Origin of the sequence: uncultured Faecalibaculum sp., assembly GCF_910588395.1 — a bacterium.
GTDB lineage: Bacteria > Bacillota_I > Bacilli_A > Erysipelotrichales > Erysipelotrichaceae > Faecalibaculum.
The window spans coordinates 57,672-114,623 of sequence record NZ_CAJUPA010000001.1; the positions used below are offsets into that span (position 1 = coordinate 57,672).

The 56,952-nt window shown below is 54.9% G+C and carries 55 protein-coding genes and 1 tRNA gene (2 of these 56 running past the window's edge); 18 read left to right on the forward strand and 38 right to left on the reverse strand.

The features are described from left to right. The 3 genes from cysS to gap all read right to left on the reverse strand — a co-directional run. Positions 1-534: the start of a cysteine--tRNA ligase gene (gene cysS / locus QZ305_RS00275; RefSeq protein ID WP_294729478.1), read on the reverse strand. 801 nt of this gene lie to the left of the window's left edge; 534 of the gene's 1,335 nt are visible here — the first part of the coding sequence; its start codon is at positions 532-534; the stop codon falls past the left edge of the window. Next, a complete protein-coding gene (locus QZ305_RS00280; protein WP_294729479.1) occupies positions 531-704 on the reverse strand; it encodes a hypothetical protein in 174 nt (57 codons plus the stop codon). The genes cysS and QZ305_RS00280 overlap by 4 nt, the downstream gene beginning before the upstream one ends. A gap of 217 nt (positions 705-921) precedes the next feature. Then, positions 922-1,953 (reverse strand): type I glyceraldehyde-3-phosphate dehydrogenase, encoded by a 1,032-nt coding sequence (gene gap / locus QZ305_RS00285; RefSeq protein ID WP_294729481.1) that lies wholly within the window; start codon positions 1,951-1,953, stop codon positions 922-924. A gap of 283 nt (positions 1,954-2,236) precedes the next feature. Between gap and QZ305_RS00290 the strand changes: the two genes are divergently transcribed. Both QZ305_RS00290 and QZ305_RS00295 read left to right on the forward strand, forming a co-directional pair. After that, on the forward strand, positions 2,237-2,731 hold the full coding sequence (locus tag QZ305_RS00290) for an Lrp/AsnC family transcriptional regulator (protein WP_294729482.1): 495 nt from the start codon (positions 2,237-2,239) through the stop codon (positions 2,729-2,731). After that, positions 2,728-3,933 (forward strand): aminotransferase class I/II-fold pyridoxal phosphate-dependent enzyme, encoded by a 1,206-nt coding sequence (locus QZ305_RS00295; protein ID WP_294729483.1) that lies wholly within the window; start codon positions 2,728-2,730, stop codon positions 3,931-3,933. Before QZ305_RS00290 ends, QZ305_RS00295 begins: the two co-directional genes overlap by 4 nt. 158 nt (positions 3,934-4,091) lie before the next feature. Here QZ305_RS00295 and QZ305_RS00300 read toward each other — a convergent pair whose 3' ends face one another. From QZ305_RS00300 to QZ305_RS00330, 7 genes are all read right to left on the reverse strand, one after another. After that, entirely contained in the window at positions 4,092-5,792 is a 1,701-nt protein-coding gene (locus tag QZ305_RS00300; protein ID WP_294729559.1) for a phospho-sugar mutase, read from the reverse strand. A gap of 137 nt (positions 5,793-5,929) precedes the next feature. Beyond that, positions 5,930-6,196 carry a phosphocarrier protein HPr gene (locus QZ305_RS00305; protein WP_067557056.1) on the reverse strand — a complete coding sequence of 89 codons (267 nt, stop codon included), beginning with the start codon at positions 6,194-6,196 and terminating at the stop codon, positions 5,930-5,932. A gap of 73 nt (positions 6,197-6,269) precedes the next feature. Next, positions 6,270-6,680, reverse strand: a complete 411-nt coding sequence (locus tag QZ305_RS00310; protein WP_294729484.1) for a DUF523 domain-containing protein — start codon at positions 6,678-6,680, stop codon at positions 6,270-6,272. Then, positions 6,677-8,119: a glycogen synthase GlgA gene (gene glgA / locus QZ305_RS00315; RefSeq protein WP_294729485.1), complete on the reverse strand. Its 1,443-nt coding sequence runs from the start codon at positions 8,117-8,119 to the stop codon at positions 6,677-6,679. The genes QZ305_RS00310 and glgA overlap by 4 nt, the downstream gene beginning before the upstream one ends. Next, positions 8,119-9,234, reverse strand: a complete 1,116-nt coding sequence (glgD, locus tag QZ305_RS00320; protein WP_294729486.1) for a glucose-1-phosphate adenylyltransferase subunit GlgD — start codon at positions 9,232-9,234, stop codon at positions 8,119-8,121. The genes glgA and glgD overlap by 1 nt, the downstream gene beginning before the upstream one ends. 3 nt (positions 9,235-9,237) lie before the next feature. After that, on the reverse strand, positions 9,238-10,377 hold the full coding sequence (locus QZ305_RS00325) for a glucose-1-phosphate adenylyltransferase (protein WP_294729487.1): 1,140 nt from the start codon (positions 10,375-10,377) through the stop codon (positions 9,238-9,240). Positions 10,378-10,693: 316 nt separating this feature from the next. After that, on the reverse strand, positions 10,694-13,291 hold the full coding sequence (locus QZ305_RS00330; RefSeq protein WP_294729489.1) for an ABC transporter ATP-binding protein/permease: 2,598 nt from the start codon (positions 13,289-13,291) through the stop codon (positions 10,694-10,696). Between the two features lie 211 nt (positions 13,292-13,502). Between QZ305_RS00330 and QZ305_RS00335 the strand changes: the two genes are divergently transcribed. Further along, a complete protein-coding gene (locus QZ305_RS00335; protein ID WP_294729490.1) occupies positions 13,503-14,750 on the forward strand; it encodes a chloride channel protein in 1,248 nt (415 codons plus the stop codon). Positions 14,751-14,833: 83 nt separating this feature from the next. Here QZ305_RS00335 and QZ305_RS00340 read toward each other — a convergent pair whose 3' ends face one another. Continuing rightward, positions 14,834-15,229, reverse strand: a complete 396-nt coding sequence (locus tag QZ305_RS00340; RefSeq protein ID WP_294729492.1) for a desulfoferrodoxin family protein — start codon at positions 15,227-15,229, stop codon at positions 14,834-14,836. Between the two features lie 230 nt (positions 15,230-15,459). On the opposite strand from QZ305_RS00340, the gene QZ305_RS00345 reads away from it, so the two are divergent. Next, on the forward strand, positions 15,460-16,374 hold the full coding sequence (locus tag QZ305_RS00345) for an RluA family pseudouridine synthase (RefSeq protein WP_294729493.1): 915 nt from the start codon (positions 15,460-15,462) through the stop codon (positions 16,372-16,374). Positions 16,375-16,496: 122 nt separating this feature from the next. Continuing rightward, the gene (locus QZ305_RS00350; RefSeq protein WP_294729495.1) at positions 16,497-16,847 is read left to right on the forward strand and encodes a hypothetical protein; all 351 of its coding nucleotides are present in this window, start codon (positions 16,497-16,499) and stop codon (positions 16,845-16,847) included. A gap of 121 nt (positions 16,848-16,968) precedes the next feature. On the opposite strand, the gene QZ305_RS00355 is transcribed toward QZ305_RS00350, so the two are convergent. From QZ305_RS00355 to QZ305_RS00365, 3 genes are read right to left on the reverse strand one after another with little or no spacing between them, the layout of a single operon-like run. After that, entirely contained in the window at positions 16,969-18,342 is a 1,374-nt protein-coding gene (locus QZ305_RS00355) for a patatin-like phospholipase family protein (protein WP_294729497.1), read from the reverse strand. A 19-nt stretch (positions 18,343-18,361) separates the two neighbouring features. After that, the gene (locus QZ305_RS00360; RefSeq protein WP_294729499.1) at positions 18,362-18,730 is read right to left on the reverse strand and encodes a prepilin peptidase; all 369 of its coding nucleotides are present in this window, start codon (positions 18,728-18,730) and stop codon (positions 18,362-18,364) included. Positions 18,731-18,773: 43 nt separating this feature from the next. Beyond that, positions 18,774-19,676: an RluA family pseudouridine synthase gene (locus QZ305_RS00365; RefSeq protein ID WP_294729500.1), complete on the reverse strand. Its 903-nt coding sequence runs from the start codon at positions 19,674-19,676 to the stop codon at positions 18,774-18,776. Positions 19,677-19,911: 235 nt separating this feature from the next. Here QZ305_RS00365 and QZ305_RS00370 point away from each other — a divergent pair, with 235 nt between their 5' ends. From QZ305_RS00370 to QZ305_RS00380, 3 genes are all read left to right on the forward strand, one after another. Further along, positions 19,912-21,429 (forward strand): 4Fe-4S dicluster domain-containing protein, encoded by a 1,518-nt coding sequence (locus tag QZ305_RS00370; protein WP_294729502.1) that lies wholly within the window; start codon positions 19,912-19,914, stop codon positions 21,427-21,429. 156 nt (positions 21,430-21,585) lie between these two features. Further along, positions 21,586-22,209: a VanZ family protein gene (locus tag QZ305_RS00375; RefSeq protein ID WP_294729504.1), complete on the forward strand. Its 624-nt coding sequence runs from the start codon at positions 21,586-21,588 to the stop codon at positions 22,207-22,209. A 63-nt stretch (positions 22,210-22,272) separates the two neighbouring features. Further along, on the forward strand, positions 22,273-24,192 hold the full coding sequence (locus QZ305_RS00380; RefSeq protein ID WP_294729505.1) for an NAD(+) synthase: 1,920 nt from the start codon (positions 22,273-22,275) through the stop codon (positions 24,190-24,192). Between the two features lie 103 nt (positions 24,193-24,295). Here the strand turns inward: QZ305_RS00380 and QZ305_RS00385 are convergent, their stop codons facing one another. Next, the gene (locus QZ305_RS00385; protein ID WP_294729507.1) at positions 24,296-25,921 is read right to left on the reverse strand and encodes an ABC transporter ATP-binding protein; all 1,626 of its coding nucleotides are present in this window, start codon (positions 25,919-25,921) and stop codon (positions 24,296-24,298) included. Between the two features lie 162 nt (positions 25,922-26,083). Further along, positions 26,084-26,338: a hypothetical protein gene (locus QZ305_RS00390; RefSeq protein WP_294729508.1), complete on the reverse strand. Its 255-nt coding sequence runs from the start codon at positions 26,336-26,338 to the stop codon at positions 26,084-26,086. 391 nt (positions 26,339-26,729) lie between these two features. Here QZ305_RS00390 and QZ305_RS00395 point away from each other — a divergent pair, with 391 nt between their 5' ends. From QZ305_RS00395 to QZ305_RS00410, 4 genes are all read left to right on the forward strand, one after another. Further along, positions 26,730-27,371, forward strand: coding sequence for a response regulator transcription factor (locus QZ305_RS00395; protein ID WP_294729510.1), 642 nt, complete (start codon positions 26,730-26,732; stop codon positions 27,369-27,371). 590 nt (positions 27,372-27,961) lie between these two features. Further along, a complete protein-coding gene (locus tag QZ305_RS00400) occupies positions 27,962-28,921 on the forward strand; it encodes a HAMP domain-containing sensor histidine kinase (protein ID WP_294729512.1) in 960 nt (319 codons plus the stop codon). A gap of 48 nt (positions 28,922-28,969) precedes the next feature. After that, positions 28,970-29,644, forward strand: a complete 675-nt coding sequence (locus QZ305_RS00405) for an ABC transporter ATP-binding protein (protein ID WP_294729513.1) — start codon at positions 28,970-28,972, stop codon at positions 29,642-29,644. Further along, complete coding sequence (locus QZ305_RS00410) at positions 29,619-31,901, forward strand: hypothetical protein (protein WP_294729515.1); 2,283 nt, start codon at positions 29,619-29,621, stop codon at positions 31,899-31,901. The genes QZ305_RS00405 and QZ305_RS00410 overlap by 26 nt, the downstream gene beginning before the upstream one ends. A 59-nt stretch (positions 31,902-31,960) precedes the next feature. Here the strand turns inward: QZ305_RS00410 and QZ305_RS00415 are convergent, their stop codons facing one another. The 9 genes from QZ305_RS00415 to QZ305_RS00455 all read right to left on the reverse strand — a co-directional run bounded on the left by QZ305_RS00415 (position 31,961) and on the right by QZ305_RS00455 (position 40,638). Continuing rightward, positions 31,961-32,236, reverse strand: a complete 276-nt coding sequence (locus tag QZ305_RS00415) for a hypothetical protein (RefSeq protein WP_294729517.1) — start codon at positions 32,234-32,236, stop codon at positions 31,961-31,963. A 66-nt stretch (positions 32,237-32,302) separates the two neighbouring features. Continuing rightward, on the reverse strand, positions 32,303-32,860 hold the full coding sequence (locus QZ305_RS00420; protein WP_294729518.1) for a DapH/DapD/GlmU-related protein: 558 nt from the start codon (positions 32,858-32,860) through the stop codon (positions 32,303-32,305). After that, a complete protein-coding gene (locus QZ305_RS00425; protein WP_294729520.1) occupies positions 32,844-33,428 on the reverse strand; it encodes a TIGR00730 family Rossman fold protein in 585 nt (194 codons plus the stop codon). Before QZ305_RS00425 ends, QZ305_RS00420 begins: the two co-directional genes overlap by 17 nt. Before the next feature lie 281 nt (positions 33,429-33,709). Continuing rightward, positions 33,710-34,438 (reverse strand): hypothetical protein, encoded by a 729-nt coding sequence (locus QZ305_RS00430; protein WP_294729521.1) that lies wholly within the window; start codon positions 34,436-34,438, stop codon positions 33,710-33,712. A gap of 325 nt (positions 34,439-34,763) precedes the next feature. Next, on the reverse strand, positions 34,764-35,363 hold the full coding sequence (locus tag QZ305_RS00435; protein WP_294729522.1) for a hypothetical protein: 600 nt from the start codon (positions 35,361-35,363) through the stop codon (positions 34,764-34,766). 234 nt (positions 35,364-35,597) lie between these two features. After that, the gene (yihA, locus tag QZ305_RS00440) at positions 35,598-36,272 is read right to left on the reverse strand and encodes a ribosome biogenesis GTP-binding protein YihA/YsxC (protein WP_294729523.1); all 675 of its coding nucleotides are present in this window, start codon (positions 36,270-36,272) and stop codon (positions 35,598-35,600) included. Then, the gene (gene lon / locus QZ305_RS00445) at positions 36,272-38,575 is read right to left on the reverse strand and encodes an endopeptidase La (protein ID WP_294729524.1); all 2,304 of its coding nucleotides are present in this window, start codon (positions 38,573-38,575) and stop codon (positions 36,272-36,274) included. Before lon ends, yihA begins: the two co-directional genes overlap by 1 nt. Positions 38,576-38,638: 63 nt before the next feature. After that, the gene (gene tig / locus QZ305_RS00450) at positions 38,639-39,913 is read right to left on the reverse strand and encodes a trigger factor (RefSeq protein WP_294729525.1); all 1,275 of its coding nucleotides are present in this window, start codon (positions 39,911-39,913) and stop codon (positions 38,639-38,641) included. Next, positions 39,910-40,638, reverse strand: coding sequence for a hypothetical protein (locus QZ305_RS00455; protein WP_294729526.1), 729 nt, complete (start codon positions 40,636-40,638; stop codon positions 39,910-39,912). Before QZ305_RS00455 ends, tig begins: the two co-directional genes overlap by 4 nt. Positions 40,639-40,755: 117 nt before the next feature. Between QZ305_RS00455 and QZ305_RS00460 the strand changes: the two genes are divergently transcribed. From QZ305_RS00460 to QZ305_RS00470, 3 genes are read left to right on the forward strand one after another with little or no spacing between them, the layout of a single operon-like run. After that, positions 40,756-41,823 (forward strand): YgcG family protein, encoded by a 1,068-nt coding sequence (locus QZ305_RS00460; RefSeq protein ID WP_294729527.1) that lies wholly within the window; start codon positions 40,756-40,758, stop codon positions 41,821-41,823. Between the two features lie 22 nt (positions 41,824-41,845). Beyond that, on the forward strand, positions 41,846-41,998 hold the full coding sequence (locus QZ305_RS00465; RefSeq protein ID WP_294729528.1) for a hypothetical protein: 153 nt from the start codon (positions 41,846-41,848) through the stop codon (positions 41,996-41,998). Between the two features lie 12 nt (positions 41,999-42,010). Next, the gene (locus tag QZ305_RS00470; RefSeq protein WP_294729529.1) at positions 42,011-42,628 is read left to right on the forward strand and encodes a LemA family protein; all 618 of its coding nucleotides are present in this window, start codon (positions 42,011-42,013) and stop codon (positions 42,626-42,628) included. 236 nt (positions 42,629-42,864) lie between these two features. Here QZ305_RS00470 and QZ305_RS00475 read toward each other — a convergent pair. Further along, positions 42,865-42,941 (reverse strand) — tRNA-Arg (locus tag QZ305_RS00475). Positions 42,942-42,986: 45 nt separating this feature from the next. Between QZ305_RS00475 and QZ305_RS00480 the strand changes: the two genes are divergently transcribed. Next, the gene (locus QZ305_RS00480; protein ID WP_294729530.1) at positions 42,987-43,775 is read left to right on the forward strand and encodes an InlB B-repeat-containing protein; all 789 of its coding nucleotides are present in this window, start codon (positions 42,987-42,989) and stop codon (positions 43,773-43,775) included. Then, positions 43,772-44,404 carry a DUF3781 domain-containing protein gene (locus QZ305_RS00485; RefSeq protein WP_294729531.1) on the forward strand — a complete coding sequence of 211 codons (633 nt, stop codon included), beginning with the start codon at positions 43,772-43,774 and terminating at the stop codon, positions 44,402-44,404. Before QZ305_RS00480 ends, QZ305_RS00485 begins: the two co-directional genes overlap by 4 nt. Before the next feature lie 134 nt (positions 44,405-44,538). Here QZ305_RS00485 and QZ305_RS00490 read toward each other — a convergent pair whose 3' ends face one another. From QZ305_RS00490 to QZ305_RS00520, 7 genes are all read right to left on the reverse strand, one after another. Continuing rightward, on the reverse strand, positions 44,539-45,471 hold the full coding sequence (locus QZ305_RS00490; protein WP_294729532.1) for an SPFH domain-containing protein: 933 nt from the start codon (positions 45,469-45,471) through the stop codon (positions 44,539-44,541). Beyond that, positions 45,468-45,908: an NfeD family protein gene (locus tag QZ305_RS00495; RefSeq protein ID WP_294729533.1), complete on the reverse strand. Its 441-nt coding sequence runs from the start codon at positions 45,906-45,908 to the stop codon at positions 45,468-45,470. Before QZ305_RS00495 ends, QZ305_RS00490 begins: the two co-directional genes overlap by 4 nt. Continuing rightward, positions 45,905-46,279 (reverse strand): hypothetical protein, encoded by a 375-nt coding sequence (locus QZ305_RS00500; protein WP_294729534.1) that lies wholly within the window; start codon positions 46,277-46,279, stop codon positions 45,905-45,907. The genes QZ305_RS00495 and QZ305_RS00500 overlap by 4 nt, the downstream gene beginning before the upstream one ends. A gap of 172 nt (positions 46,280-46,451) precedes the next feature. After that, entirely contained in the window at positions 46,452-46,967 is a 516-nt protein-coding gene (locus QZ305_RS00505) for a metallophosphoesterase (RefSeq protein WP_294729535.1), read from the reverse strand. Further along, entirely contained in the window at positions 46,964-47,983 is a 1,020-nt protein-coding gene (locus tag QZ305_RS00510; RefSeq protein ID WP_294729536.1) for a D-alanyl-D-alanine carboxypeptidase family protein, read from the reverse strand. The genes QZ305_RS00505 and QZ305_RS00510 overlap by 4 nt, the downstream gene beginning before the upstream one ends. A gap of 4 nt (positions 47,984-47,987) precedes the next feature. Next, a complete protein-coding gene (uvrC, locus tag QZ305_RS00515) occupies positions 47,988-49,994 on the reverse strand; it encodes an excinuclease ABC subunit UvrC (protein ID WP_294729537.1) in 2,007 nt (668 codons plus the stop codon). Positions 49,995-50,079: 85 nt separating this feature from the next. Beyond that, positions 50,080-52,410: an endonuclease MutS2 gene (locus QZ305_RS00520; RefSeq protein WP_294729538.1), complete on the reverse strand. Its 2,331-nt coding sequence runs from the start codon at positions 52,408-52,410 to the stop codon at positions 50,080-50,082. Between the two features lie 69 nt (positions 52,411-52,479). On the opposite strand from QZ305_RS00520, the gene rnhC reads away from it, so the two are divergent. Beyond that, positions 52,480-53,358 carry a ribonuclease HIII gene (gene rnhC, locus QZ305_RS00525; RefSeq protein ID WP_294729539.1) on the forward strand — a complete coding sequence of 293 codons (879 nt, stop codon included), beginning with the start codon at positions 52,480-52,482 and terminating at the stop codon, positions 53,356-53,358. Between the two features lie 47 nt (positions 53,359-53,405). Here the strand turns inward: rnhC and QZ305_RS00530 are convergent, their stop codons facing one another. The 5 genes from QZ305_RS00530 to QZ305_RS00550 all read right to left on the reverse strand — a co-directional run. Continuing rightward, on the reverse strand, positions 53,406-54,371 hold the full coding sequence (locus QZ305_RS00530) for a transglutaminase-like domain-containing protein (RefSeq protein ID WP_294729540.1): 966 nt from the start codon (positions 54,369-54,371) through the stop codon (positions 53,406-53,408). 333 nt (positions 54,372-54,704) lie between these two features. Beyond that, on the reverse strand, positions 54,705-55,181 hold the full coding sequence (locus QZ305_RS00535) for a dCMP deaminase family protein (protein WP_294729541.1): 477 nt from the start codon (positions 55,179-55,181) through the stop codon (positions 54,705-54,707). After that, a complete protein-coding gene (locus QZ305_RS00540) occupies positions 55,178-56,149 on the reverse strand; it encodes an RluA family pseudouridine synthase (protein ID WP_294729542.1) in 972 nt (323 codons plus the stop codon). Before QZ305_RS00540 ends, QZ305_RS00535 begins: the two co-directional genes overlap by 4 nt. Beyond that, on the reverse strand, positions 56,146-56,640 hold the full coding sequence (gene lspA / locus QZ305_RS00545; RefSeq protein WP_294729543.1) for a signal peptidase II: 495 nt from the start codon (positions 56,638-56,640) through the stop codon (positions 56,146-56,148). Before lspA ends, QZ305_RS00540 begins: the two co-directional genes overlap by 4 nt. Positions 56,641-56,653: 13 nt before the next feature. Further along, positions 56,654-56,952, reverse strand: the end of a protein-coding gene (locus QZ305_RS00550) for an AarF/ABC1/UbiB kinase family protein (RefSeq protein WP_294729544.1). 1,378 nt of this gene lie beyond the right edge of the window; the window shows 299 of its 1,677 coding nt (coding positions 1,379-1,677); its start codon lies off the right edge, out of view; its stop codon occupies positions 56,654-56,656.

Consider the following 56,952-nt stretch of genomic DNA (forward strand, 5'->3'; position numbering starts at 1 on the left):
GTCCAGCGGATTCTCCTTCGTGGTGTTTTCCTCAATGCGGGCCCCCACTTCCAGATCCTCCGGTTTCTGATGAGACAGTTCACCGTACATCGGGTCGCTGGAAACCCGGTAATACACATCATCTCCTGCCTGATACGCCGCTCCGGATTTTACCAGTTCGTCAATGAACCGGATGATTTCATCCATGGTTTCCGTTACCCGGGGAGATACATCCGGCTGGTCGGCATTCAGGTCTCTTCTGGTCTGCGCGTAGGCTTCAATAAAGGCATCCGTAATGGTTTTTTCGTCGGTATTCTGTTCCAGCGCCGCCTGGATGATTTTGTCATCCACGTCGGTGTAATTGGATACATAGGTTACCTCGTACCCCTGGGCTTCCAGGGCTTTCTTCAATGTATCAAAGACCACGATCGGCCTGGCATTGCCGATATGCGGATAGTTGTAAACCGTGGGTCCGCAGACATACATGGATACCTTGCCGGGTTCCAGAGGCTGCAGTTCCTCTATTGTGCTGGTACGTGAATTGAACAGCTTCATCTCTGATCCTCCCCAGGCCGCGTCTCCAGGGACAGATTCCTAAACTGCGCCAGCAGGTCCTCACTGATCCCTGCTTCCTTCATTCGTTCGATATACGCTTTGTCGAGATCATCCACATCTTTTGTGAGTTCATCCCGTTCATCATCGGTTATGCGTTGTTTGATTGCCATACAGTCACCTCATGTTTCTGTTGATTCCGTAAAATACGGTATCAGTTTCAGGTATTGAATTCAACCGGCGCAAAATCCGCAGCAGATCGCTTCCTTCTGCCAGCCTGCATCTCCGGTTTTGGGCAGCTGATTGCGGCTGACCTCTCATCATCCGGAAATGCACCAGGCGCGGTACACAAAAAGGACACCTTGCGGTGTCCTTCAGGAAGATCACTGTTTACGCAGCAGCTGCTTCGTTGTCCTTCTCAGCGAAGTACTTGATTGTACGTACCATCTGGGAAGTGTAGGAGTTTTCGTTGTCGTACCAGGAAACAACCTGTACCAGCGTGTTGCCGTCGCCTGTGGGAGTAGCCATTGTCTGAGTGGCATCGAACAGGGAACCGTACTTCATGCCGATGATGTCGGAGGATACGATTTCTTCTGTGTTGTAGCCGAAGCTTTCGGACTGAGCAGCAGCCATTGCCTCGTTGATCTGATCAACGGTTACTTCGCCTTCAACTTCTGCAACCAGGATGGTTGTGGAGCCTGTGGGAACAGGTACACGCTGAGCGGAACCGATCAGCTTGCCGTTCAGTTCAGGGATAACCAGACCGATGGCCTTGGCAGCACCTGTGCTGTTCGGAACGATGTTGACAGCAGCTGCACGGGAGCGGCGCTTGTCACCTTTGCGCTGAGGGCCGTCCAGAGTCATCTGGTCGCCTGTGTAAGCGTGAACGGTTGTCATGATTCCGGATTTGATCGGAGCCAGATCGTTCAGAGCCTTTGCCATGGGAGCCAGGCAGTTTGTTGTGCAGGATGCAGCGGAGATGATCTTGTCATCCGGTCCAATGGTTTCCTGGTTAACGTTGTAAACGATGGTCGGCAGGTCGTTTCCGGCAGGAGCGGAGATAACAACCTTCTTGGCGCCTGCGTCTACGTGAGCCTGAGCCTTTGCCTTGGATGTGTAGAAACCTGTGCATTCCAGAACGACATCAACGTCTTTCTCACCCCAGGGGAGCTTGGATGCATCGGCTTCCTTGTAGATTTTGATTTCCTTGCCGTCTACGATGATGGAATCTTCAGTGGCAGACACTTTGTCAGCCAGTTTGTAGGTTCCCTGTGTGGAATCGTATTTCAGCAGGTGAGCCAGCATTTCAGGGCTAGTCAGGTCGTTGATTGCAACGATTTCATAGTTGGGGTCGTCAAACATCTGACGGAAAGCAAGACGTCCGATACGGCCGAAACCATTCAGTGCAACTTTTACTGTCATGTTCAGTAAATCCTCCTTTTAGTATCAATGTAATTATAGCGCCGCACTCCTTTTTGTCAATGAGACCCGGCATACGGAAGCGCTTTCACAACAGGGAGACTGAGGTTTTCTGATCCGCCTGCTCCATCTCTCATCCGCCGAAAACAGCTGGCATCAGGTCCGGCAGCCGTCGACACCGGTCATACCGGCTGAAAGCGCTTACTGATTATTCCTGGTTTTGTTACAGTATGCTGCAATGTGTGCTAAAATTGTTTTCATATCATCTGCAACAAGGAGGATTTCCATGAATACAAATGCCCTGCTCGATCTTCTGGAGAAGGATGCCAGGCTCACTGTTACGGATCTGGCGGATATGCTGGAGGAAGAAGAGGATACTGTCCGGGCCGAGGTGAAGCGGCTGGAAAACGACAAAATCATCTGCGGCTATCATACCGTCATCAACTACAACCGGGGGCTCAAGGACGAGAAAGTCATGGCATTCATCGAAGTGGACTGCCGGCCCACCCGGGACCGGGGCTATGACAAGACTGCCCGCCTGATTGCCAGCTATCCGGAAGTATCCACCATGTATCTGCTCTCCGGCGACTGCGACTTTCTCTGCCTGGTGGAAGGCAAAACCATGTTTGAAGTCGCCCGGTTTGTCTACGACAAAATCTCGGCGGTGGAAGACGTGACCAGCACAAAAACGCTCTTTGTTCTCAAGGAATACAAAAAGAACGGAATCATGATGAAAGACGAAGACGAAAAGAAAAACGTCAGATTGGTGGTGACACCATGACAAAACCCATCAACCACACGGTGCGGGAAATGAAACCATCCGGAATCCGTAAATTCTTCGATCTGGCCAGCACCATGGAAGGGGTCATCTCCCTGGGTGTCGGCGAACCGGATTTTGCCACTCCCTGGCATATCTGTGAAAGCGCCATTGACTCCATGATTGACGGCAACACACATTACACAGCCAACCGTGGCTTGATCCAGCTCCGGGAAGAAATCGCCAGATTTCATGAAGAACGCTATGGACAGATCTATGACCCGGAAAAGGAAATCATCGTAACCGTGGGCGGTTCTGAAGGCGTGGATCTCACCATGCGCACACTGGTGGATCCCGGAGACGAAGTGATCGTCCTGGATCCGAATTATGTTGCCTACGCCCCGGCCATTGAGCTGGCAGGCGGGACAGCTGTTCCGATCCGCATCACCAAGGAGCATGAATTCAAGCTGCTGCCGGAAGATCTGGCAGCTGCCATCACCGACAGAACCAAAGCGATCATTCTGAACTTCCCTTCCAACCCCACAGGCGGGGTCATGACGGCCGAAGACTACGCAAAGCTCGTGCCGATCCTGAAGGAAAGCGGCATCTATGTCATCAGTGATGAAATTTATGCGGAACTGCTCTTTGACGGAGAATTTGCCTCTCTGGCGCAGTTTCCGGAAATCCGGGACCAGGTTATCGTTATCAACGGCTTTTCCAAAGCCTTTGCCATGACCGGCTGGCGGCTGGGTTACCTGCTTGCCCCGGCTGCACTTTCTTCCATGATGAACAAAGTCCATCAGTATGTCATCATGGCCGCCCCCACTCCGGCGCAGTACGCAGCGATTCAGGCACTGAAGGAAGGCATTCCGGATATCGAAGCCATGCGCGAGGATTACCGGCGCCGCCGGAATCTGCTGGTGCGACGGCTTAACCGCATGGGACTGCCTACGATCATGCCCCACGGTACTTTCTATGTGTTTCCGGATATCACCTCCACCGGGTTGTCCAGTGAAGAATTCTGCGCAGCGCTGCTGGATTCTCAGAAAGTGGCCTGTGTGCCGGGTACAGCCTTCGGGGAATCCGGAGAAGGCCACATCCGGATCAGCTATGCCTACAGTCTGGATCATATCAAGGAAGCCTGTGACCGGATGGAGCAGTTTCTGGGAGAGCTGCGCCCCACAGATGCCCGGATGGCTGATACCGCAGACATCGAGGAGGAGTGATCCTCCTTTTTTTGACACAATAAAACAGTACACGGTCATCCCCTGCGCTCTGTATTCCGCCGGGATAAGGAGAAGACATCTGAAAAAGCAGAGCGGGTCTGATTCCTGCTCTGCTTTGGTGATCATGCACTTGTCTGTGATACGGACTGTATCCGAATTCAGTCAGCTGTGCCGGTCAGCTCAGCCATGGCTTTCTGGAATTTCTCTGTCTTGGCGTGGGCATCCGCTTTGTCCGTACCCTTCACGCAGTAATAGAACTTGCATTTGGGCTCGGTTCCGGAAGGCCGGACAGCAATCCAGGAACCGTCTTCCAGATAATACTTCAGCACATCGGACTTCACGAATCCGGTCAGCGGCTTTTTCTCGCCGTTTTCCAGAATGACTTCTTCCTTGTAGTCTTCGCTTCTGACTACAGGTACACCGGCGATTTCCTTCGGCGCATCCTGCCGCAGATCGGAGAGGATCTGCTGAATGCGTTTGGCGCCTGCTTCACCGGCTAGGGACAGAGCCACCTGAGACTCTTCGTAGGTGCCGTGCTTGGCATACAGTTCATCCAGCACATCCACCAGGTCCTTGCCCTGTTTCTTGTAGAATGCAGCAGCTTCCGCCAGCATCAGGCAGGCCTGAGGCGCATCCTTGTCCCGTACAAAGGGTTTGATCAGGGAACCGTAGGATTCTTCATAGCCGAATACATAGTTCTTCTCATGGGTCTGCTCGTACTTGGCAACTTTTTCACCGATGAACTTGAAGCCGGTCAGGGTTTTCTCGGTTTCCACACCGTGATCCGTTGCCACCTTTTCACCCAGGTCGCTGGTAACAACCGTGTTGAACATCACCGGGTTGTCCGGCATTTCGTTTTTCGCATCCAGCTGGGAGAGAATGTACTCCAGCAGAACCGCACCGGACTGGTTGCCGGTCATGACCACATATTCACCGTTGTGCTTCACGCCCACGCCCATGCGGTCTGCATCCGGATCGCAGACCAGAATGATGTCTGCATCGTTGTCAGCGGCATATTTCAGCGCCAGTTCATAGGCACCGGGCTGTTCCGGGTTCGGAGTGGGTGTGTTGGAGAAGTCCGGGTCCGGTGTGCACTGTTCTTCCACAGGAATCACTGTGTAGCCGGTACGGGCATAGACTTCCTTTACTGGGATGTTGGCAGTGCCGTGTTCCGGGGAGAAAACGATCTTTACATCCTTCTCCACATCCGGGTTCAGCTGGATGGACAGCACGTTTTCGTAATACGGTTCATCCACATCCTTGCCAATGACAGTAACCAGTTTCTTCTGCTCTTCGGTAATGTTGGTGTCAATGGCCAGTTCATCTTCAATGGCATTTACCTTGTCAATGACCTGAGCAGCCAGATCCGGAATCAGCTGGCAGCCTTTGGAATCATACAGCTTGTAGCCGTTGTACTCTTTCGGGTTGTGGCTGGCAGTGATCATGATGCCGCCAAAGCAGCCCAGATGACGGACAGCGAAGGACAGCTCCGGTGTCGGGCGCAGAGATTCGAACACGTAGGCTTTGATGCCGTTTTTCGCCAGCAGATCTGCGCAGTCGAACGCCAGTTCCCTGGACATATGCCGGTTGTCATAGCCGATTGCGATTCCCTCTTCGCAGGCTTTTTCGCCATGCTCCCTGATATAGTCAGCAAAACCCTGCGTGGCTTTGCGGATGGTGTGAATGTTGATCCGGTTCGTGCCGGGACCCAGCAGGCCGCGCATGCCGGCGGTTCCGAATTCAATGGTGGTATAGAATGCGTCATTCTTTTCTTCCGGTGTCATCTGAGCCAGAACATCCCTGTAGCGGCTGTCCAGATTCGGATGATTCACCCATTTCTCAAAACGTTCTTCAACAATGGACATTGTGAGTTCCTCCTCGTGTCATATCGGTTACATTATAGCAAATTGCTTACACTTCATGGCCCTTCTCCGGAAATTCGGCCACGAAAAAAGGCTCGGGAGAGCCTTTTGTATCTGTTCTGTCAATCCTGCAATCAGGCAATGATCTTCTGAGCGCGGAGCACTTCCTCGATGGCTTCGATGGCTGCTTCTTCGTCATCACCGGTAGCGGAGATGGTGATTTCGCTCTGTGTGGGGATGCCCAGGGACATAACGCCCATGATGGACTTCATGTTTACTTCGCGGCCCTTGAATGCAACGTTCACATCGGATTTGAACTTGCTGGCAGCGTTTACCGCTACTGTAGCAGGACGTGCGTGCAGTCCCACCGGATCGATTACTGTAACTGTGACTTGTTTCATGATTGATTTCCTCCTGTTTTACACTTCGATAATATTTTATGCTACTCGGTTTTCAAACTCAATACGGGTTTGATCAAAATGCATCCGCTTCCAGAACCGGGATCCCCGCTTCCTTCAGTCTGGCTGCAAATATGCCCTGTCCGGGGACCAGCCGTCCCTGAAAACTGCCGTCATGCACCTGCGTCAGACCGCAGCTGGGACTCCGGGGCTGGAGAATGACAAGGTCGCAGTCCTTCACCTGTTCCAGGCAGAGGTCTGCACCCTGGCTGTATGCACCGGTATAATCCCGGCCGTCCGCGCCCACAGCCCGGCCGTCTTTCAGTTCGCAGGGTACCCGCGGGCAGCCAAGGCCGCCGGCACATTCCGGACACACCGGGATGACTTCATGCCCCTGCAGAAAAGAGAGGACCGCTGCATGCTTCTTCGACTTGCCGTCATAGCGGCAGGGTTCTCCCGTCAGGCAGGCACTGACCCCGATTTTCACCGGTTGACCAGTTCGCTGTACAGCTGACTGTAGGTCGCAGCGGATTTGGCCCAGGAAACATCCGTGTTCATGGCATTTGTCTGCAGTGTTTCCCAGTCGGCTTTCCGGTTGTAGTACACATCCGCTGCGTAATACAGGGTGTGCATGAGTTCATTGGCATTGTAGGAAGAGAAGCTGAATCCGTTGCCGGACTTGTCATATTCGTTGTAAGGCGTCACGGTGTCCTTCAGACCGCCTGTCTCCCGGACCAGCGGCAGTGTGCCATAGCGCATGGAGCACAGCTGGGAAATACCGCAGGGTTCAAAAAGCGAAGGCATCAGGAACAGATCGCTGCCGGCGTAGATGCGGTGCGCCAGATCCTCGTTGTAGCCTCTGTAGAAGCAGACCTTGCCCTTGTGCTCGTTTTCCATGTTCCGGAATGCATCCTCGATCTTGGCCTCGCCGCTGCCCAGAATCGCCAGCTGAATGGGCGCAGCCGCCAGGGCGGAGAGCTGTTCCATCAGCAGATAGAAGCCCTTCTGCCAGGTCAGACGTGATACCACGCCCACCAGCATGACATTGGGGTTCACTTCCAGTCCCAGTTCCCGCTGCAGGGCAGCCTTGTCCTTTGCCTTGTTAGCCTTCAGGCTCACCTTGTTGTAGTGATGGGGAATGGCAGGGTCTGTAGCAGGGTTCCAGACATTCAGGTCAATGCCGTTCACGATGCCCCAGAGATCGTATTTGCGCATGTTCAGCACCATTTCCAGGTGTTCCCCATACTGCGGGGTCAGGATCTCCTGTGCATAAGTGGGGGAAACCGTGGTGACTTTGTCACTGTAGAGAATGCCGGATTTCAGGAAGGAAATGCCGCCGTCATAGCGGACATTGCCGTTGTCCAGCAGATACCAGGGCAGGCCCAGGCAGGAATCCAGCATTTCCGGGCCGAAGTTGCCCTGATACGCCATATTGTGCAGCGTCAGGACAAACTTGATGCGGCGATACCGGTCGTCATGATCGTGGGTTTCCCGGACCATGCAGGGAATCATCGCCGTCTGCCAATCATGGCAGTGCACGATGTTGGGCCAGTAGTTCAGCTGGTTGAGCATCTCGATGACCGCTTTCTGGAAATAGGCAAACCGTTCGCCGTCATCATCGTAGCCATACAGGGAATCCCGTTCGAAGTACCCCTGATGCTGCACGAAGAAGAACGCCACCGGTCCCACCATCGTGCTCCAGATCCGGACAGGCACTTCGTGATAGTTGATGGACACTGTGTATTCGCAGCAGAAGTGCAGGTCGTTCATGTATTTTTCCGCGATCTTGCGGTACAGAGGAAGAACCACCTTCACTTCATTGCCCTGATCAGCCAGTGCCGCGGGCAGAGAACCGATCACGTCCGCCAGGCCGCCGGTCTTTACGAAAGGCAGACCTTCGGAGGCACACATCAGTACCGATGCCATCAGACAGTCTCCCTTCTGTCAATGTATACAGGCTCATCCACTGTGCCGGCCAGATCTTTCTTGTGCACGATCCGGGCACCCTTGTCGATCACCACATTGCACAGGTTCGCATTGTCGCCGATCACCGCATCCGGCAGAATCACGCAGTTGTCCACGCTGGCACCCTTGCCAATGGTGACACCGCGGCCCACGATGGAATTCGTGACTTCGCCGGCAATCTGACATCCATTGGACACGAAAGTGCGGTTGGTGCTGCCGCCGGGCAGATAGGAAGCCGGAGCGGAGTCATTGGTGCGGGTGTAGATCGGCCAGTCGGGATCGTTGAAGTCCCTGAAGTTCTCTTCATTGAGCATTTTCAGGTTGCTCTGGAAATAGGAGCGCAGATCATAGATGGAATACACGTGACCGCGGTAGTTCACCGCCCGGATATCCATGTGGCCGCAGCTGGCATTCAGGATATCCCGGAACCAGAACATGCTGGATGTTTCACGGGCTTTTTTCACCAGTTCCACAAACACCTTCTTGCTCATGACATAGGTCATCAGAGACAGGTTCCGGTTCTTGCTGGTGCCCCGGTTGCGGTCAATGGCCGTCACATGGTGTTCCTTGTCGAATTCCAGCATGTCGCAGTTGATGAACTCCTCCCGGGCTGTATCGATTTTCTGATACAGAATGGAGACATCCGCTCCGGAAGCCGCATGGGTGTCCAGAAGATCGGCGTAGTTGCATTTGTAGATATAGTTGTCCGGAGCGATGATCACGAATTCGTTCACATCCCGCTCGATCTGATACAGGTTGTTGTAGTACTGCTGCACATCAGGCACGGTGCTGGGACGCTGACCGTCTGTGAACACAGGGATGATGCCCACGTGACCGTGCTTCGAGTTGATGTTGTAGTGCCGGCCGTCTCCCACGTGCTCGAAAAGCACCTTGGGATCTCCGTTGGTATACACGTCAATGCAGTCCATGCCGGAGTTGGCCATGTTGGAAACCGGGAAGTCCATCAGACGGTAACGGCCCAGGAAGTTGAAGGCCGCAATCGGACGGTGCTTCTCCAGCCCCTCCACGTAAATGCTGTTGTCGTTGTATGCGACGATGCCAAGTGCGTTGAACATGGCTTATTCCCCTTTCTTCACACGTTTGGCGACAAGTTTGATTTCCTTGCTGGAAAGAGATCCCACTTCCGCCTCAGGATCCACCTTGATGCCTTCGGCCACAATGGCGCGGTACACTCTGGCATCCTTGCCGATGTGCACACCGGGCATCAGAACCGACTGTTCCACCACAGCCCCTTCATCAATCGTGACGCCGTTGAACAGCACCGAATCCTTGGCGCTTCCGTTGATCGTTGCGCCCTGGTTGATGTAGCAGTGCTCCACTTTTCCCGTGGCGCCTACATAATGCGGCAGGGTGGGCATGTCGGAGGTATAGATTTTCCAGTTGGGATCATCCAGATCCAGTCCGCTTTTCTTGTCCAGCAGATCCATGTTGGCTTCCCAGAGAGAATCAATCGTTCCGACATCCTTCCAGTAGCCGTCAAACTGCCAGGCATACAGACGCTTGTCCTGCGCCAGCAGCGCCGGAATGATGTCCTTGCCGAAGTCGTGGGAGCTTTCCTTGTTTTTGGCATCCGCCAGCAGTTCTCTGCGCAGCAGCTTCCAGTTGAAAATGTAGATGCCCATGCTGGCCAGGTTGCTCTTGGGTTCCGCCGGCTTTTCCTGGAATTCCGTGATCATGCTCTCATCGTTGACAGCCATGATGCCGAAGCGGGAAGCTTCCTTCCAGGGCACCTGCAGCACGGCAATCGTGGCATCCGCACTGTTGGCTTTGTGATCCGCCAGCATCCGGTCGTAGTCCATCTTGTAGATGTGGTCGCCAGACAGGATCAGCACATATTCGGGATTGAATTCGTCAATGAAATCAATGTTCTGCGTAATGGCATCCGCCGTGCCTGCATAGACATCAAATTTGGTGCCGTCCTTTTCGGAAGGCGGGAGCACATACACACCGCTGCCCCGGGTGTCCAGACCCCAGCGCTGACCAGCTCCTGCATAGGCATTCAGCTGGACAGGCTCGTACTGAGTCAGGACGCCGACAACGTTGATATTGGAGTTGGCGCAGTTCGATATCGGAAAGTCGATGATCCGGTATTTACCGCCGAAATAGACAGCCGGCTTGGCAGTCTTTTTCGTCAGGTCGAACAGCCGCGTTCCGCGTCCGCCCGCAAGAATCATTGCGAGCATGTTGTTCTGTTCCATGGTTCTTCCTCCTAAATCCACTTAACTGTGTCCAGTATAACACTTTTCCTGTCTCTTTATGGAAACCCCTGGATATGAAAGTGCCTACAAATTGCCAAAAACGCGACAAAAAAGGCCCGGGAAACAGGTTGTGACAAACCCCCGGGCCTTTGTTCTGCCGCAGTTAATACGTTTTGACACCACATCTGTCCGGAAAAACGCTCTCATACGGCACAAAGCCGTATCGATGCTTCCCAGAAGGATGGATTTCCCAGGCGGATGTCCATCGAATTGACCGCTTTTTTCCGCCTGTACACAGTCGTCTGCAGGCCGGGATTCACTCCGAGCGCAGCGCCTGCACCGGATCCTTCCGGGCGGCCATCCGGGCCGGAATCAGGCCGGCCACCATCGTCAGCACCAGTTCCACCAGAACCAGGATCACGCCGCCGGCCACCGGCATCCGGGCAATTCCCGCCACACCGGTCACCTTCTGGATCACCAGGGAAATGGGAATGTTCAGCAGCACAGTCAGACCCACGCCCAGCAGACCCGACAGCAGACCAATGATGAATGTCTCCGCATTGAACACATTGGATACATCCCGCTTGCTGGCACCCATCGCCCGCAGAATGCCGATTTCCTTCACCCGCTCCAGCACGGAAATGTAGGTGATGATGCCGATCATGATGCTGCTGACCACCAGGGAAATGCCCACGAATGCCATCAGCACATAGGAAATGATGTTGATGATGTCCGAAACCCCGCTCATCATGGCACCCACTGTGTCATTGTAGGAAATCACATTGGCGTCGTTGCCTTCCGCCTGCTGCTGTTCGTTGTACACCGTGATCAGATCCCCGATTTTTTCCTTGTCCTCAAAGGTATCCGCGTAGAGTTCGATGGATGTGGGTGTGTCTTCGTCATAGATCCCCAGCTTTGCCAGATTCGAATCATAGGTGGCATTGGCGGCATCATTGTAGGAAGCCATGTAGTCCATCAGTTCCTGCTGTGACATGGATGCCAGCACCATCTGCTGCTCCGGTGTCAGATCAGCCGCCGAAAGCTCCGTGGAATCACCGAATTTCCGGCCCGTGAACACGTTGATGTCCTTGTGCTCCATCTGCTCTTTGACGATGTCACTGTTCTTTCCTTCATCCCGCAGCCAGGTCTCCAGACTCCGGTCATACCAGACACCGCCCATGGTGTGCGGCGTGCCCAGAGAGGTCTCCTTCGGTTTCATGATCCCGGCAATTTTCAGTGTCCGGCCGTCTTCCTTCACCGCATCCGCCACAAATTCCTCATCTCCGGATTCATTCACCCAGATGTCCCCCACCTTCCGGTACAGATCGCTGTTGGGCACCAGCGTGAATTCCATGCCCAGAAGTTCATCACTGGCAAAGGACACTGGATCCCCGGGTTCGATCTCATCCGTTTTCTGCGCCTGCAGATCCCTGTAGTTCTGCACCAGCTCCGACTGATTCATCAGCCCGAGAGAATACAGGGTGAAATCGGATATCTCTCCGTTCTCATCCACCTCCAGCATCACTTCCTCTTCACTCTCCGGCCAGCGGCCATCCAGCAGTTCATATTCCTGATCCCGCAGAGAGTCTTCAGCCGGCAGGGCTTTCCAGACCTCGCTGCCGGGCATGGAAGAGGACATGCCGCCCATGAACTGATTGCGCAGACTGATCATGTCGCTCATCCCCAGTTCCTCCATCAGGCCATTGGGCGACACCGTCACCAGCTTGTCTCCCTGCGCATGTTCGTTGTACACATGCTTCGTAATGCCGTAGTTGTACTCGATCGCACTGGCTGTCTCCTTCAGTTCCTTCCCCTCCGGACTCTGCAGATACTTCCGGAAAGCAGTCAGATTGTTCTTCTCCGTATCCGCGATCGAACCCAGCAACTTGTCCGCGAACGCCCGGGAGCGCACCGTTCCGTCATACGGCTGTTTTTCCTCATCGCTGCCGGTCATCATCGCCGACATCAACACACTCATGTCCATGGTGTTGTCTTCAATGGAAATCGGATAGCTGGTCATCGTATCCTGCTCAACCCGGTCGATATACCCCTGCATGCCGTTGGACAGCGACATAATCAGTCCGATCCCGATAATCCCGATGCTCCCCGCAAAGGCCGTCAGCAGGGTGCGGCCTTTTTTCGTCAGCAGGTTGTTGAAGGAAAGAGACAGCGCTGTCCGGAACTTCATGGAAGGCTTCTTCAGACTGCCCCGGGCATTCTGCACTTCTTCCTCATCAGCCGCCGGATCGGAATCCGAGACGATTTCCCCGTCCTTCAGCCGGATGATCCGGGTGGAGTAGGACTGTGCCAGCTCCGGGTTGTGCGTGACCATGATCACCAGCCGGTCCTGCGCGATTTCCTTGAGCAGATCCATGATCTGCACCGATGTATGGGAATCCAGCGCACCGGTGGGTTCATCCGCCAGCAGGATCTCCGGATCGTTCACCAGCGCCCGGGCGATCGCCACCCGCTGCATCTGCCCGCCGGACATCTGCGTTGGTTTCTTGTTCAGCTGATCCTTCAGTCCGACTTTCTCCAGCGCAGCCGCCGCCCGTTTCTCCCGTTCTTCCTTCGGCACATCCGTCAGCGCCATGGACAGCGCCACGTTCTGCAGCACGGTCTGGTGCATGATCAGGTTGTAGCTCTGGAACACGAAACCGATCCTGTGGTTCCGGTAGGTATCCCAGTCCTTGTCTGTGTAATCCCGCGTGCTGCGGCCATTGATGATCAGATTTCCGCTGTTGTAGTTGTCCAGCCCGCCGATGATGTTCAGCAGCGTGGTTTTTCCGCAGCCGGACGGTCCGAGAATCGAGACAAATTCATTGTCCCTAAACGTGACGGACAGATCCCGTATCGCATGGACGATTTCGTCCCCTGTATAGTAGTCCTTGACCAGATGTTCCAGCTTGAGCATTGGTACCTCCTGTTTCTGGCAATTTGTCCGCTGCCTGCCGATGGACAACCCGCCGGGTTGTCTGCCGGAGCATACAGCTGTTCCTGCAGCCGGCTGGCACTTGCCCACTGGTTCAGGAACGGGGAAATTTTAGGTAAATCATACACGTGTTTCAAGGAATCGCTGCTGTGATTTGTCGGAATATTTTCTAAAATAAAAGAAGGTGATTGATTTGAACACATGCAGAAAAATACTGGCGGATCATGGCGCTTCCGCAGCGGAGTTTCTCTTTCTGGCTGCGGTCGGTGTCCTGATCGGCTTTGCGGTTTCACTCTTTGAAGCCCTTTTTGGGTGGGGACTGATCCTCATTCAGAACTGGCGGGTCCACTTCCCTGTCTGGACCTGTCTGTCGCTGCCGGTGGCAGGGCTTCTGGTGGTCTGGCTGTTCACCCGGTACGGCGGTCTGGCTTCCAGGGGCATGAATCTGATTTTTGAAGTTTCCCAGGGCAAACCGGAGCGTCTGCCCAGACGCACGGTGTTTCTGACCACAGTGGCTACCTGGATTTCCCATCTGGCCGGGGCATCTGTGGGCCGGGAAGGCGTGGCTGTACAGATCGGTGCAGCGGTTTCCTGGCAGTTCGGCCATTTCTTCCACAAAAAAATCGAAATCCCCAACATCCGCACCATATTTCTGGTCACGGGCATGGCGGCGGGATTTGCCGGATTGTTCGGGACTCCTTTCTCCGCGGTGTTTTTCGCTCTGGAGGTCCTGGTGGCCGGGACGCTGAAGTACCGGGCCATGGGACCGGCCATCTGTGCCGCCTTCTCCGCTTCCTGGCTGTCTGCCAGACTGGGCCTGCAGATCCATACCTACGCCATCCGGGAAGTGGTTCCCTTTTCCATCGACCGGCAGTGGCTGACGATGCTGGCACTGGGGCTGGCGTTCGGGGCAGCCGGCGGGCTTTTTGCCTGGAGCCTGCGGAAAGTGCGGGCACTGGCGGTGAAAAAACTGCCAGATCCCTTCCGCCGGATCCTTGTCCTGGGCAGTCTGCTTGCCCTGCTCATGCTGCTGACACAGAACCGCTATGCCGGATCCGGCGCCGGTCTGATTGCAGCGCCTTTTCAGGGACAGCCGGTGCAGGTCCAGGATTTTCTTCTGAAGGGCGCATTCACCATCCTGTCTCTGGCAGCGGGTTTTATCGGGGGAGAAGTCACGCCGCTGTTTTCCATCGGCGTGACCCTGGGAGCAGTGCTTGGGCCGGTCCTTGGCTGTGACCCCATGCTGTCGGCAGCCCTGGGATTTGCGGCGGTGTTCGGCTCCGGGACCAACACCTTCCTGGCACCGGTGATGATCGGCATGGAGATCTTCGGGTTCCAGTGGTTTCCCTGGTTCTTCGTGGTCTGTGCAGTAAGCTACCTGGTCAACCGCAACCAGTCGATCTACTCGCTGCAGCAGCGGTACGGACTGCATGATGTGTGAAACATGACGGTATCATGCTGCATGCACGACGAAGAGGCGGTCTTTGTGACCGCCTCTTTCTCTCTGTCTGATTTGCGAATGACTTACTTCGTCAGTTCCACGTCTTTTTTCCACAGACCGTGCAGGTTGCAGTATTCGTATACTGTGACAGGTCCTTCTTCGCCGGCAATGTCAAACACAGCCACCGGTTCTTCGCCAGGGTTCAGTGTCTGCTTTTCCACGCGGCCATCGGGATATTCCACCCAGATGTTGGTGATCCAGTGTTCCGGCAGCATCGGGTGCTTTGTGGAACCAACCTGAACCTTCAGCTTGTCGCCTTCCTGCTCCACTGCAGGGACATGCTTTTCCAGAGCTGCGTCCGTGGAACCTGCTTTCAGTTCCCGGGCAGGAGCACCGTTGATGGTGATTTCTTCGACCGCTTCCGGTGCCAGAACAACTTCCACCAGAGCACCGGTCTTATCGTCTTTAAAGAGTTTCATGATTGAATGCCTCCATTTCCTGTTCCATTATGAACTATTTTGCACGGGAACGGAACGGGAATGCAGAATCAAATGCCTACTGGAAACATAGGTGTTGATTCTGCAACATACTGTTCTCAGCTCCTGCAGCCGGTTTCTGCAGCTGACAGGAGCCTGCAGGCGGCATGTGGCATGGAACTGTAGAGCGCAGGCCGTATAATACAATAGAACAACGATTGCGAGGCTTTAAAATGAAAAAGAACATACAGGTGACGACCCTGCCCTCCGGTGAGCTGCAGGTTCGTCTGGACTCCCCCATGACCGGCGCAGAGCTGGTGGAAGAACTGGGGATTTCCCGGGAGAAGGACAAGACACTGGAGATTCTGGAAAACGGCCAGCCGGTCATCAACCGGGGCAGGCCGCTGGAAAGCCGCACGGTGATTCTGAAGCAGCCTGTACCGGAAGAGATCCAGTACAGCTTTGAACCGGTGCGGGTGGTCTACGAAGATGAATGGTGCCTGGTGGCGGACAAACCGTCCTTTCTCCTGGTTCATGACGACGGTCAGTCCCCGGACAATCTCACAGCCCGGGTGAATGCCCATCTGTCGGAAACCGGGTGGCCCTATGCAGTGCAGGCGGTAAACCGGATCGACCGGGAAGCCAGCGGTCTGGTGCTTTTCTGCAAGAACCCCCTGTTCCAGAACTGGTTCGACCGGCAGATGGAAGAACGGACAGCCGGCAAGGAATACTATGCGGTGCTGGAAGGACTGCTGGAGCGCCGGCATGTGGATCTGAACAACCCCATTGGCCGCAACCGGCACGAGGCGGACAAAATGATCGTCTATGCACAGGGCAAGCCCAGTCACACGCATCTGGAGCGCATCGCCCGCCGTGGTACACGCACCCTGGTCAAGGCGAAAATCACCACAGGCCGCAAACACCAGATCCGGGTCCATGCTGCTCACCACGGTCATGCCGTGGTCAACGACCCGCTTTACGGGGAAAAATCCGATGACCGGGGTCTGCTGCTGCAGTCCAGCAAAATCGTCTTCCGGCAGCCGGTGACGGAGCAGACCATTGAAGTGGAGATTCCCATGGATCCCCGGTTCCGGGAGTTCAGAAGACCGCCCCGGAAACCCGGAAAGTCAAAACTTCACAGACACTGACCATTCTGGACAGGAAACCAGCCGGGGTTTCCTGTTTTTTCTGATTCTTCTGCCTTTTCTGTTTTCTGATACTTTTTTTCGTGCTACACTGAAGTCAGAATAAAACAGCAAGGAGGTGTCCCATGAATCCCATCCGTTTCGATCTGGATCACGATACGTTCTCCATCACCAATGGCACAGAAGGATCCTGGCCCTGGCGGGATATTGCAGACTGCGAGGTCCTGAACGAAGAAGCCCGTTTCAGGGGCAAAACCGAACCCTTTTCCCACCGGGTCTATGGTGGAGGAACGGCCATGCCCCTGTTTGCCTTCGGTGATCCGGGGCTGTACGTGGGTCTGCAGATCACGCTGAAGGACGGACAGAAGCTGGCGGCTTATGTCTCGGAAAAACCGGTCCATCACAATACCGATCCGTATTTCCGGGACAGGAAGGAAGCGGAAAAATACGCTGCTTCCCTGCTGGCTTCCCGTTGACCGGCTAGACAGTAGTAAATGCTGAAAAGGCGCTTTCCGCCAGTGCGGAGGGCGCCTTTCGTCTGTTCCTTCCGAAATATGCCCTGCCAGACAGCCGGCGGCTGTCATCGGCAGCGGGATTCTATTTCAGGTAGTCCTGCAGGCAGTACCAGGTGCAGGCGAGGATGTACTCGGTTTCGAACAGCTTTTTCAGGGGGTCCAGAACCAGGGGCAGGCGGCCGTTGTGGTGAACCAGAGCCGCGTGCAGAAAGCTGATGACCTGATCCCGGGAGCTGTTCTGCAGCAGCGTCAGAGACTGACGGACTTTGCCTGGCTGCCGCAGGGGCGGGATCCGTTCGGTTTTGTCTTTGAGGCAGGTAAGGAAGTAGCTGAAGCTCATCAGCTGCACCGGGTCCAGTCCGACGGAGATGGCCAGCGCTTCCACGAGTCTGCCGCCGGCGTAGTTTTCGCTGTACCGGTTCACAAGCGGGGCTGGATCATAGCCGTAGCTCATCCGGAAGCAGCGGGCTGCCAGGGTGTTGTCCGGATGAATGCCGAAGGATTCCAGGTGCATGGTGACATACTGGCTGACCATGTACAGGCGGGGCCAGGAAGCCTGGGTAAAAGTGAAGACATAGCCGCAGAACCGGTCGTTGCGTTTCATTGTGTCCAGATACCCCAGATGGAGGGACCGGACGCAGGAATCTTCCCGGAAGTCCAGAAAGTTGTTCAGGTCAATGATCGGCTGGTAATACGTGACGGAGCCATCATGGGGCAGCGGTTTTGTCCGGCCGGGGCCATGAACGTCAATGGCGATGATTTTTTGCGCTCCCATATCCTGTGCCAGGCCAATGGGAAGGTTGTCTTCCATGCCGCCGTCAATATAGTAGTCATTTCCCATTTTCAGCATGGGAAAGGCCGGGAAGCAGGAGGCGCTGGCGAGGATCACAGATTCGGCGTTTTCTTCCGTCATGTCTTTCTTGAAGAAGGCTTCTCCCTGCATTTTGGTGACGTTGATGGTCATGCAGGCGAAATCCACGCTGGATTCAGAGAAGAGCTTCCAGTCGAACATCCGGTGGATGGCGTCTTTCAGCGGCGAAATGTCCGCGCCGCTGCGGATGTATTTCCGGAAGAACCGGATGAGGTCTTCCTTGTGGGTGCGGATATCCTGGAGGTTTTCCGGGATTTCCGGCATGTCTGTGGCGATCATGGCCGGAGACATGGTGTAGACAAAGTCCACCAGAGGCTTCAGGGTGTGCTGGACGTAGATGGCGCCGACCAGTGCACCGATGCTGGTGCCGGCGACGCAGTCAAAATGGATGCCGCATTCATGGAAAGCCTGCCAGGCGCCGATTTCATAGCAGCCTCTGGCTCCACCCCCGCCAAGAACCAGCCCTGTGCGGGGGGCTGTGGCGGATGCGGGCTGAACAGATGATGTCCGGACGGGATCCGGTGCGGACTGCGGTGCTGCGGAAGGTTGTGTCATGATTTCGTTTGTTGCTGATGATTCGTTCATGATTTGTATGATACCGGGTTCAGTGGGCAGCGGCAAGCAAGGCGGCTGCGGCGCTCAGACAGGACACGAAGGGGACTGTCTGTTCCGGGATCAGAGCAGTCCAGAGAAATCCCAGGAGGCAGGCGACAACTGTCAGGGGATACAGTGCGCTGCCGGTCAGCAGCGAGAGAAAGGCCATGGCTGTCACATCCGCCAGGCCGATCCAGTCTCTGCGAAGCAGATGCAGGATGAGAACCAGGGCGCAGAACAGCAGCGAGGGCCCCGGATGCAGACCGGCAGCCAGCAGAATCAGAAGGCAGGGCAGCAGCCACCAGGAGGAAAAATACCGGGTTTTCAGATCCTGAACAAAGGCTGCCAGGCACAGGATCCAGAAAAAAAGCTCTGTCATGACTGGCATGATAACAGAGCCGTTCCGATATTTCACTTCACCTTCAGTTCATGTCGGGAGACCGGGACAAATCCACCGGCTTTGTCTCCGAAAGATCCTTCGGCGCCTGAACGCAGTGACCGTCAAAGCAGAGGGTGCAGGCTTCCAGATCATAGGACCTGCCCGGATTGCCGCCGTATTTCACATCTCCAGCCAGGGGATGACCAATGTGAGCCATGGAAGCCCGGACCTGGTGAAACCGGCCGGTGAGCAGGTGCACATCCACCAGGGTATTGTTCCCTTCCCGCTTCAGCGGGGTCACATCCATGTCCGCCTTCTGATATCCTTCAGCCGGTGTATCCCGGACCAGTGCCTTAGTGTCTTCCTTTTTGAGATAGAGCCGCAGCTGCATGGGCTTTGTGATATCTCCCTGGACAAGGGCATGGTAGTGCTTTTCCACCTGGCCCTGCCGGATCATTCTGGCAGCTTCTCTGGCACCGGCAGCGGTTTTCCCGGCCAGCACCAGGCCCCGGGTATTGCGGTCCAGGCGATGCGCAGCAGAGGGCCTGAAGGAGCGGTCTGTGTCCGGATTCCAGATCCCCCGGCTGTACAGCAGCGTGCGGATGCGGCTGTTCAGGTCATCCTGCACTCCCGGTTCGTCTTTCTGAGAAAGCAGTCCCGCGGGTTTCCAGACCACCATCAGGTCTTCGTTTTCCCAGACCACTTTCAAATCGGCGGATCCGGGAACAAAGGGTTCGTTTTCCAGGACATCCGGGGGCAGAAAGATCTGGACGGTGTCATCCGGCGCCAGGATCTGCTTTGTCTGCGCCCGCCTGCGGTTGACTTTGATTTTTTTGTTGCGGATGGCTTTGAACATCAGGCTTCGGGGCAGCGCCGGAAGCGATTTCTGCAGGTATTTTTCCAGAGTCTGTCCTGCATCGTTGTCTGTAATGCGAAGTTCTGTCATATCTCTTATTATACGAGTTATACACTGCGTCCGGGTGGAGACAGCAGCCTGTTGCCGCGGGATTCCGGACAAAAGCAGACGGAATACCCGAAACAGTCTGAATTCCGCCAGTATCACCAGGGAAAATGTGACAGGATGGCAATTGTGCAAGAATTAACAAATCTGTGTTTCAATAGCGGGATTTGCCCTGTATAATGTTGAAAGCAAACGGAACAGATCAGAAGAGGGAGAAACTATGCGAGGAATCTACAATTCAGTAACAGACATTCGCCGCAAGGTGTTTGCGGCTATTGCGAAAATGGCCTATGAAGACGAGACGGATTACGCGAAGCGGATCGAAGAGATCCCCTACGAAATCCTGCCCGGCACCAAGGCCAAATACCGGAACAGCATTTTCCTGGAACGGGCCATCATCGGTGAACGCCTGCGTCTGGGCATGGGTCTTCCCCTGCGTGAAATGAGCGAATTCGGTGCCCTGTCCGATGGCATTGAAGAGAGCACCATTGCGGAAAAATACTACGATGATCCCCTGATCAACATCATCAAGTTCGCCTGCAATGCCTGTCCGGAAAAGGAAGTCATTGTCACGAACCAGTGTCAGGGCTGTCTGTCCCACCAGTGCACCGAGGTATGCCCCAAGGACGCCATTCACATCGTGAACGGACGCAGCTTCATTGATCAGGACAAGTGCATCAAGTGCGGCCGCTGCATGGATGCCTGTCCCTATCACGCCATTGTGAAAATGGAACGTCCCTGCGCGGCTTCCTGCGGCATGAACGCCATTTCCTCCGATGCGGATGGCAAGGCACAGATCGACTATGACCGCTGCGTATCCTGCGGCCAGTGCCTGGTGAACTGCCCCTTCGGCGCCATCGTGGACAAGGGCCAGATCTTCCAGACGATCTACTCCATGAAACAGGGCCAGGATGTCATTGCCTGCATCGCCCCGGCATTCGTGGGCCAGTTCGGTCCCACCGTGACACCGGAAAAAGTGAAATCCGCGCTGCTGGAACTGGGCTTTGCGGATGTGGTGGAAGTGGCCATCGGTGCCGACCTTTGCACCATTGAAGAAGCGGAAGACTTCATGAAGAAAGTCCCGGAACAGCAGCCCTTCATGGCAACATCCTGCTGCCCGGCCTGGTCTGTGATGGCCAAGAAGGACTTCCCCCAGTACGCCAGCTACATCTCCATGGCCATGACACCCATGGTGCTGACAGCCCGGATGGTGAAGAAGGATCACCCCAATGCCAAGATCGCCTTTATCGGTCCCTGCGCCGCCAAGAAGCTGGAAGCTTCCCGGAAATCCGTGCGGTCTGATGTGGACTTCGTTCTGACCTTCGAGGAAGTCATGGGTATGCTGGAAGGCAAAGGCGTGGATCTGTCCGCCTTGCAGCCCGCTGAAGCGAAGCTGGATGAAGGCACCAATGCAGGACGCGGATTCGCCGTATCCGGCGGTGTGGCCAAGGCGGTCAAGAGCCTGATCGAGAAGGAACACCCGGGCACCACTGTCAAGGTACAGGCTGCGGAAGGTCTGAAGAACTGCCGCACCATGCTCATGATGGCCAAAGCCGGCCGTCTCAACGGCTACCTGCTGGAGGGCATGGCCTGCCCCGGCGGCTGTGTGGCCGGTGCCGGTACACTGCAGCCGATCACCAAATCCAGCGCACTGGTGAAGAAGTATGCCACGGAGAACCCGATGACAAACTCCGACGAATCCAGGTATGCCAGCCGGCTGGAAGAGCTCTACGAGTAAGACAACTGCATGACAAATTGAGGCGGATATCAGATCCGCCTTTTTTCGTGCTGCCATTTTGCCTTTCTTTGCATTTTCTTCAGAAACTGTTCCCTTTTATCCGACGGTCCTGTTGATTTGTTCCGGGTACTCTTCTGGATAGAGGAGGACGCCTGCATGTCACTGCTGAACCTGCTGATTCCGGCTTTCACCGGATTTGTGTTCATGATTCCGGTGCTGATGCTCTGGTTTCATCATCTGCACAGATCCGGCCACTCTGTATCCCGCCTGCATCAGGCGGGCGTATACCTGTTTTGCTACTACCTCTTCGGCGTGTGGTTTCTGACGGGAATGGGACCGCTGCAGCGGTTTGAACCGGATCTCTCTTTGCTGCCCAGTGCCGATTTGCTGCATGGAACCGTGGACACCATTCTCAATGTGATCCTGTTTGTGCCGCTTGGTATGTTTCTGCCGATGCTCTGGCGTCGTTTCCACCGCTTTTCACCGGTGGTGACGGCCGGGGTTTTGGTTTCCCTGCTGATCGAAACGCTGCAGATGTTTGGCCTGGGCATCACGGACATCAATGATCTGATCACCAACACACTGGGAACCTGTGCCGGATATGGTCTGTACCGGCTGCTTGCTCACTGGATGCCGGAGAATGCAGCAAGGCAGTTTCAGCAAAGTCCGGTTTCCGGCAGGACAGCCGTGATGCTTGCGGTGACCACTTCTCTGCTGATGACCATGTACATTCAGAAGCCGGTTCTGAAGTGGCTTGTTTCCATGATCACCGGAGGGTGAAGAAAGCAGAACGGTGATCGATTTTCTGAACAGCAGCCACACGTATCGTGATACCATGCATTCATGAAACGGTTTGACTATTACAAAGCGGCGGTGTGCACGCCGCCGGTTTCCATTGGTGATCCGAAAACCAATGTGGATGAAATGCTGCGGATCCTGCAGTCTCTGGATCCTGATACACAGCTGGCTGTTTTTCCGGAGCTGGCGGTCACCGGGTATACCTGTGCGGATCTGTTTTATGAAGAGCTGCTGCTGCAGGAAGCCATGACACAGCTGATCCGGCTGGCAGATAACGCTCCGGAGAATATGGCTGTTATTGCCGGGATCCCGCTGAAAGCCGGTACCCGTCTGTTCAATGCAGCGGCTTTCCTCTTTGGCGGAGAGATTCTGGGGTTCTATGCAAAACACCATCTGCCGGGTTACAACGAGTACTATGAGCCAAGATGGTTCTCCCCGGCCCGGGACCTGGAAACAGAGACAGTCTCTGTGAATGGCCGTGATATCCCGGTCTCCGGGTCCATTCTCTTTGAAGACCAGACCACCGGTGCCTGCATCGGCATTGAGATCTGCGAGGACCTGTGGGTAGCGGTTCCCCCTTCCAGCGCCCATGCTCAGGCTGGCGCCAATATTCTCGTGAACTGCTCCGCCTCCAATGAAGTCATTGCCAAAGGCAGCTACCGCCGGGATCTGGTGGCCGGGCAGAGTGCCCGGACCTACAGCGATTATCTGTACTGCAGTGCCGGTTCGGATGAATCCAGCACGGATCTGGTGTTCTCCGGGGCAGATATCATGGCCGAAAACGGGAAAATCCTGCAGGAGACGGTGACTGCAGAAAGCATCACCTGCGAGCTGGATCTGCAGCATCTGCACAATGACCGGATGAAATTCAAGACAGCCCTGCAGGAGAGCCGGGCTGGCTATACGGTGGTGCGGTATGCGTCTGCGCCAATCAGGACCATTGAACTGACCAGAGCTGTGGAAGCGTATCCCTTTGTACCGGCAGATCTGCACCGGCGGCTGGAGCGGTGTGAGACGATTCTGGGCATCCAGGCACAGGGGCTGGCAACCCGGCTGAAGAAAATCGGCTGCCGGCAGGCCGTGATTGGCATTTCCGGTGGGCTGGACAGCACGCTGGCGCTGCTGGTGACTGTCCGGGCATTCCATATGCTGGATCTGCCGATGAATGGCATCACAGCTGTGACGATGCCTGGTTTTGGGACCACAAAGCGCACCAAGTCCAATGCGGATGAGCTGATGGAGCTGCTGGGCGTGACGAGACTGGAAGTGCCCATTGCTGCCAGTGTCCGCCAGCATTTTGCGGACATCGGTCAGGATGAATCGGTCCATGATATCACGTATGAAAATGGTCAGGCCCGGGAGCGGACGCAGATCCTGATGGATCTGGCCAACAAGGTCAATGGGATCGTCATTGGCACCGGGGATCTGTCGGAGCTGGCACTGGGCTGGTGCACCTACAACGGCGATCATATGAGCATGTATGCGGTGAACGCCAGTGTTCCCAAAACGCTGGTGCGCTATCTGGTGGAGAGTGAAGCCCTGGCCGCGAAAAAAGCGGGCAATGAAGCGCTGGAGCGGGTCCTGCTGGATATCTGTGATACACCGGTGTCGCCTGAGCTGCTGCCGCCGGACAAGGATGGCAACATTGCCCAGAAAACCGAAGAGGTGCTGGGCAGCTATGACCTGCATGATTTCTTCCTCTATCATATGCTGCGGCATCATGAAAGTCCGGAGAAGATTTACGGTCTGGCGAAGCTGGCTTTCCCCCAGGTGAAACCGGAGAAAATCAAGGAGTCACTGCGTACCTTCTACCGCCGGTTTTTCACCCAGCAGTTCAAGCGCAGCTGTCTGCCGGATGGACCGAAGGTGGGTTCCATCTGTCTGTCTCCCAGAGGCGACTGGCGGATGCCCAGTGATGCCTGTGCCAGACTGTGGCTTGCCCAGGTGGAAGAACTGAAAGACTGAATTACAAACGAACACCGGTCAGAAACTGTAAAGGTCTCTGACCGGTGTTTTTAGTTATGGAAGCATGGTTATACAGGGCTGAATAGATGGAGCGGTTGCAGGGTTACAAAGTGATCTGCCGGAATCCATACTTTGTCAGATCATGCTGATGATCGATGATAATCCAGGCACTGCTGCTGTTTTTTACGATATCCAGCAATGCTTGGATGGAAACGGTATCCAGGTTACCAGTCACTTCATCCAGAATAACCAGCGGTTTAGGTTCTGCCAGTGCCCGAATAATGGATATTTTCTGACCTTCGCCTCCCGAAAGTCGCTTGCCGGATTCGCCAATTGTCCCGGACCCTTCTTTCTGGAGCCGGTTTTCCGTTTCCTTCAACCCAAATTTTAAAATCAGAGTATCCAGATCCGTTGACGAAATATCCTTCTTGCCAGCCAGAATATTATCCCGTAAAGAAGCATCAAAAAGCAGTGGACTTTGCGGAGCGTAGGAAATCAGCTGAGTGATGGATTCCTGACTGACTGTTCTTATGTCTTCACCATTGATCAGCACCAATCCTTCCGCCGGTAATAATTCTTTAAATATTGCTTTGACAAGACTTGTTTTTCCAGAGCCATTCCTGCCACATAACTGTATACGGTCTCCCGACCGGACGTCGAAGACTGCCTGAAAATCTTTCAGGATTACCCGTCCATTATACCCAATATCAAGATTTTTCATTTCGATAGTGTCCAGATTATCAACAACGTGCAGATGCTCTGCGGATTCTACAGAAGGATGGTCCTCAAAAAATGACTGGAGCCGTTTCAGCGCTTGCGTTGCCGGAGCCAGAAGAATGTATGTTCCTGACAACTGCAAGAAGGGTGTATAAAATTTTCCAGCATACATAGTGGCTGACATAAAGCCTCCCACTGAAAGAGTTCCATTAATAACGAATATGCCGCAGAAGAAATAGCTGAGAATGGAAAGCGAATACCCGACAAGTCCCATTACACAAGTGTAGATATTCATGGCTCTGTTCAAACGCAAGTTACTTTCCAGGTTTCTATCTTTTTCTTCCTCCAGTACCCGAATTCTGTCTTTTGTTATTCCGGTGGCTCTGGTAGAAGGAATGTCGCGAAGTGATTCACTCAGTTTTCCCGAATAGTCAGCCTGACTTTCCAGGTTCTTATCAATTCTCCGAGTCAGCGTTTTATTGGCAGCCACTACAATGAGCAATACGGCGAAGATAGGTATCAGAAGAAGACCTGTCATGAAACAATCTATATTCATCAGCAAAATTCCAGCACATAAAGCTTTTGTCGCTGATGCGGCCAGTCCAAGGATCTGAGGACTGAACAATGTCTCCACTTTTCCAGCTTCCTCGATTCTGGCATTCAGATATCCAGAACTGTACTGACTTAATGTTCCCGGCTGCATTTGAAATGCTTGCTGTATTACTTCGATTTTGAGTCTGGCAGAAACTTTGTTTCCAATACCTGCGCCAATATGAGAGGAAAACATAGTGCAAAGACTCTCAGATCCGTATGCAACGAGAAGTCCAAAAACCACCAGTATCAGCAGCTGAAAATTCTTTTTCAACAATGCATCGTTGATTAGGCATTTCATCAAACCCGCTGGTAAAAGTCCCAGAACTGCACCTAAAGCGAAAAGAATGAGATAAGCAAAGACATCTTTCCTATTCTGGCGCAGGATATCGGCGATCAGTTTCAGATATCTGTTTTTCATTGAGTTTCTCTTTCCAAATTATTTGCGAAACAGCCGATGAGCGTCGGTGACAAGTAGAAATCAGTAATTTATTAATACATCAGCTGATAGCCCTGCATCTTACGGTCACTGGTGGCTGTTATCTGCCAGATCCATGATCAAAGATTTGAAATGCTCATCCTGTTATTTGATGAAATCCCGTGGCGCCATGAACTGGACATTCACGATTTGACACCGGGAATGATCAGTCTCTCCCGGTTCATGATAGTGGAATTCCAGCAGCGGGACCGGCTCCCGGAGAATCAGTTCCGCCTGCTCCAGTGGTGTTGCATATACCCAGCCGGAATCCGGAGTCTGCAGCAATGCCACTTCTGCTTTCCAGTCATCACCGGAGAAGTGGACTGGACAGGTTCTGTCTTCAATGGTCTGAATCTGCATCCGGGATTCTTTGCTGTGCAGTGTCTGCTCAACGATGAATGAGCTGGGATTCTCACGTTCGCCATCAAAGTCCGCAAGAGACAGGCAAAGTTTTGCTGCATCTGGGCTGGGGATTGAAATCTTCCATTCCCAGCTGGTTTGCGCATCTTCAGAAAGTGTGAGGCTGCAGTCCGGATTAGCACTGCACCCCGACAGGATTGCGACAGTCGCTGTCAGAAAAGCGAAAACAGCACAGCTGGTTCTTTGGCAAATGGTCTTCATGGAACGGATACCTCTCTTTCTTTTCCGGCAATGCGCTTTGAATTTCCGGCTGCATCATACATTCCATCCTTCACACGATTGTCACGGGATTTCTGACATGATATGGTTTCTGCAACCAAGGAGAAACTAAATGCGGATTTTGATTATTGAAGATGATGCACCGTTGTCTGCGACCATCTGTCAGGCACTGGCACCGCTGCCCTACACCGTCAGCTCTTCCCTGGCATCCGGGTTCGATCAGATGGAAAAGCATTGGGACCTGATTCTGCTGGATCTGAACCTACCGGATGGCTCCGGTCTTGAATTTCTGCGGGCTTTGAGGGAGTTTTCCGATGTGCCGGTCATCGTCATCTCCTCCCGTCACACAACAGAGGATGTTCTCCTGGGATACGGCAGTGAGGCAGATGACTATCTGATCAAGCCGTTTTCACTGGACATCCTGCGGGCCAAGACTGACCGGATTCTGTTTCGAAACAGTACCATTCGAAGATTTGGCTGCCTGCTTTGTCCGGAAAAAGGAACGCTATTGAATTCGGGTCAGACCATCACAGCTTTGACAGCAACCGAGAGCGCGATATTAAGCGGCCTCTTTTCCTCGCCTGTATGCAGCAGTCATGATCTTATCAGGCGCATCTATTCCCTGACATCCCGGGAAGCATCTTTGCGTACGCTGAGCAGCCGAATCAGCGGGCTGCGGCAGAAACTGGTCCCCTTTTCCCTGCAAATCACCGGTTCAGCACAAGCGGGTTACTCACTGAAGCCGCTGGACTGAAGAGACCTGCTTTGTGTTTCCGGATAGTTTCCGATACTGCAGCAGAGACAGCCAGGCGCTCAGCTGCAGCAGAACGCAGTTGAACAGATCGGTATAATTCATCCTTTCCGGTCCGTACAAAGCCGTCAGTACTGCCGGATTTGCAATCATCCAAATCATCCAGACAACGGAAGCCATGCACAACGTAATCAGGCATTGGTTGTTGCAATTCAATTTCCACAGAATCCATACCGACAGCAGAATCAGACAGATGGTTGTCACAGAGAACACTACAGGGTTGCTGATGGCATCTCCAAACCGGTGATTGCCGGGAAACAGCCAGCTGATATACAGACTGATGATGAAAATGCAGGGTGGAATCAGAATAGCTGCAACATATTTGCCATAGTGGCGGAATGATTTCATATACTCACCGTCCTGTCTCTAGTCTTATTTAAGTATACTGTAGATTATTGATGGTGTATCGTCTTTTGTTTTCTTCATTATTGAAGTACTGTATGTAATTTACAGATGGATACTTTCAAATCCGCCGCTGCCAACAGGCTCTGTCATTTTTCCGTGTATGATTCCGGTCTTTGAGGTTCTTGCCCATGAAACATCGTTTTCTCACAGCCGTCTGTGCTGTCATTCTTTCTCTGTTTCAGCTGCTCATTTTACTTCTGGCTCTGCTGTCTTTATGTCATGCCTGTATCCGCAATGCTTCACTCTTTCCGGATCCCTCGGGTTACGAAAGGCTCTGGATCCTGAAAGAGTCATTCCTGTCTCCTCTTGTGCTGGTCAGCCTTCTCCTTTTTCTGGCCTGTCTGCCACTGAACATTGTATTGATCCGAAAAGCTCAACTGCAGCAGCAGAAGCTGGAACAGACCATCTTCAGTCAGGCAGAAGCAATGTCCCAGGCAGACCGGTCCATGTCTGCTTTGCAGCTGCAGCTTCACCGGCAGCAATACCGGTATGAAGATCTCTGTCACCAGCTTAAATCCGGCGTCTGCACCCTGCAGCTGCAGGCGGAACTGCAGGAAGATACCGCCAGTCTGGCTGCAATCTCCCGGATGAACGAACTGCTGGATCATATGCTGGAAACAGCCGGACAACAGGCGATGGACAAGAAGATGACCTTCTCTTCCCTGTCCCTGGATACCCTGGTTCTGGAAACAGTGACCGACCATCCTCAGGCCGCATGTATTCATGTAGATGTTCAGCCTGTCAGGCTCCATGGAGACCGGTTCTTCCTGCGGGAGTTGTTGCTGGCTCTGCTGGACAATGCGCTGGCTGCCTGTCTACCATCGGCAGTGGTTTCTGTGACTGTTCAGGGAAATGAAACCAGTGTACAGATCATGGTGTCTAATCCAGGTTCCATGAACCCGGAGGAGCTGGAAGCAGCCTTCACCCGCTATGTCTCCCGGACTCCAGGTCATTATGGAATCGGTCTGGCCATGGCCCGGGAACTGGCTGAACTTCACTTCGGGACACTGACCGGTTCCTGCTCAAGTGGGCAGGTGGTCATGACCCTGTCCCTGCCTGTCAGTCAGCTGGAAGCCGGCTGTCTGTAACATCTGTGTGACAGCGATTGTTCAGAATGGATGCAGGGAGGGATAATCATGCAGATTCGAGTCAATGACCTGACAAAAACCTATGGTCTGACCACTGCCCTGAATCACTGTTCCCTTGCCATTGAAGAAGGTGCATTTACAGCCATCATTGGCAAGAGCGGTTCCGGCAAGTCCACACTGCTGAAAATGATTGCCGGGCTGGAACAGCCTGATTCCGGTACCGTTCGGGTGGCAGATATAGATATTTCTGGATTGTCTGAGGAAGAGGCAGCACTCTTCCGGGCTGATCACATCGGCTTCGTGTTTCAGTTTTTCGCTCTGGTCTCTGTATGCACCATCCGGGAGAACCTGGCACTGGTGCTGGATTCTCACAGCTCAGCCGGAGACCAAGCCTGGCAGCAGGAAGTCATCAGCCGGATGGGAATCGAACCCTGGCTGGACAAGTACCCCCACGAGCTTTCCGGAGGGCAGCAGCAGAGGGCAGCAATCGCTGTGGCTATGATCCGCAAGCCGGATGTCATTCTGGCGGATGAACCCACAGGCAATCTGGACCGGCAGTCCGGAATGGACGTCATGCGCCTTTTGAAAATGTGTCAGAGCCAGCTGGGGATGACCGTGGTGATGGTAACTCACGACCTGGATCTGGCCAAACAGGCGGACCGGATCATCGAACTGACAGACGGCAGGCCGTGGCCATATGAAGCACCGGGCACTTTGGATTAAAACCGGTCAGATTCTGGCTCTGGCAGGACTGTGCCTGTTTTCCTGCCTTCTATACGAAGCCGGTTTGTATCTGCAGCAGACTGCTTTAATCCAGGAACAGATTGCATCTGAAAGCTGGTATGGTGGCTGGGATGCCATGGCAGTGGCTGTATCGGAAAACGATATCCAGGATATACAAAAAGACCCGATGATCGAGTCAGTGGGAACCGTTGAGACCTTTGATGTTGAATGCAGCCATGTCATGATCCGCTGCGGCGAAGCCGACTCCGCTTTCTTTCAGCAGGCGGGTTTCAGACTGAAAGATGGCCGCTATCCGGAAAAAGCCGGCGAAGCTCTGGTGGAATCTTCTGTGCTGGATGAGCTGAAGCGCAGCTACACCCTGGGACAGGAGCTGAAACTGGAACTGGCTGAGGATGAAATCCAATACGTCACCATTGTGGGAATCATCGATCCCTACCGAAGCGGCTGGACCTGGGGCAACTACATGCCTGGCTTGTTCACAATTCTGCCGGATGTACCTGTGGAAAAGACCTGCCTGCTGATCAGCGCAGAAGAAGGGTGGGAGAACTCCCTGCCGGAAAAAGGTGCTTCCCTGAAGATGACCATGAACGAGCGTCTGGAACAGAGTCCGGCACCGGCTTCCACCTTTTCCTGGACTCTGGTGGCTCTCGCCTGGACCACAGCCTTCCTGCTGCCCTGGATCTGGCTTGCCATGCTGATCCGTCAGCGGGCGCAGGATCTGAGCATTCTGAAAATCCGGGGATACAGTCTGACCCAGTTGAAGCGAATTCTGAGAAACACACTGTATCTGGCGCAGATTCCTTCGCTGCTGCTCTGTCTGGGATGTCTGTTTGTATCCGGCTGGTCAGCTTTGTGGCTGGTGGTTGTACTGCTGTCCCCTGTGGTTGTTCTCAGGCTGTGTCAACACCAGCTGGCTTCCATTCCAGCGGGAATCAACCTCCATGGCGGCAGGGATTCTCTGCTGCCTGCAGCTTACAGCAAGACCGGATTTACCATGACAGTTTCACAGCTGAGCACACGGTTGAACCAGATTGGTCAGCGGCAGCGCCGGATTCAGATTCTGGCTCTTGGTCTGTGCATGTTGAGCTGTATTCTGTGTCTGCACACAGCCCGCCAGGAACAGCAGCAGTATACGGATATCCAGGCAGTGCCGGATTTTACGCTGGCAACTGCCAGAATAGAGATAATCCGTCATCAGAAAATGCTGGATAACCAGCAACTGGATTCCATCTCATCAATACCCGGTGTACAGAAGATCTTGCCAGCCATCTGGGAACATGGCTGGCAAATGAGTTGGGATGACCAGGAGAATTCCTGCATCTGGGACATCCTGGCACAGGATGGCTGGGTTCCCTGCGTGATTACCAATCAGAATAATCAAAGCACTCTGTATCCGGATATTGTTGTTCTACGAGATGGATCGATGAAAACACGGGTGCTTGATGCAGCCAGAGTTTCACAGGAGGATTTTGATTCGGGAAAGACTGCCATCATTTCCCTGCCCCCGTTCCAGAGTTTCTATAACAAGGAGCCCGTCAGTGGTGAAATCAGAACTGTGGATCTGCTGCCGGACAGGACAGTCTGGGAAGAAACCTCCATCCAGCCGGGAACGACAATCACTCTCAGCGACTCGGATCATCAGGAACGACAGCTGACCATAGCCGGAATTCTGCGTGATCCTCCTTCTGAAACTTATTCAGGCTTGAATCTCTGGGACAGACTATCAGGGGATAGCAGTCCCTACACGCTGTTTGTGGACGAGTCTTTCCTGCCGGAGGCTGCATCCACCGTTCATGTATGGACAGATCCGGCTGCAGGCAGACTGACGGAGAAGCACATATCCGAACTTGCCAGCCGGCTGGATCTAACCCTGATCAACCGTTTTCCGGAGAAAACGGCCATTCTTCAGAATCTGCGGTTTCAGTATCTGCTTCTTTACGTCCTTGCTGCTGCGGCTGCCCTGGCGGTGGTTCTGGTCCTGATTCAGCTGTGGCGGCAGCAGAACCGGAAGCTCACGACGCTTTGTCTGCAGCTGAACCAGCTGTTTCTGCCACCTGTCTGGATCCATGATCTGGAACATCACTTCCGGATGCGGCTTGCGGTCTCCATCCTGGCTGTTCTGATTCTGGGACTGGGGGCCGGGTGGCTGCTGAGTCCGGATGTGACAGATCCTGCACAGGTGGAGGAGCTCTACTACCATCAGCAAGTTATCGATCTGCCGGAAGAGATGGAATGACGAAAAAGCCGGATACCCGAGATTCTGAGTAACCCTGCGTATCCGGCTTTTGTGCTGTCTTACTTCTTTGCTTTGGCTTCGGCTTCTTCGATCACCTTGTTGTCAGCGGTGATTTCCCGTTCATCCTTGCCAATGTGCTCCTGTTTGCGTTCGATGACGTTTTCATCGTGCTGGATTTCCTTTTCCCGAACATCCTTCATGAACTTCGAAGTGTCCTTCTTCAGTTCCTCTTCGTGCTTCGCAATGTCTTTCTGCTTGCGGGCAACCACATCCACGTCATGCTCTTCTGCATGCTCCAGGATGTCCCGTTCCATTTTTTTAAATTCTTCGGCCATGGGAATGCCTCCTTTGTTTATCCTCATTATAGTTCCGGCTCAAAGGCGTTCCCATTTCCCTGCCCGCTACTCTTCGAATCCTGTTGGATCCAGATACTTCACCACTTTCGCCGGTGAACCCACCGCAACGGCATAATCCGGGATATCCCGGGTGACCACACTGCCCGCGCCAATCACGGCCTGCCGCCCAATGGTGACCCCCGGCAATACAGTCACGCCTGCTCCCAGCCAGGCTCCCTGACAGATGTGAATGTCCTGAATGGTCAGAATCCGGCGCTGGTAAAAATCGTGGTTGTTGGTGATCAGGGAACAGTTCATGGCGATCAGAACATCATCCTCAATGACAATTCTTCCGGCGCTCATCATCTTGGAATAGGGCTGAATGGAGACCCGTTTGCCAATGGTCACATTTTCCGCCAGATTCACGAACACCGGCGGGACGATCCTTGTGCCTTCACCAGGGTGATACAGCTCCTGAATCAGTTCCTGACACCGGGGATCATTGGGATTGGTCTGATTGATCTGAAAGACTAGATCCGTCGTCCGTCTTCCCTCCAGGCTGCGTTCTTCATCAGGAATCCGCAGGTCCAGCCGACGCTCATCCCTGTCAGCTTTCGTGGCCATGCAGAAACCCTCCTGCTGTTTCCTCAGTCAGTTCACAGTGTTCCAGCCAGTCTACCACTTCTGCGGGTGTGGCGAAAACCCGGAACAGATCAAAGACATAACTGTCGATGAACTTCTGCTCCACTGCATTTTCCAGCATGGTCATCATGGGTCCAAAGTATCCATTGGTATCCAGCACCGTCAGTGGCTTGGCTGTCTGATTCACCTGTTTCAGTGTCAGAATCTCGAAAAACTCCTCAAAGGTCCCGATACTGCCCGGGGTCATGATGAAGGCATCTGCCATTTCTTCCATCATCTGCTTCCTCTGACGCATCGTGTCCGTAAAATAGAACTCCGTGCAGCTTTTGGCCAGGACTCCGGGTACATCAAAATACCGGGGAGAAATCCCAATGGACTGACCCCCTGCCTCCTGCACGCCAGCCAGAACCGCTCCCATCATGCCGGTCATGCCACCACCGAATATCAGGGTCATATCTGTATCCGCCAGACGGATCCCCAGCTCCCTGCCCGCTTCTTTATACACAGGCGCAATCTTATCGCTGCTCGCACCGTATACACATACTTTCATGTCCATTCCTCCATGGCTATCATCATATCACGCCTGATTCCTTCAAACGGCTCTGGTGATGATGGACAGAACACGTGTAAAAAAAGGACCTGTCCCAATCGAAACAGATCCTTCAAATGGTAAATCCGGATTTGCATAATGGCAGTTCCACAAACAGAAATAACTGTCCTGCGTCCACCGTAAATCATCAAGCCTGATTCCATCAAACACAGTTCACTCTACAGTGGCATGACGTTTCCGTCGGCAATTTTTCGAATTACCGACGGAATGGTCAGGCCGCTTTACCAGGCTGTGGCGATATCCAGCTGCGTGGGGTTGGCAGCCGCAAATCCGCCGGTATCACAGACAATTCCCATGCCCATGGACGTGGGTATCAGACTGCCCCGGGGACGAAGGCCCAGGTGGGCTGCCACCATGACGTAGTCACCCAGCATCTTGGCCCCATCTTCCCGGACCCAGTACGGGTCATTGTTGCCCATTCCCCGCATCACGGAGACTACACCGCTCATGTCCAGGTTGTAATAGGTTTCCCGGCCGGAAGGACCCTGTACCACGCCGGCGGAAGGGGTCAGCACCGGACCATTCCAGCTGGCAGCCTGTTCGGCAGCTGCCGCTGCCTCGGCTTCTTTCTGTTTCTTCTGCTCTTCTTCCTGGCGCTTTTTCTTTGCTTCCTCTTCTTCTTTTTTCCGCTGTTCCGGACTCTTGTCACTGAGAAGATCTTCGCTGGCATACCAGGTTTTTCCCTGATACTCCACACGGGCTGTGCCCATATCGGATTCTCCGGTCTGTGTGACTTTCGTGTTTCTCGGAACCAGCACAGAGTCGCCCAGGCTGGTGGACGGGTGGTCCGAGAAGGAGGCGGTGGTTTCCACCCAGACGGTCCTGTTCATATCTTCAAAATGATACTGGGGGTACAACAGACTTTTGTGTTCTGCTGCATGCACCGGCAGGGTACCGGTGAGAAACAGCAGGCAGGCGCCGGCAGCGCCCTGTATCGCTTTTTTCATCATAAAAACTTCCTCGCTGTTGTTGAATTTAGCAAGGAAGTATTTCAAAGGCAATAAATTGTGCACAATTCAGACATTTTCACATTCTCGCAGCGCTTTCTTTGGGAAAATATGGGAGAAACGTTGGATTTTACCCGAATAAATCATATAGATTACATCAGGAGAGTGAAAGCATACAAATGACGTGGCTGTTATTTCTAGCCGAGTCTGGTCCTGGCAGCTCCCGGAATCCCCCGGTTTTGCCTTCTTTTGTTCATGCTGCAGCCTGCATTGTGTCTGTCCGAAAACCTTCTCTGTCTGCCTGTATCCGGAACTGGATGACAGATACTCAGTTCTTCTTTCCCAGGTCCTCCATCGTCGGACCCTGGGGAATGGAAGCCCCCATGGATTCATACATCAGCGAAATACCGTAGTACATGCCGGTAATGCCAAATGCCAGCAGGAGCCAGGCACCGGCGGTATGAAGCCATGGCAGCGAAGCCAGGGTGCCAATGCTGGAGCACAGAAATCCCAGAGCCACAAAAACATGGGAGAGCAGCTCGTACAGGGGCAGCCTGCGCATGGCCGGCAGAATGGCTGTCACGAAAATACCGCCCAGCAGAATGATCACCGCACTGATCCAGGGATGGAAGGAAATGCCCATGCGGTTGGACTGCACCATGACGATCTGGGTAATGCCCCCGGCAAAACCCAGGATGACACTGAGCACCAGATTCACATTCCCGTGGGCATCCCCCTTGATCAGCGCCAGAATGCTGGCTGCAAAAGCACCCACGCCCAGACACAGCTCAATGATCCCCAGGGTCATGGCACTGTCATCTGGCAGTTTCATCACCACGGAAAGCCAGGTCAGGATCCCGAATGTGGAAAAGATGAACTGCAGGGCGGCATTGGGAGAGGCAATGCCTTTTCCTGTATTCATATTCATATATCTCACCTCTCCGTCATGATAAAAGAACCGTACAGTTCCTTCACAGGGTTTGCCCGGCTGTATCTTTGATTTTATCTGCTGCCATCTTTCCTCCGGCACCATCTTTCCTGCAGCATCTTTCCTTATATAGGGATGTGGATTCACAGCGAAAAGCAAACCCCCGGACCAGGCCAGTCACGGCCAGTCCGGGGGTTGTCATATCTGTGTCACATACAGGCTGTCAGCCAGACATCATGCTGTTTCGCCAGCCTCCGATGCAGGCTGAGGAGCAGCTTTCTCTGTATCCGCCCCGGCTTCATCGGCAGCAGACTCCGGTTGTGCAGCCTCCGCATCCAGTTTCAAAATTTCGCGGATTTTCTGCTCCACTTCCCGCAGACCGGTAAACTCCACGCTGGAGACCGGCAGGATTCTGGAAACCGGAAGCTCCACTTTCCTGGAAATATTCTTCAGGTGAGTCAGCCGTTTGGTCTTTGGCACTTTGTCGATCTTGGTTGCCGCAATGATCACCGGGATGTTCATTTCCTTGAAGAAATCAATCATGTCCAGGTCATCCGCGGTGGGATCATGACGTGCATCGATCAGCTGCACCACCGCCTTGATGTTGTCCCGGTTCTGGAAATAGTCATCCATCATCTGGCCGAGTTTCAGCAGCTGGGATTTGCTCATTCTGGCATAGCCGTAACCCGGCACGTCCACGAGCATCCAGTCACCGTCCACCGAGAAAAAATTCAGCAGCCGGGTTTTCCCCGGGGTGTTGCCCACGTAAGCCAGACGCTTTTTGCCGGTGAAGGCGTTGATGAAACTGGATTTGCCGACATTGCTTCGGCCCACCACCACAACTTCCGGCAGTTCTGTTTCCGGCCAGCTCTCCCGGCCGCTGCTGGATACCACAAATTCGCTTTTCATCAGACCAGCGCCTCCTGCAGTACCTGCTGGGCACTTTCCACGGGGATGAAAGTGATGTGGTCCTTCACTTCCTGGGGAACATCCTCCAGGTCCTTCTCATTGCCCTTGGGGATGACAATGGTATCAATGCCGGCTCTGTGCGCTGCCAGGCTCTTTTCCTTGAGCCCGCCAATGGGCAGCACATTGCCCCGCAGGGTCACTTCCCCGGTCATGGCCAGATTGGCTTTGACCGGTTTGTCTGCCAGACAGCTGACCAGGGCGGTTGTCATGGTCACACCGGCACTGGGGCCGTCCTTGGGCACGGCGCCTTCCGGGACGTGCACATGGATATCCAGTTTGGAGAAACAGTCCGGATCAATGCCGAATTCCTTCGCATGGGACCGGATGTAGTCCAGCGCGATGCTGGCACTTTCCTTCATCACATCGCCCAGCTGTCCGGTTAGCACCAGGTTGCCCTTGCCTTCAAACTTCGTGGCTTCGATCTGAAGCACATCTCCGCCAAAGCTCGTATAGGCCAGACCTGTGACGGTTCCCACCTGGTCCTTTTCCTCCCGCTTGCCGTAATCGGTTTTCTCGTTGCCCAGCCATTCGTGAACGAGGTCTTTGTTCAGGGTGATGGACTTTTTCCCATCTTTCAGGATTGCCAGCACGGTTTTGCGGGCAATCGCCGCAATGGTCCGCTCCAGCTGCCGCACGCCGGCTTCTCTGGTATAGTAGCGGATCAGGTACAGCAGCATGTCATCGCTGATGGTCAGCTGCTCCGGCACCAGACCGTTTTCCTTCAGCTGCTTGGGAACCAGATGTTCCCTGGCAATGTTCACTTTTTCCGCATCGGTATAGCTGGAGAGCTGAATGATCTCCAGGCGGTCCTGCAGGGCAGGCGGAATGTTTTCCAGATAGTTGGCTGTGGCGATGAACAGGACATTGGACAGATCATAGTTTTCTTCAATGTAGTGATCGGAGAACACACTGTTCTGTTCCGGATCCAGCACCTCCAGCATGGCGCTGGAAGGGTCGCCCTTGTAATCCGATGCCATTTTGTCGATTTCATCGATCAGGAACACTGGGTTGACAACACCGGCTTTTTTCATGCCCTGAATGATGCGGCCGGGCAGTGCGCCCAGATAGGTACGCCGGTGTCCCCGGATCTCCGCTTCGTCCCGGACACCGCCAAGACTCATTTTCACGAATTTCCGGTCCAGAGCCCGGGCGACGGATTTGGCCAGTGAAGTCTTGCCCACACCGGGAGGCCCTACCAGGCAGATGATCGGCGCTTTCAGGCTGTTGGTCATCTGTTTCACGGCCAGATACTCCATGATCCGTTCCTTGACCTTTTCCAGACCATAGTGGTCTTCATCCAGGATTTTCTGGGCATCGTTCAGGTCTTCGTTGTCCTCGGTCAGCTGCCACCAGGGAAGTTCCATCAGCCAGTCAATGTACGCCTTGATGACTCCGGTTTCTCCGGATGCAGGCGGCAGCACTTCATAGCGGGACAGTTCGTCCTTCACTTTGGCTTTGATGTAGTCGGGATAGGGGTTTTCCTCCAGCCGTTTCCGGATGCTTTCCACATCCTTGTCGATTTCCGCCACATCCCCCAGTTCTTCCTTGATGGCGTGAATCTTCTCCCGAAGGTAGTAGTCTTTCTGTCCCTGGTCAATCCGTTCCTTGACCGTTTCGTTGATCCGCTTTTCCACCTCGGACATCTTTTTCTCTTTTTCCATGTCCTGCAGCAGCATCACCAGACGGTCATTGACGCCCGGGGTTTCCAGATACTCCTGCTTGCGTGCAGCATCCAGCGGGAATCCCTGGACGGCTTTGTCGGACAGTGCCTCGGCACCCACGCCCCGGGAGAGCTCCATCATGAGTTCTCTGGACATGAATTTTTCTCCCGGGTGCATCTGTTCAAACGCCGCGGCTACCATACGCACCAGGGCCACTTCTTCGGTTTCATCCTGTTTCTGACTGGGAATGACTTCCACTTCAGCCATGTCCGAAGTCTGGGTCTCTTCCATTTTCACCAGACGGACCCGTTCCAGTCCCCGGAACTTGACGCGGACGAATTTGTCAAACCGCCGAACGTGCCGGATCTCGCACAGTGTTCCCACCTGGTAGAGATCATCCGCACCGGGATTTTCCTCTTCCATGCGTTTCTGGGAAAACAGGCAGATCAGATCTCCGTGGTTGTCCTGGGCATTTTCAATGGCTGCCAGACTCGCGGGACGGCCCACATCTATCACGACTTCCTGATCCGGAAATATGATCACCCCGCGGGTGCAGATCAGAGGATAGGTTTTAACTGTCATTACGTCACCAATTACTTTCTTTATTACAGAAAAAGACGCGAACGCGTCTTTTCTGGATCTGATTTATTCCTGAGCGTTCTTCTTCAGGAGATCGAGCGCTTTCTGCTGCTTGAGCGTGAACACGATCTGATCGGGATAGATCAGCTGTCTGATCTGCTCGGCGGGCATGTTGTACATCTCGGAGAGCATCTTGTACTCGTCGTTGATCATATCCTCGGTAATGTCGATGTCAGCCTGGTTGGCCAGAGCTTCCAGCGTCAGCTGCATCTTCACGCGGCTTTCCGCTTCGGGTCTCATCTGGGCACGGATGGCATCCTTGTCCTGACCGGTGGCCTGCAGGAACTGGTCGGCTGTGAAGCCTGCCTGGGCAATGTTCTGTTCGAATTCCCGGTACATCCGGTCCACTTCGCCGTTTGTCATGACTTCCGGCAGATCAATGGTGGTCATGGCCTGCAGCTGGTTGAGGATGTCGTTGGTGAATTCATCATCCGCCTGCTTTTCCTTCTGGGCCATCAGGGCGTTTCTGGCTTCTTCCTTGTATTTCTCCACCGTTTCGATGCCGTCCCGTTTCAGACGGGTGATGAGCTCATCGTTGATTTCCGGCAGTTCACGTGCCTTGATGTCGTGGGCTGTCACTTCGAATGTGGCAGGCTGTCCGGCCAGGTCGGCTACCTGGTAGTTTTCCGGGAATGTCACTTCAATGGTGCGCTTCTCTTCCGGCTTGATGCCCACCAGCTGATCTTCGAATCCGGGAATGAAAGTGTTGCTGCCCAGTACCAGGGGATAGTTTTCTCCGGATCCGCCTTCAAAGGGTGTGCCGTCCTTCATGCCGACAAAGTCAATGGTGACCTGATCGCCGATTTCAGCAGGCTGATCGTCTTCCTTGAGCACCCAGTCGGCAAAGTGATCCTGCAGGTGCTGCATTTCCTGTTCGATTTCCTCTTCGGAAACTTCCACGGCTTTCTTTTCCGCCTTGATGGATTTCCAGTCGCCCAGTTCGACTTCCGGGCTTACGGTGCAGGTGAACTCCAGTGTCACGGATTTTTCATCTGCTTTGCTGACGTTCAGAACCGGGCGGGCCACCAGGTCCAGCTTGTATTCCTTGACACCGTCATCCAGTGCCTGCTGTGCAAGCATCTGAGCTGCTTCTTCATAGACAGCTTCTGCGGGAATGGATTTTCTGGCCAGCGCATCAGGCACCTGTCCTTTCCGGAACCCTTTCAGGTTCAGGTTCGCCTTCATGCGGTTGAAAGCCTTCGCGCAGGCTTTTTCCCAGGGTTCGCCTTCCAGGGTCACAGTCAGTGTACCCGTTGAGTTTTCCTGTTTAGTCCAGTTCATATGGTGTTTGCTCCTCTTTTCTCGATGTTCAGGAGAAGATCTCCTGTTTCCGACAGGCCGTTGGCAGTCACGAAGGCGTCATAGCCTTCCGGCTGACCCATCGCCTCATATACCAATCGTACCACGCTTTTGGCTAGCAGAAGCGGATCAGTCTCCGCAAAGTCAAAGGGTCTTGCGTTGAGCACCTCCTGCCTGAGCAGCCGGTTGCAGAAAGCTGTCATGCCCGGGTCCTGCGAGGAGAACCAGTGATCGAACAGCTCCAGTGCACCGGTCAGTCCGCTGTCCTCCTGCACCGGGATGATGGCAGCCGGCACGAATTCGATGTCCAGGCCATTTTTCTGCATATGGAAGGGCTCATCCACTCTCTGCTCCATCAGGGACTCGATGAGTTCCCCTTTGAATTCATCCAGCAGGTCCGAATCCAGCAGCTGCTGAATCTGCGGGCCAAACTGCCTCAGATTCATTCCCGCCAGCATGCTGACAGCCATTTCCTGCTGCACCGGCGTACCCTGAATCCATTTTTCCAGATCCTGAACCCCAGGTATCCGGGGCGTGCTCATGGCCCCGCGGCATTCCTGTTTCAGCTCTTCCAGCTGGTCCATGGCATCCTGCGGCACATAGGGCAGATCCAGTTCTCCCTGAATCAGCTGCATGGCTGCCTTCCAGCGGGAGAGCTGCATTTCTTCCCGGATTCTGTCTAACAGAGATTCGTAATAAGCGTTCACAATTCCTCCCTGACGTACCCGGACATTATAGCATTTGATGTAACATGGCGCAACGAAGGCAAAAGTACGCTATAATCAGATAACACCGAACAGGAAAAGAAAGAGGAACAACAAACAATGAAATGCATCCACAGACTGAGCCTGTCCCTGACGGCAGTGCTCATGATGCTGTTTTCCTGCCTGCCTGTTGCCGCAGCCGAAGATCTGCCTGCTGTCACGTCCTATGTGAATGACTACGCAGGCATCATCGATCCGGCCGATGAGCAGGTCATGGAAGATCTGGGACGCAATCTGGCAGCACAGACCGGCAGCCAGATCGTGGTGGTCACCACCGATTCCCTGAACGGGATGGACGCAGCCCAGGCTGCCACCCGCATCGGCAATGAAGCCGCCGTGGGTTCCGGCAACCTGGACAACGGTGTGGTGATTCTGGTTTCCATGAACGACAAACAGCGGTTCATGGCCATCGGTTCGGGACTGGAAGGGACCATCACGGACATAGATGCCGAACACCTGCAGCAGGATTGGCTTGTGCCGGCATTCCAGAATGGCGAGTACTCCCAGGGCCTGAAAAATCTCTATCTTGCCACAGCGGAAGAAATTCAGACAGGCATTACCAATGGAGAGCTGCAAAGCGATCCGCAGCAAAGCTATGGGTATCAGGAAGACGGGCTGTCTTTGGGCAGCATTGCGGTGGTCATCGGACTGCTGCTGGTACTGGCCTTCGCCGTGCTCTCCCTGTTCTCCGGCGGAAGCAGCGAAATCCGGCTCATGACCGGCGAAAAGTACCGCATGAAGATCCGGGGATTCGACTTTGACCATGATGCAGTCACGGTCTTCAGCAGCAAGCCGGACATTGTCCAGGCCCGGGCTGACGGATGGTTGACAGCCCTGAAACCGGGGCGTGCGAAAGTGACGGTGGAAAAAGCCGGTCTTGCTCCCAGAACCTTCAGCGTGCTGGTTTCTTCCAGACGCGGCTATTCAGACAGACGCAATGACGATCTCCTGGATGCCCTGTTCTGGGCTGGCTATGCCAGCGGGCGCAGGCGGAACCGCTCCGGCAGTTTCGGTGGCGGCTTTGGCGGCCACAGCTCCGGCGGATTCGGTGGCGGCGGTTTTGGCGGCGGCGGGTTCTCCGGCGGTGGCGGCGGATTCCGCGGCGGCGGAAGCGGGGGTTCCTGGTGAGGAAACCGGAAAGGAACAGACAATGAGTGCAGCACTGACCTGGATTGCCGTGATCGGCATCTTTATCGGATCGATTCTGCTTATGATCGCCCTTGGCTGGATCACCAGCAAACTCTGGCATCTGGCAGCCGATCACGATTTTCGCAATACACATCATGAACATGATGAAGACTGAGGAGGAAACAGTATGAAAAAGAAATTTCCCGCATGGGGCGTGGTTCTGATCGTCCTGGCGGTGATCGCCCTGGTGTTCGGTGTCTCGGTGATCTCGCCCTACAACGAAATGGTCCGGCTCGATGAACAGGTGACAACGGCGCAGGCCAACATACAGACACAGCTCCAGTCCAGGCTGGACAAGATCAACGAACTGATGCCCAGTGTACAGGGTGTCATGGACCAGGAAGACGATATCTACAAGGATATTGCCGCCCTTCGCTCCGGCACTCCGGGTATTGCCATGGATGCCAGCGGCAATATGACCATTGATCCGAAGGCTTCCCTTTCCGATCTGGAAAGCGCGGACGCAGCCAGTTCCCAGATGATCCGGGACATCAATGTGGCCATGGAAAGCTATCCCGATCTGAAATCCAGCGATGTGATGTGGGATTTCATGACCAGCGTGGAAGGCGCGGAGAACCGCATCAGCTATGCCCGCGAGCAGTACAACAGCGATGTGCAGACCTACAACTCCTATATCCGCAGTTTCCCGCACAATCTCACTGCCGGCATGTTCGGCTTCTCTCCCAGAGACAAGTTCGAAGCCAGCAGCGCAGCACAGAATGCGCCCACAGTCAAATTCGACTGAAGATTTCCCTCTTTTTTGATCAGCCGCAGGTTCACGCAGAACCTGCGGTTTTTTCAAACCTGGCTGCCTGACCAAAGTCATCTTTTCCCCCGCCAGAGGATGACGCGTTCTCAGGTGTTCGGTATAATCTATGGTGCCGGTGAACAAAACCAGAGATTCTGTCACTGAATGATGCCGGCTGCAGTATCAGAAGAAAAAAGGCTGCCTGTCAGGCAGCCGTAATCCGAAAAATAAAATGGCGTCCTTGGAGGGATTCGAACCCCCGACCGTGCGCTTAGAAGGCGCATGCTCTATCCAACTGAGCTACAAGGACACATGAGAAATTCTAGCAGAGAAAACAGACAGGGGCAAGAAAAACATGGACAATCAGGCAGAAAGACCCGGATACCAGTTCGCTGGCTGGTATGTGGATGAAGCAAGAACCAAACGCATCAACCCCGGAGGCAAGCTGCCTTCGGCCATCACACTGTATGACAAGTGGATCCCCATTCTGTATCCCGTTTCATACGACATGAACGGCGGAACCAACTCCCGGAAAAACCCGCAGTTCGTCAGTGTGGAATCAGGTGTGATTGCTCTGCATCCTGCAAGAAAACCCGGTTTCCGCTTTGACAGCTGGGTTCTGGAAGGAGAACGGATCAGCGTGCTGCCGGAGCGGATCACCCGTCCCATCCGGCTGCATGCGCTGTTCGCCCCTTTGTATACCGTGCACTTTGAAACAGACGGCGGCGGTATCCTGCAGGACCGGGAAGCGGATGAGAATGGATACCTGGACTCCTTCCGTCCCCCAATGAAATTCGGCTGTGAATTCACCGGGTGGTTTCTGGATCCGGAATGTCACTGGCCCTTTGACATCAACGAACCGCTCACTCAGGACATCACGCTCTATGCCGGCTGGAAATCCTCCTGGTATCCGGTGACCTATGACACAGACGGCGGAATCAATGCCCGGCGCAATCCTTCCAGGTATTCCAATTCCCAGGAAGATATCCCTCTGTACCCCCCGGTACGGCGGGGATACCGGTTTACCGGGTGGCAGGATGTCCGGGGCAATGTCCTCCGGGCCATACCTGCAGGGATGATGGGACCCCTGAAGCTGAAAGCCTGCTGGAGAAAAATACGAAGTCACAGAAGGGAGGATTCATGAGTTCCCGGCTTGTGGAACACGCAGATGCCATACACGCATCGGAAATGGCCGCCCAGCGTCTGCGTACAAATCTGAGTCTGATCCGGATGGATCCGGTGGAATGGGTCAAAGATGCTGTGCGCAATCCGGACAGCCGCATCATGCTGCAGGGCAAAAAATGGCAGGTGAGTCTGGACAATGCCACCGTCATCATCCGGGATGGTACATTTGCCATTGAAAACGGGACTCTCCAGAAAGAACAGTCCATCTCCGTGGAGCCTCTGGAAATTCCCTTTGCGATCTGCAAACTTCCGGATTTTTCGGGGATCAGCGTTCCCGAACCTTTCTTCTTCACCGCCTGTACAGACAACGAATGTTCTCTGATCTGCCCCTGGGACAGACTGCCGGAGAATTCTCTGGAACACAGTGGTCCCTGGCGCTGTTTCCGGGTGGCGCAGCCCATGAACCTGGATTTGGTGGATCATTTTGCCGGACTCACCAGACTCCTGGTTAGCAACAGAATCGGAGTGTTCTCTGCATCCACATATCTGACAGATTATGTCTTCGTTCCGGATTCACAGTGGGATCAGGCCAGGGAAATTCTCCGGAGTCACCGGTTTCTGGGCAGTCCGGATCAGCCGGCAGCCTGAGGCATACAGCCGGCAGGCAACAAGAAAAGAGCTGCGGTATTCAGCAGGGAGGCCGAATACCGCAGCTCTTTTGAGCGCCGGAAACCCGGTGGCGGGGACAATGGAATGGGAGGCTGTTCCACCACCGGCTTTCCTTATCTTGTTTTCGGTTTTGGAGGAACAGCCGCTGCAGACTGGTCTTCCTTCACGAACTCTCTGGCTGCGGTCAGCAGACTGGCCATATTCTGCAGTTCGCTGGGAACGACGATCTTTGTTGCCTTGCCATCTGCGAGCTTTTCGTAACTCTTCAGTCCCTGCAGAGACAGATACTCTTTGGAGGGATTGGCATTCCGGATCATCTCAATGCCCTTGGCCTCGGCTTCGTATACCCGTTCCATAGCCTGGGCTTTGCCTTCCGCTTCCGCAATCATGGCTTCTTTCTGTGCATTGGCCCGCAGGACCATGGCTTCCTTTTCACCTTCAGCGGTGAGAATGCGGGACCGTTTCTCGCCTTCTGCACGAAGAATCGATTCACGGCGTTCGCGTTCTGCACGCATCTGCTTTTCCATGGCTTCCTGAATATCCCGGGGCGGAATGATGTTCTTGACTTCCACACGACCCACCTTGATGCCCCAGGGATCTGTGGCATCGTCCAGGATTGCCCGCATCTTGGTGTTGATGATATCCCTGGAAGTGAGCGTTTCATCCAGTTCCAGTTCACCGATGATATTTCTCAGTGTTGTGGCAGTCAGCGTTTCAATGGCTGTCACCGGGCCGACGACTCCATAGGTATACAGTTTCGGATCTGTGATCTGGTAGTATACCACGGTGTCGATCTGCATGGTGACGTTGTCCTTGGTGATCACCGGCTGCGGTGCGAAATCCTGCACCACTTCCTTGAGTGTGACTTTGTTGGCAATCCGGTCCACGAAGGGCACTTTGATGTGCAGCCCGGTGTTCCAGGTGGTGTTGTAGGCTCCCAGCCGCTCAATGACATAGGCATTGGCCTGCGGCACCACCTTGATGGTGGACAGCACAAGCAGTGCCAGCAGCACCACAATAATGACGATCATGATCATCTGGATCATACAGAGTCTCCTTTCACTTCCGTGACGATGAGCTTGGCTCCTTCAATGGCCAGCACCCGGACACGGCTTCCCTTTTCAATCAGACGGTGGTCTCTGTCCACGGCGCTCCAGTATGTATGGCCGGCATACACTTCGCCCCAGCGGTCAGGATCGATGGACCGGGTGACGGTGGCAATGGTGCCAATGACCCGGTCGGCATTGGTCGGTTCGATGTTGCCGCGCAGATATCTGGCAGCCACCGGCCGCACCACCAGCATGCACAGCAGCGAAACAGCCACGAATACCGTAATCTGCAGCCAGTCAGGCAGACGGATCAGCGAAACAAGCCAGGCGCACAGACCGCCGCAGGCAAACCAGATGCTGACCAGAGCTGTGGGAGTGGCCAGTTCCAGCACCACAGCCAGTACGCTCAGTCCCAGCCAGATCCAAGACATCATACCGATTCCTCCGTTTTCTTCAAATCAATCACCAGAATACCGTCCGCATCGTTCCACTCCGCCGGGAACTTCTCGCCATCCGGATGGCGGCCGATCAGCCGGCTGATTTCCCGGACCGCTTCCTTGTTGGAAATCCGGGCATACCCTTTTCCCACTGACAGTTTCTGTATCTGTCCGGCAGGAATTTCACCGGTTTCAATCTGCCGCTTAGATACTGGCTGCACAGCCATGAGCCACTGCTCCGGATCCATTCCCAGCCGGACATAGCGGCAGTCCTTCAGGGTGCCTGCTGCAGCGCTGTTCAGCGTGATGGCTGCTTCATTGATCGTAGCCTGCATGCAGAAGACATTCCCTTTCATCCAGTTGTACATCGGACTATCCTCCTGTAGCTGCATCATAGCCTGTCATGCAGAATTCTGCAAGTTCTGATTATTCTGATTTTTCATTTGGTTTCTTCCCGCTGAACCCGGCTGATCCCCCTCTTTCCGCCTGCCCACGCAAAAAGCAGCAGAACATCATCCCGCTGCAGTCTCTTCAGCCGCCTCACCACTTCAGCCAGCGGCTTTTTTTCTTTTTTTCCGGGACCGGCCACGTGTCTTCATACTTGAACGTCACATCCTGGATTCCGGTTTCATCTGCTGTGATCACCGCATAGCTGGCCGGCCGGCCATCCCGGCTCATCCAGCAGGAACCCGGATTCACCACCCGTACCGGCCCTGTCTGCCGGTCATCATGCACATGGGTGTGGCCATACAGCGCCAGATGACAGCCTTCTTCCTGCGCCTGCCGGGCAATGGCCTGCTGCCGGTCGGAAAAGGGAAAGGTATGTCCGTGACACAGGAAAATGCGCAGGCCCTGAAATGGAATCACCCGGGTCAGGGGCATCGATGTGGTGTACATCCAGTCGTTGTTGCCTTTTACAAACAGCCACTCGGGATACGCCCGGGGATCATCCTCCAGATCCCCGCAGTGCAGATACAGATCCGCCTCCGGTTCCCATCTCACAATATCCTTCAGGATACTCCGGGCGTGACTGTCGCTGGCTGCCACGATTTTCATTGACTCTCCTCCAGTGTCTGCCCGGACTCATGCATGGACCGGGCTTTGTCCATTCCCACATAACGAAGCAGGTACGGCTGCCAGACATGGCCGGTGCTGTTCTCCTGGCCCTGGGGCCAGCGGATCACAAACCCGTACCGCCAGGCATTGTCCTGCAGCCACTCGATGCGCTCTTTCTCTTCATCCGTCAGTGCTTCATACACCTCCCGGATCACGTCAGCAGTCTTTCTGTCATCACCGGTCAGATCCAGTTTCTCATCCAGCGCCTTCAGCCATGACCCGTGACCACTCAGGCCCACCGTCCAGCCCAGCTGCTGCTCGTTCTGTCCTGCCGGGTACACCAGCAGATCATTCTCCGTGTCCAGAAACAGTGACTGTGCTTCATCAAACCGCAGGTATCCGGTCTCGGCCTCCAGGGAATCATCATCCATGACCCGTTCATATTCCTCCAGGAGCCTGCTCAGAGCCTGCTGTGCCTCCGGCTGCAGATACACACTTCCCTGCCGGACCAGATTGGAAGGAATGTAGGTCCACACGCTGTCATGAAGCCCGGGCATCGCCAGCATCTGCGTGGGATCCGGGATCAGCGTCACATTCTCCGGCGCCTGTTCATACCAGTCTGTCAGCTGTCCGTAGGAATAATGCTTCAGGAGCGTTTCCAGATCGTTCAGCGGCAGCACATCCCGGTACCGGTTGATGAAATGCACCACCACTTCCGGATCCTCCGTCTGGGCATCCATCGCCTGACGGTACCAGAGCGTATTGTGTACATCGAATTCCGGCAGCGTCAGAAACTCCATAAACACAGACGGCTGCAGCTGCTGGTTGATCAGATAGTCGATATCCTCCTGATCCATGTAGGCCAGGATCGTCTCCCGCTGGGTTTCATCCGCATAAGGATACCTGGCCAGCGGATCATATCCCCGGTTCACCGTATACAGGCAGATCCCGGCGGCTCCGGCGCACACTGCGATCAGTGCCCAGCGCCAGCCCAGAACTTTTTTATCCACTTTCATTTCTTCATTCTACCATACCAGCATCCGCCGGGCTCTTCCTTCCTGCATCCTTGGCCGGAACCGCCTGCGACGCATCCGCGTCATCAGCGTCAGCCTCTCCGTCGCCATCGGAGGCCGCATACGGAGCATCCTGTGCATCCAGCAGGGCCAGCTCATCCGCCAGCGCCGCCAGTTCCGCTTCCATATCGCCGGCCGCATCCTCCACCCGGACATCCGCCGGCCGGTTTCCGGAACTGCCTGCCTCCCCTTCCGCCATCCCGGCGAATTTCTCCATCAGCCGTCTGGCCACATCCCGGGGCAGCACTTCCTCCAGCTCTTCCAGACTTGCGGCCTTCATCCGCTTCATGCTCTTGAACCGCTTCTGCAGCTCCTGCTTTCTCGCCGGTCCAATCCCCGGCACCTCATCCAGAACACTCCGGGTCATGGCCTTCGTCCGCCGTGAGCGGTGATAGGAGATTGCAAACCGGTGCACTTCATCCTGCATTCTCGTCAGGAGGAAAAACAGCGGTTCCTTCCGGTCCAGAGGCACCTCCGTTCCGTCCTCCAGCAGCAGACCCCGCGTGGAATGACGGTCATCCTTCACCAGACCGCCGATCGTCAGATTGATCCCCAGCTCCTGCCGGATCTGGACAGCCGCCTGCACCTGCAGCAGCCCGCCGTCCACCAGCAGCAGATCCGGCATCGCCTTCTCCTGCTGCAGCAGCCGGAAATACCGCCGGTACAGCACTTCCTTCATGGAATCCAGATCCGACCGGTAGGTATCCAGCTTGTAGTGCCGGTACTGGCTCTTGTCCGGCGTCCCATCCCGGAACACCACCAGACCCGAGACATTCTCCGAACCCTGCAGATGCGAGTTGTCAAACAGCTCCACCGTATGCACCGGCTTGCCGAACACCCGGGACAGACCGCTGTTGGCTTCCGCCAGCTCCTTGTCCTTTTTGTACGCCAGCTGAAACTTCTGCTCATGCGCCGTCCGGGCATTCTCCGCCGCCATATCCGCCAGCTTCTTTTTGTCCCCACGCAGCGGTATCCGCACATGGGTCTTTGCACCCAGCGTCTCCTGCAGCCCCTGGACATCGGTATGCTGCGGCACCAGAATCTCACGGGGCACAATATTGTGCTGGTAATACTGCAGGATGAACGACTCGAATTCCTCCTGGGAATCCCCGTACACCGGTGATACACTCAGTGTCCGCTCCAGCAGCTTTCCCTCCCGGAGAATCAGCCCGTAAATGCTCAGATACCCCTTGTCCTCATACCAGCCGAACACATCCCGGTCTGTCCGGTCCGCGAAATCGATCGTCTGTTTCTCCATCACGTGCTGCAGCGACTCGATCTGCGTCTGCACCTGTGCCGCCCGCTCGAACTGCAGATCCATGGAAAAGGCATCCCGCCGCCGCTGGAGATCCTGCAGGATATCTGCCGCATCGCCTTTCAGAAACCGGATGATCTGCCGTCTCACCGCCGCATCCTCCTCATCCGGGATCTTCTTTACACACGGACCCAGACACTGATGCATGTGATAGTACAGACACACCTGCTTCGGCAGTGTGCGGCACTTGCGGATGGGAAAAATCCGGTTGATCAGCCGGACAATTTCCATTGCGCTGGAAGAGTTGGGATACGGCCCGAAATACTGGCTTGTCCTGTTCGTCAGCCGTCTTGTCCGCCGCACCGCCACGGGATTGGTGCCCGTCACCTCGATATAGGGATAACTCTTGTCATCCATGAACATGATGTTGTAAGGAGGCCGGTGCAACTTGATCAGGTTGATCTCCAGCAGCAGCGCTTCCTTCTCCGAATCCGTGACAATGAATTCAAAATCCCGGATATGGGAAACCAGCCGTGTGGTCTTCAAATCGTGGGCACCGTGAAAATACGACCTCACGCGGTTTTTCAGCACCTTGGCCTTTCCCACATACAGAATCGATCCGGCTTCGTCTTTCATGATGTAGCACCCGGGTTTGTCCGGCAGCAGCGACAGCTTGTGCTGAAGATGTTCCGTGATCATGCACTTTCCTCCTTTCTTCCTGCCTGTTCAGATTCCTCTGCCGAGGCGAACCTGCGGTTCTGTGCCGGGGCATCAGCTCCCGGTATTATCGCAGCGTTACGATCGTGGCCCCCAGGCCTCCTTCCGAAGGTCCGGCAGCTTCGTATTTTTTGATGGTGTTCCGTCTGGACAGATCTTTCCACACGGCAGCCCGCAGCTTGCCGGTTCCCATGCCGTGAATGATCCGCACCACGCTGGCATGATGCACCACAGCCTGATCCAGATAGCGGTCCAGTGCCTGCAGTCCTTCTTCCACATGCATGCCGATGAGATTCAGCTCCGAAGGAAACCGGCTGGCCACCGAATCCACCCGGTGAGTCCGGGCGGGTTTTGTGATCACCGGACGGGCCATGGGCTCCAGAGCCGAGAGTTTCACTCTGGTTTTGATGCCGTTGGCCAGTACCGTGGCTTCCTTTCGCCGGATGTCCAGAATTTCCCCATGGGTGTTCAGGCCGGTCAGCCGGACATAGTCGCCGACTTTGAATACATGGTTCTTCGCTGCCGGAGAAGGAGCCGGCTCCAGCAGCATCTCATCTTCCTGCAGGCTGTTGAGCCTGGTCCGGTCGGCCACCAGTTCATGGAGTTTCTCCTTGCCTTTGAGATCCTGAATGATCCGTTCCGCCTCGGTGCGTTTTTCCTCCAGCATCGCATCGAGACTGGCAGCATAGTCTTCCCGGAGGCGGCTGCGTTCCTTCTGCGCTTTGGCTTTTTCCTGATCTGCTTCCTTCTGCAGCCGGTGGGCGTCTTCGATCAGCGCTCCGAACCGTTCTTCCTTTTTCCGGACGGTTTCCTGCAGCCGCTCCAGATTCTCCAGCTCCCGTTCCACCTGACTGGCTTCCAGCTCCTTGCGCTGGCGGGCCCGTTCGATGACCTCTGGTTTCAAACCGCAGCGTGCGGCGATGTCAAAGGCATAACTGGCACCGGAAACATCCTCCACATACCGGTAGGTGGGCTTCAGACTCTGCGCGTCAAATTCCATGCTGGAGACCAGCACCGCCGGATCTGCTTTCCCCCAGGACTTGACCTGGGAATAGTGCGTGGATGTCAGCACCGTGGCACCGGACTGAATGAGATTTTCCAGAACGGCCACCGCCAGACTGGCTCCTTCCAGGGGGTCGGTTCCGTTCCCCACTTCATCCAGCAGGGCAAATGTGCCCTTGCCTGCTCCATTGACCAGGCTGGAGATCCGGGTCATGTGACTGGAGAACGTGGAGAGATTTTCCGAAATGGACTGATTGTCGCCAATGTCGAACCACATGTCTTCATACCAGGGAAGCAGGGCTTCGTGTGCCGGGACCGGAAAACCGGACTGTGCCAGTACAGCGCACAGCCCCACGGTTTTCAGTGTCACGGTTTTCCCGCCCATGTTCGGTCCGGAAATCATCAGCACCTGCTGACCTGTCTTCAGCCGGTAGTCATTGGCCACTGCCTTTTCCCGGTCCAGCAGCGGATGGGCTGCATGGATCAGACGCAGAGACAGATCCCGGTCCTGCAGCGAAGGAATGGAGCCATCCACGCTGATGACCCACCGCCCTTTGGCCAGCGCCGTATCGATCTCCGTCACCGTCTCAAAGTCGCTCTCCAGCGTGAAGGCGGCTGCACCCACCCGCCGGGAAAGTTCCCGGCAGATCCGGTGCTTCTCCTCTTCGATTTCCGCCTGCAGCGACTGAATGTGAGAGTTGGCTTCCACAAATGCCGAAGGTTCCACATAAAACGCCTGACCGGACTGGCTGGAGCCATGGATCATCCCCCCGAACCGGTACTTGTCCTGCGCCTTGACCAGAACGCACAGCCGTCCGGCAATGGAGGTGGTCATGGTTTCCATCAGGGCGCTGCTGTTTTTCTTCACAAATTCCCGTCCCCTGGCAGCCAGGGCGGATTTTGCCTGCGCCAATTCCCGGTTCAGCCTGACCAGAGCCGGACTGGCATCGCTTTTCAGTGTCCCGTCCATGCCCACAGCCTGGGCAATGGCGCTTTCCAGCCGGCTGTCCGTCACCAGCGAATCTGCCAGTTCCGCCAGGCCGGAATACAGCTCCTGGTCAAAGCTGTCTGCCAGCATGGCTGCTGCCCGCAGGAACAGGTAGATTTCCAGCAGCTCCTGGGTGGTGAGAACCTGTCCTTTTTCCGCCATCTGCAGCAGTTCCCGGATATCCGTGATCCCCGCCAGAGAAGCAGACTGTCCGTTCTGCGCAAAATCGCGGGCTTCCCTGGCCAGATCCAGCTGCCCGCGCACAAACAGCCGGTCCGTGACCGGCAGCGATTCCCGGATCCGCCGGGCAGATCCGCTGAAGGATGCATACCCGGCGATTTGTGACAGGACATCTCCCAGATCCAGAGCCTGGTCCAGCTCCTGTCGAAAACTGTTGTCATTTCTCATGCTGCATCCTCCTGACCCGGACTATTATACCATTCATGACAACAGCCCTGCAGATGGTATGATGGCTCCATGAGTACAGTGGTAAAGAAATACGACAAGGCGCAGATCGATGCGCTGTATCAGCGGATCCGTTCTCAGGCACAGCGGGAAACGCATCCCCAGTACACCTGGTGGCAACTGAAACTGCCGGAGACCACCATCACAGCCTATACCTCGGGCAAGGTGGTGTTTCAGGGCCAGGAAACCAGCTGGCTGGAAGAAGCCAGTCCGGCGGAAACCCGGTCTGAAGACACCCGAAGCAGAACAGCGGCGGACACCTTCCCACAGGCGGGCTCGGATGAAGTGGGCACCGGAGATTATTTCGGTCCCATGACCGTGGCTGCCTGTCTGGTCAGTGAAGAAGCAGCCGGTCAGCTGCAGAAAATGGAGATCACGGACTCCAAGAAAATGACAGATGCCGCCATTCGGAAGGCCGGACCTGTGATCCGCAGGCTCTGTCCCCACTCGATCCTGGTGGTGTCCCCGGAGAAATACAATGAGGTGCATCTGCACCACAACATCGTGGATATGAAGGCAAGACTGCACGATCAGGCCTGGAAGCATCTGGTGAAGAAAGCCGGAAGGCTGCCGGAGGTCAGCGTGGTGGACCAGTTTGTGCAGGAAAAGTCCTACTACAAATACGCCGGACCTGATGCCGTCCGCCCGCTGCGCTTTGAGACCAAGGCGGAATCCCGGTATCTGGCCGTGGCAGCCGCTTCCGTGCTGGCCCGGGAAGCCTTCCTGAAGTACTGGGACGATATGGAAGACCGCTGGCAAATGCACTTTCAGAAGGGAGCGGGACCGGCTGTGGACAAATGCGGCCGGCTGTTTCTGGAAACGCACAGCAGGGAAGAGCTGGGAAAAGTGGCCAAGCTGCATTTCAGAAACACAGAGAAGATCTCCCGCTGAAAAAAAACCGCCGAAGCGGTTTTTTTCGTCTGTATTTCTGTTCTCTGTCAGCCGTAGAGACCATTCAGGTCATCGCTGGTGGGATCAATGGAATACACCTGTGAACCAATCTGGTATTCAGCCCAGGCGTGGTTGCCGCCTTCCACCTTCCAGGCAGGAATCCCCGCACTGTTGCACATATCCGCAAACATCTTCGCATACTGATAGCACTGCCCCTGTCCTGTGGACGTGAAATACGGCATGTAGGCATTGTCCACCAGCACATAGGTGCAGTTGCGGCACAGCCAGGCATCGATTTCCTGCACCAGGGTCTCGTCGCTGACATTCAGGTTGATGGAAGCCAGTGCATTGGCCACTCCCTGCCGGTATCCACCCCAGGCGCTGTCAGCCACAGCCACAGCATTCTGCAGCTGGGCAGCAGACTCCGGTGTCAGCTCCAGATACGTGCCGCTCTCATCGGATCCGTTGTAGTAATACCCGCCGTCATTCAGACCACAGTAGTCATAGACGACTTCTCCCAGCGCCCAGTCCGCATCCGCTTCACTGCCGCTGTAATACAGATAGCCGGAGCCGGCGCGGATCTGATCCAGGAATGACGGCGTCAGGGCAAACTTCCATTCCGGTCCTACACCGGATACATCGATTCCATGGCTGCGGACCGGCGACCCGGATTCCTGCGCACCGTTTTGGGTGCAGCCGGCCGGTTCTGTCCGGTCATCCTCTTCCTTCTTGTCTTTGCCTGCATTTTCCACGTCAGGCCTGCTGTCATCCTTCTCAGCTTCGCCGGTCTGTTTTTCCATTGCGGCAGCGTCATCTTCCCTGTCCACATAGTCCAGAACCGCATCCAGGTCCGGCTCGGCCAGTGCCGCAAAAAGTTCCTGTTCCGGACCTTCCGGCTCCTGGTAATCCCGGGCTTCGGCGGGCATACCGGCAAAGCTTGCCAGTGCCAGCGGCGCCAGAGCGATCAGGCTGCATAGTCGTTTCAGCATCATGTCCACCTCTTTCAGCCTCATCGTAATGAGTTGACTGAAGTAGGACATTTCCGGATGCAACGGCCTCGCACAGCAAATTCCCGGGTAAACCGCCTGCCTGATTCATCGCCGGAAAGGCGGCTGTTTCTTCCGTTTTCCCGGAGTTTTACTGGAATGTTTCCAGTATTATTCCGAAAAACCATTCAATTTGACTGTCATGGACAGGTAACCCGGGTATCATCGGCCGTTTTAACCCCGGTAGTCTGCTGCTACCCGGGGTAACCCGGTCCAGGCCCTAGCCAGGGTCCTGACAGGACCCGTATCGGCAGCGCAAAAAAGGCGGCTTCGAAAAGAAAGCCGCCGCAGCGCGTGAGATTATACCTGGGAGCGGATCTTCACATCCACTTCCACGATCCGGTCCATGCGCCGGAGGGTGACACCTGCGTCCCGGAACATGCGCTTGCTGGCGCAGTTGCCTTCGGTGCCGTCGTACTTGTCCTGTTCGTAGACCACTTCCCGGATGCCGGACTGAATGATGGCTTTTGCGCATTCATTGCAGGGAAACAGGGAGACGTAGATCGTGCAGCCGTCCAGCACTTTGGTGGAGTTGAGAATCGCATTCAGTTCCGCGTGAACGACGTAGGGATATTTGGTTTCCAGCACCTGCCCTTCCCGCTGCCAGGGATAGTCCCGGTCGCTGCAGCCGTAGGGAAAGCCGTTGTAGCCCAGTCCCACCACCCGTTTCTGGGGATTCACGATGCAGGCGCCGACTTTGGTGTTGGGGTCTTTGGAGCGGAAGGCCGCCAGATGGGCCATGGCCATGAAGTATTCATCCCAGTCCAGGGGTCTCATTGGATGACCTCCGTTTCCAGGTCATGGAGAATGGCAGCGAATTCCGGTTCCAGCGGTGCTTCAAACCGCATATGTTTGCCGGTGCGGGGGTGATCCAGTTCCAGGGCGGAGGCATGCAGGAGCTGGCCGTGGCTTTCCAGGGTTTTCCGGGGACCGTATTTCGGGTCGCCTGCCACGGGATGGCCAATGTACTTCATGTGCACGCGGATCTGATGGGTGCGCCCGGTTTCCAGGCGGCAGAGGACATAGGCGTAGTTTTTGAAATTCTCCAGCACTTCAAAATGAGTGACGGCGGGTTTGGCGTTCTTCGCTGTGACAGCCATGGACTGGCGGTCTTTTTCATCCCGGCCAATGGGCGCGTTGATCGTGCCGTGGGTGTGCGGAAACGGATGATGAACGATGGCCCGGTATTCCCGATGGGCGGTTTTCTTCGCCAGCTGATCTGCCAGTGACTGGTGCGCCAGATCGTTTTTGGCCACCACCAGCAGGCCGCTGGTGTCCTTATCAATGCGGTGAACGATCCCCGGGCGCATCACACCGTTGATGCCGGAGAGATCCGTGCAGTGGGCCAGCAGGCCGTTGACCAGGGTGCCGGTCACGTGACCCGGAGCCGGGTGCACCACCAGGCCGGAGGGCTTGTTGATGACAATGATGTCGCTGTCTTCATACACGATGTCCAGGTCCATGTCTTCCGGCAGGACATCCAGCGACTGTTCCGGAGGGATGTGCACGGTGATGGTCTGACCGGGTTTCAGGTCGGTTTTGGGTTTCACCGGGGTATCCTGCAGCAGCACGCGGCCCTGTTCGATGAGTTCCCGGCTGCGGTTCCGGGAGATGTCCAGAAGGGTGCACAATACTTTGTCCGCTCTGCCGGACTGCCCTTCTTCCAGGGTGAAAGTCAGGGTTTCGGCGGTTTCCGGACTGGCCTGAGTGCCGGTGACCTGGTTTGTTTCGGGGATGTCTGTCATGATGCGTTCACTGCCTTTCTTTGATCATGTTCTTCCCGCAGCATGTCGATCACCAGGAAGATGAATCCCAGGGTGATGCAGATGTCTGCGATGTTGAAGACCGGAAAGCTCCAGCCGAAGATATAAAAATGGAAGAAATCCACCACATATCCCAGCACCATGCGGTCGATGAAGTTGCCCAGGGCGCCGGCAAAGATCAGAGCCAGAGACATCTGCAGGCCCGCACGGCGGGATTTCAGATAGGCCCAGATCATGACCGCCATGGCAATGATGGTCAGGATGGCGAAAAACAGCTTGCCGTACCCTTCGAAGATGGAAAAGCCGGCGCCGGTGTTCTGTAGATAGGTGAGTTCGAAGAACCCGGGGATCACGACAATGGACTGACCCGGGACCATGTGGGCGGATACCGCCCATTTGGTCCACTGGTCCAGACCGGTCATGAGGGCCACCAGGATCAGGGACCCGAGATAGATCTGTGTTCTGTGTTTCAAGACGGTCTCCTTTCTAGAACGGCTTGTTTTTCTGATGCAGGAACAGCATCTTCACAAACAGCCACAGCGACATGCAGAAGGCGATGAAGAATCCCGCAAAGCCCAGCAGCGGGATGCCGAGAAATTCCGGCTTCATCTTCGTTGTGCAGATGATGCTGCTGGACATCAGCAGCGCCACGATGAGCAGGCAGACGATGATCCGGTTGATCATCCGGTCGAAATTCGCGATGGTGGAATCCGCGCCCTGCAGATCCAGATTGACTTTCAGCTGTCCCCGGCGGACCATGGACAGAATATCCGAGAGCTGCACAG

What these genes read in the sequence shown, in the direction of transcription:
- QZ305_RS00280 (WP_294729479.1), bottom strand. Translation starts at nt 704, where the DNA reads ATGGCAATCAAACAACGCATAACCGATGATGAACGGGATGAACTCACA.
- gap (WP_294729481.1), bottom strand. Translation starts at nt 1,953, where the DNA reads ATGACAGTAAAAGTTGCACTGAATGGTTTCGGCCGTATCGGACGTCTT.
- QZ305_RS00290 (WP_294729482.1), top strand. Translation starts at nt 2,237, where the DNA reads ATGAATACAAATGCCCTGCTCGATCTTCTGGAGAAGGATGCCAGGCTC.
- QZ305_RS00295 (WP_294729483.1), top strand. Translation starts at nt 2,728, where the DNA reads ATGACAAAACCCATCAACCACACGGTGCGGGAAATGAAACCATCCGGA.
- QZ305_RS00305 (WP_067557056.1), bottom strand. Translation starts at nt 6,196, where the DNA reads ATGAAACAAGTCACAGTTACAGTAATCGATCCGGTGGGACTGCACGCA.
- glgA (WP_294729485.1), bottom strand. Translation starts at nt 8,119, where the DNA reads ATGGCATCGGTACTGATGTGTGCCTCCGAAGGTCTGCCTTTCGTAAAG.
- glgD (WP_294729486.1), bottom strand. Translation starts at nt 9,234, where the DNA reads ATGTTCAACGCACTTGGCATCGTCGCATACAACGACAACAGCATTTAC.
- QZ305_RS00325 (WP_294729487.1), bottom strand. Translation starts at nt 10,377, where the DNA reads ATGGAACAGAACAACATGCTCGCAATGATTCTTGCGGGCGGACGCGGA.
- QZ305_RS00330 (WP_294729489.1), bottom strand. Translation starts at nt 13,291, where the DNA reads ATGCTCAAGCTGGAACATCTGGTCAAGGACTACTATACAGGGGACGAA.
- QZ305_RS00340 (WP_294729492.1), bottom strand. Translation starts at nt 15,229, where the DNA reads ATGAAACTCTTTAAAGACGATAAGACCGGTGCTCTGGTGGAAGTTGTT.
- QZ305_RS00345 (WP_294729493.1), top strand. Translation starts at nt 15,460, where the DNA reads ATGAAAAAGAACATACAGGTGACGACCCTGCCCTCCGGTGAGCTGCAG.
- QZ305_RS00350 (WP_294729495.1), top strand. Translation starts at nt 16,497, where the DNA reads ATGAATCCCATCCGTTTCGATCTGGATCACGATACGTTCTCCATCACC.
- QZ305_RS00355 (WP_294729497.1), bottom strand. Translation starts at nt 18,342, where the DNA reads ATGAACGAATCATCAGCAACAAACGAAATCATGACACAACCTTCCGCA.
- QZ305_RS00360 (WP_294729499.1), bottom strand. Translation starts at nt 18,730, where the DNA reads ATGACAGAGCTTTTTTTCTGGATCCTGTGCCTGGCAGCCTTTGTTCAG.
- QZ305_RS00365 (WP_294729500.1), bottom strand. Translation starts at nt 19,676, where the DNA reads ATGACAGAACTTCGCATTACAGACAACGATGCAGGACAGACTCTGGAA.
- QZ305_RS00370 (WP_294729502.1), top strand. Translation starts at nt 19,912, where the DNA reads ATGCGAGGAATCTACAATTCAGTAACAGACATTCGCCGCAAGGTGTTT.
- QZ305_RS00375 (WP_294729504.1), top strand. Translation starts at nt 21,586, where the DNA reads ATGTCACTGCTGAACCTGCTGATTCCGGCTTTCACCGGATTTGTGTTC.
- QZ305_RS00380 (WP_294729505.1), top strand. Translation starts at nt 22,273, where the DNA reads ATGAAACGGTTTGACTATTACAAAGCGGCGGTGTGCACGCCGCCGGTT.
- QZ305_RS00385 (WP_294729507.1), bottom strand. Translation starts at nt 25,921, where the DNA reads ATGAAAAACAGATATCTGAAACTGATCGCCGATATCCTGCGCCAGAAT.
- QZ305_RS00390 (WP_294729508.1), bottom strand. Translation starts at nt 26,338, where the DNA reads ATGCAGATTCAGACCATTGAAGACAGAACCTGTCCAGTCCACTTCTCC.
- QZ305_RS00395 (WP_294729510.1), top strand. Translation starts at nt 26,730, where the DNA reads ATGCGGATTTTGATTATTGAAGATGATGCACCGTTGTCTGCGACCATC.
- QZ305_RS00400 (WP_294729512.1), top strand. Translation starts at nt 27,962, where the DNA reads ATGAAACATCGTTTTCTCACAGCCGTCTGTGCTGTCATTCTTTCTCTG.
- QZ305_RS00405 (WP_294729513.1), top strand. Translation starts at nt 28,970, where the DNA reads ATGCAGATTCGAGTCAATGACCTGACAAAAACCTATGGTCTGACCACT.
- QZ305_RS00410 (WP_294729515.1), top strand. Translation starts at nt 29,619, where the DNA reads ATGAAGCACCGGGCACTTTGGATTAAAACCGGTCAGATTCTGGCTCTG.
- QZ305_RS00415 (WP_294729517.1), bottom strand. Translation starts at nt 32,236, where the DNA reads ATGGCCGAAGAATTTAAAAAAATGGAACGGGACATCCTGGAGCATGCA.
- QZ305_RS00420 (WP_294729518.1), bottom strand. Translation starts at nt 32,860, where the DNA reads ATGGCCACGAAAGCTGACAGGGATGAGCGTCGGCTGGACCTGCGGATT.
- QZ305_RS00425 (WP_294729520.1), bottom strand. Translation starts at nt 33,428, where the DNA reads ATGAAAGTATGTGTATACGGTGCGAGCAGCGATAAGATTGCGCCTGTG.
- QZ305_RS00430 (WP_294729521.1), bottom strand. Translation starts at nt 34,438, where the DNA reads ATGATGAAAAAAGCGATACAGGGCGCTGCCGGCGCCTGCCTGCTGTTT.
- QZ305_RS00435 (WP_294729522.1), bottom strand. Translation starts at nt 35,363, where the DNA reads ATGAATATGAATACAGGAAAAGGCATTGCCTCTCCCAATGCCGCCCTG.
- yihA (WP_294729523.1), bottom strand. Translation starts at nt 36,272, where the DNA reads ATGAAAAGCGAATTTGTGGTATCCAGCAGCGGCCGGGAGAGCTGGCCG.
- lon (WP_294729524.1), bottom strand. Translation starts at nt 38,575, where the DNA reads ATGACAGTTAAAACCTATCCTCTGATCTGCACCCGCGGGGTGATCATA.
- tig (WP_294729525.1), bottom strand. Translation starts at nt 39,913, where the DNA reads ATGAACTGGACTAAACAGGAAAACTCAACGGGTACACTGACTGTGACC.
- QZ305_RS00460 (WP_294729527.1), top strand. Translation starts at nt 40,756, where the DNA reads ATGAAATGCATCCACAGACTGAGCCTGTCCCTGACGGCAGTGCTCATG.
- QZ305_RS00465 (WP_294729528.1), top strand. Translation starts at nt 41,846, where the DNA reads ATGAGTGCAGCACTGACCTGGATTGCCGTGATCGGCATCTTTATCGGA.
- QZ305_RS00470 (WP_294729529.1), top strand. Translation starts at nt 42,011, where the DNA reads ATGAAAAAGAAATTTCCCGCATGGGGCGTGGTTCTGATCGTCCTGGCG.
- QZ305_RS00480 (WP_294729530.1), top strand. Translation starts at nt 42,987, where the DNA reads ATGGACAATCAGGCAGAAAGACCCGGATACCAGTTCGCTGGCTGGTAT.
- QZ305_RS00485 (WP_294729531.1), top strand. Translation starts at nt 43,772, where the DNA reads ATGAGTTCCCGGCTTGTGGAACACGCAGATGCCATACACGCATCGGAA.
- QZ305_RS00490 (WP_294729532.1), bottom strand. Translation starts at nt 45,471, where the DNA reads ATGATCCAGATGATCATGATCGTCATTATTGTGGTGCTGCTGGCACTG.
- QZ305_RS00495 (WP_294729533.1), bottom strand. Translation starts at nt 45,908, where the DNA reads ATGATGTCTTGGATCTGGCTGGGACTGAGCGTACTGGCTGTGGTGCTG.
- QZ305_RS00500 (WP_294729534.1), bottom strand. Translation starts at nt 46,279, where the DNA reads ATGTACAACTGGATGAAAGGGAATGTCTTCTGCATGCAGGCTACGATC.
- QZ305_RS00505 (WP_294729535.1), bottom strand. Translation starts at nt 46,967, where the DNA reads ATGAAAATCGTGGCAGCCAGCGACAGTCACGCCCGGAGTATCCTGAAG.
- QZ305_RS00510 (WP_294729536.1), bottom strand. Translation starts at nt 47,983, where the DNA reads ATGAAAGTGGATAAAAAAGTTCTGGGCTGGCGCTGGGCACTGATCGCA.
- uvrC (WP_294729537.1), bottom strand. Translation starts at nt 49,994, where the DNA reads ATGATCACGGAACATCTTCAGCACAAGCTGTCGCTGCTGCCGGACAAA.
- QZ305_RS00520 (WP_294729538.1), bottom strand. Translation starts at nt 52,410, where the DNA reads ATGAGAAATGACAACAGTTTTCGACAGGAGCTGGACCAGGCTCTGGAT.
- rnhC (WP_294729539.1), top strand. Translation starts at nt 52,480, where the DNA reads ATGAGTACAGTGGTAAAGAAATACGACAAGGCGCAGATCGATGCGCTG.
- QZ305_RS00530 (WP_294729540.1), bottom strand. Translation starts at nt 54,371, where the DNA reads ATGAGGCTGAAAGAGGTGGACATGATGCTGAAACGACTATGCAGCCTG.
- QZ305_RS00535 (WP_294729541.1), bottom strand. Translation starts at nt 55,181, where the DNA reads ATGAGACCCCTGGACTGGGATGAATACTTCATGGCCATGGCCCATCTG.
- QZ305_RS00540 (WP_294729542.1), bottom strand. Translation starts at nt 56,149, where the DNA reads ATGACAGACATCCCCGAAACAAACCAGGTCACCGGCACTCAGGCCAGT.